General features: G+C 59.7%; 48 protein-coding genes and 3 pseudogenes (1 of these 51 only partly in view). 27 read left to right on the plus strand and 24 right to left on the minus strand.

What is annotated here, in order from left to right; genetic code table 11:
• On the plus strand, nt 1–749 hold the 3' portion of the coding sequence (locus KGB21_RS08315) for a LysR family transcriptional regulator (RefSeq protein ID WP_034149201.1). It extends 106 nt beyond the left edge of the window; 749 of the gene's 855 nt are visible here — the last part of the coding sequence; the start codon falls outside the window, past its left edge; the stop codon is at nt 747–749.
• A gap of 128 nt (nt 750–877) precedes the next feature.
• Here KGB21_RS08315 and KGB21_RS08320 read toward each other — a convergent pair whose 3' ends face one another.
• The 3 genes from KGB21_RS08320 to KGB21_RS08330 form a co-directional block, all read right to left on the minus strand.
• Entirely contained in the window at nt 878–2,110 is a 1,233-nt protein-coding gene (locus KGB21_RS08320; RefSeq protein ID WP_223504693.1) for an RNA polymerase sigma factor, read from the minus strand.
• 1 nt (nt 2,111) lies between these two features.
• Nucleotides 2,112–2,456, minus strand: a complete 345-nt coding sequence (locus KGB21_RS08325; protein WP_034149199.1) for a YciI family protein — start codon at nt 2,454–2,456, stop codon at nt 2,112–2,114.
• 67 nt (nt 2,457–2,523) lie between these two features.
• Nucleotides 2,524–2,949: a YybH family protein gene (locus tag KGB21_RS08330; RefSeq protein WP_034149198.1), complete on the minus strand. Its 426-nt coding sequence runs from the start codon at nt 2,947–2,949 to the stop codon at nt 2,524–2,526.
• A 142-nt stretch (nt 2,950–3,091) separates the two neighbouring features.
• Here KGB21_RS08330 and KGB21_RS08335 point away from each other — a divergent pair, with 142 nt between their 5' ends.
• Nucleotides 3,092–3,577, plus strand: a complete 486-nt coding sequence (locus KGB21_RS08335; RefSeq protein WP_034149197.1) for a GNAT family N-acetyltransferase — start codon at nt 3,092–3,094, stop codon at nt 3,575–3,577.
• 120 nt (nt 3,578–3,697) lie between these two features.
• On the opposite strand, the gene KGB21_RS08340 is transcribed toward KGB21_RS08335, so the two are convergent.
• From KGB21_RS08340 to KGB21_RS08350, 3 genes are all read right to left on the minus strand, one after another.
• A complete protein-coding gene (locus KGB21_RS08340) occupies nt 3,698–4,186 on the minus strand; it encodes a GNAT family N-acetyltransferase (RefSeq protein WP_223504694.1) in 489 nt (162 codons plus the stop codon).
• A gap of 97 nt (nt 4,187–4,283) precedes the next feature.
• Nucleotides 4,284–4,769, minus strand: coding sequence for a GyrI-like domain-containing protein (locus KGB21_RS08345; protein WP_223504697.1), 486 nt, complete (start codon nt 4,767–4,769; stop codon nt 4,284–4,286).
• A gap of 67 nt (nt 4,770–4,836) precedes the next feature.
• A complete protein-coding gene (locus KGB21_RS08350) occupies nt 4,837–5,499 on the minus strand; it encodes a LysE family translocator (RefSeq protein ID WP_034149194.1) in 663 nt (220 codons plus the stop codon).
• Between the two features lie 139 nt (nt 5,500–5,638).
• Between KGB21_RS08350 and alaC the strand changes: the two genes are divergently transcribed.
• Nucleotides 5,639–6,856: an alanine transaminase gene (gene alaC, locus KGB21_RS08355; protein ID WP_034149193.1), complete on the plus strand. Its 1,218-nt coding sequence runs from the start codon at nt 5,639–5,641 to the stop codon at nt 6,854–6,856.
• Nucleotides 6,857–7,093: 237 nt separating this feature from the next.
• On the opposite strand, the gene KGB21_RS08360 is transcribed toward alaC, so the two are convergent.
• Together KGB21_RS08360 and KGB21_RS08365 are read right to left on the minus strand one after the other, a co-directional pair.
• Nucleotides 7,094–8,446, minus strand: a complete 1,353-nt coding sequence (locus tag KGB21_RS08360) for a GntP family permease (RefSeq protein WP_223504699.1) — start codon at nt 8,444–8,446, stop codon at nt 7,094–7,096.
• 82 nt (nt 8,447–8,528) lie between these two features.
• Nucleotides 8,529–9,062 carry a gluconokinase gene (locus KGB21_RS08365; RefSeq protein ID WP_034149191.1) on the minus strand — a complete coding sequence of 178 codons (534 nt, stop codon included), beginning with the start codon at nt 9,060–9,062 and terminating at the stop codon, nt 8,529–8,531.
• 215 nt (nt 9,063–9,277) lie between these two features.
• Here KGB21_RS08365 and KGB21_RS08370 point away from each other — a divergent pair, with 215 nt between their 5' ends.
• The 4 genes from KGB21_RS08370 (at nt 9,278) to KGB21_RS08385 (ending at nt 13,416) form a co-directional block, all read left to right on the plus strand.
• Nucleotides 9,278–10,309: a LacI family DNA-binding transcriptional regulator gene (locus KGB21_RS08370; RefSeq protein WP_034149190.1), complete on the plus strand. Its 1,032-nt coding sequence runs from the start codon at nt 9,278–9,280 to the stop codon at nt 10,307–10,309.
• A gap of 175 nt (nt 10,310–10,484) precedes the next feature.
• Complete coding sequence (locus tag KGB21_RS08375) at nt 10,485–11,123, plus strand: glutathione S-transferase family protein (RefSeq protein WP_223504700.1); 639 nt, start codon at nt 10,485–10,487, stop codon at nt 11,121–11,123.
• Nucleotides 11,124–11,265: 142 nt separating this feature from the next.
• Nucleotides 11,266–12,690 (plus strand): MFS transporter, encoded by a 1,425-nt coding sequence (locus tag KGB21_RS08380; RefSeq protein ID WP_223504702.1) that lies wholly within the window; start codon nt 11,266–11,268, stop codon nt 12,688–12,690.
• Nucleotides 12,691–12,855: 165 nt separating this feature from the next.
• Entirely contained in the window at nt 12,856–13,416 is a 561-nt protein-coding gene (locus KGB21_RS08385; protein ID WP_034149187.1) for a hypothetical protein, read from the plus strand.
• A 102-nt stretch (nt 13,417–13,518) separates the two neighbouring features.
• On the opposite strand, the gene KGB21_RS29555 is transcribed toward KGB21_RS08385, so the two are convergent.
• The 14 genes and pseudogenes from KGB21_RS29555 to edd form a co-directional block, all read right to left on the minus strand.
• Nucleotides 13,519–14,013 carry a methyl-accepting chemotaxis protein gene (locus KGB21_RS29555; RefSeq protein WP_411741345.1) on the minus strand — a complete coding sequence of 165 codons (495 nt, stop codon included), beginning with the start codon at nt 14,011–14,013 and terminating at the stop codon, nt 13,519–13,521.
• A gap of 48 nt (nt 14,014–14,061) precedes the next feature.
• Nucleotides 14,062–14,838: pseudogene (locus tag KGB21_RS29560) on the minus strand (PAS domain-containing protein); the annotation flags it as partial.
• A gap of 373 nt (nt 14,839–15,211) precedes the next feature.
• Nucleotides 15,212–15,859, minus strand: coding sequence for a peptidase inhibitor family I36 protein (locus KGB21_RS08395; protein ID WP_223504706.1), 648 nt, complete (start codon nt 15,857–15,859; stop codon nt 15,212–15,214).
• Nucleotides 15,860–16,061: 202 nt separating this feature from the next.
• Entirely contained in the window at nt 16,062–16,916 is an 855-nt protein-coding gene (locus KGB21_RS08400; protein ID WP_034149184.1) for a D-hexose-6-phosphate mutarotase, read from the minus strand.
• A 274-nt stretch (nt 16,917–17,190) separates the two neighbouring features.
• Nucleotides 17,191–18,537: a carbohydrate porin gene (locus tag KGB21_RS08405; protein ID WP_034149183.1), complete on the minus strand. Its 1,347-nt coding sequence runs from the start codon at nt 18,535–18,537 to the stop codon at nt 17,191–17,193.
• Nucleotides 18,538–18,725: 188 nt separating this feature from the next.
• Entirely contained in the window at nt 18,726–19,886 is a 1,161-nt protein-coding gene (locus KGB21_RS08410; protein ID WP_223504708.1) for an ABC transporter ATP-binding protein, read from the minus strand.
• Between the two features lie 2 nt (nt 19,887–19,888).
• The gene (locus tag KGB21_RS08415; protein WP_034149181.1) at nt 19,889–20,734 is read right to left on the minus strand and encodes a carbohydrate ABC transporter permease; all 846 of its coding nucleotides are present in this window, start codon (nt 20,732–20,734) and stop codon (nt 19,889–19,891) included.
• Nucleotides 20,727–21,635, minus strand: coding sequence for a carbohydrate ABC transporter permease (locus tag KGB21_RS08420; protein WP_034149180.1), 909 nt, complete (start codon nt 21,633–21,635; stop codon nt 20,727–20,729). The genes KGB21_RS08415 and KGB21_RS08420 overlap by 8 nt, the downstream gene beginning before the upstream one ends.
• Nucleotides 21,636–21,792: 157 nt before the next feature.
• On the minus strand, nt 21,793–23,094 hold the full coding sequence (locus tag KGB21_RS08425; protein WP_223504710.1) for an ABC transporter substrate-binding protein: 1,302 nt from the start codon (nt 23,092–23,094) through the stop codon (nt 21,793–21,795).
• Between the two features lie 118 nt (nt 23,095–23,212).
• Entirely contained in the window at nt 23,213–24,472 is a 1,260-nt protein-coding gene (locus KGB21_RS08430; protein ID WP_223504713.1) for an AGE family epimerase/isomerase, read from the minus strand.
• Nucleotides 24,473–24,703: 231 nt separating this feature from the next.
• Nucleotides 24,704–26,173, minus strand: coding sequence for an ATP-binding protein (locus KGB21_RS08435; RefSeq protein ID WP_223504714.1), 1,470 nt, complete (start codon nt 26,171–26,173; stop codon nt 24,704–24,706).
• Nucleotides 26,163–26,894 (minus strand): response regulator, encoded by a 732-nt coding sequence (locus KGB21_RS08440; protein ID WP_034149176.1) that lies wholly within the window; start codon nt 26,892–26,894, stop codon nt 26,163–26,165. The genes KGB21_RS08435 and KGB21_RS08440 overlap by 11 nt, the downstream gene beginning before the upstream one ends.
• A 176-nt stretch (nt 26,895–27,070) precedes the next feature.
• A complete protein-coding gene (locus KGB21_RS08445; RefSeq protein ID WP_223504716.1) occupies nt 27,071–28,021 on the minus strand; it encodes a glucokinase in 951 nt (316 codons plus the stop codon).
• Nucleotides 28,018–29,844 carry a phosphogluconate dehydratase gene (gene edd / locus KGB21_RS08450; protein ID WP_103406743.1) on the minus strand — a complete coding sequence of 609 codons (1,827 nt, stop codon included), beginning with the start codon at nt 29,842–29,844 and terminating at the stop codon, nt 28,018–28,020. Before edd ends, KGB21_RS08445 begins: the two co-directional genes overlap by 4 nt.
• 220 nt (nt 29,845–30,064) lie before the next feature.
• Between edd and gap the strand changes: the two genes are divergently transcribed.
• The 10 genes and pseudogenes from gap (at nt 30,065) to KGB21_RS08495 (ending at nt 41,306) form a co-directional block, all read left to right on the plus strand.
• Nucleotides 30,065–31,066 carry a type I glyceraldehyde-3-phosphate dehydrogenase gene (gene gap, locus KGB21_RS08455; protein WP_034149173.1) on the plus strand — a complete coding sequence of 334 codons (1,002 nt, stop codon included), beginning with the start codon at nt 30,065–30,067 and terminating at the stop codon, nt 31,064–31,066.
• A 134-nt stretch (nt 31,067–31,200) separates the two neighbouring features.
• On the plus strand, nt 31,201–31,665 hold the full coding sequence (locus KGB21_RS08460; protein WP_034149172.1) for a methylglyoxal synthase: 465 nt from the start codon (nt 31,201–31,203) through the stop codon (nt 31,663–31,665).
• Nucleotides 31,666–31,896: 231 nt separating this feature from the next.
• Entirely contained in the window at nt 31,897–32,415 is a 519-nt protein-coding gene (locus KGB21_RS08465) for an RNA polymerase sigma factor (RefSeq protein WP_034149171.1), read from the plus strand.
• A gap of 101 nt (nt 32,416–32,516) precedes the next feature.
• Nucleotides 32,517–33,482, plus strand: coding sequence for a FecR family protein (locus KGB21_RS08470; RefSeq protein ID WP_034149170.1), 966 nt, complete (start codon nt 32,517–32,519; stop codon nt 33,480–33,482).
• Between the two features lie 122 nt (nt 33,483–33,604).
• Nucleotides 33,605–36,166, plus strand: coding sequence for a TonB-dependent receptor (locus KGB21_RS08475; RefSeq protein WP_223504718.1), 2,562 nt, complete (start codon nt 33,605–33,607; stop codon nt 36,164–36,166).
• 114 nt (nt 36,167–36,280) lie between these two features.
• A complete protein-coding gene (locus tag KGB21_RS08480) occupies nt 36,281–36,889 on the plus strand; it encodes a biliverdin-producing heme oxygenase (RefSeq protein ID WP_223504720.1) in 609 nt (202 codons plus the stop codon).
• Nucleotides 36,890–37,060: 171 nt separating this feature from the next.
• A complete protein-coding gene (locus tag KGB21_RS08485; RefSeq protein WP_223504722.1) occupies nt 37,061–37,450 on the plus strand; it encodes a YbaN family protein in 390 nt (129 codons plus the stop codon).
• A 475-nt stretch (nt 37,451–37,925) separates the two neighbouring features.
• Nucleotides 37,926–38,885: pseudogene (locus KGB21_RS29565) on the plus strand (chemotaxis protein); the annotation flags it as partial.
• Between the two features lie 366 nt (nt 38,886–39,251).
• Nucleotides 39,252–39,791, plus strand: a pseudogene (locus KGB21_RS29570) (methyl-accepting chemotaxis protein); the annotation flags it as partial.
• A 165-nt stretch (nt 39,792–39,956) separates the two neighbouring features.
• Nucleotides 39,957–41,306, plus strand: coding sequence for a CoA transferase (locus KGB21_RS08495; RefSeq protein WP_223504726.1), 1,350 nt, complete (start codon nt 39,957–39,959; stop codon nt 41,304–41,306).
• Between the two features lie 94 nt (nt 41,307–41,400).
• Here the strand turns inward: KGB21_RS08495 and KGB21_RS08500 are convergent, their stop codons facing one another.
• Entirely contained in the window at nt 41,401–42,264 is an 864-nt protein-coding gene (locus KGB21_RS08500) for a DNA-3-methyladenine glycosylase family protein (protein ID WP_223504728.1), read from the minus strand.
• Nucleotides 42,261–43,688: an arginine-ornithine antiporter gene (arcD, locus tag KGB21_RS08505; protein WP_034149163.1), complete on the minus strand. Its 1,428-nt coding sequence runs from the start codon at nt 43,686–43,688 to the stop codon at nt 42,261–42,263. The genes KGB21_RS08500 and arcD (KGB21_RS08505) overlap by 4 nt, the downstream gene beginning before the upstream one ends.
• A 442-nt stretch (nt 43,689–44,130) precedes the next feature.
• On the opposite strand from arcD (KGB21_RS08505), the gene arcD (KGB21_RS08510) reads away from it, so the two are divergent.
• The 10 genes from arcD (KGB21_RS08510) to gcvT all read left to right on the plus strand — a co-directional run bounded on the left by arcD (KGB21_RS08510) (nt 44,131) and on the right by gcvT (nt 57,517).
• On the plus strand, nt 44,131–45,558 hold the full coding sequence (gene arcD, locus KGB21_RS08510; RefSeq protein ID WP_223504730.1) for an arginine-ornithine antiporter: 1,428 nt from the start codon (nt 44,131–44,133) through the stop codon (nt 45,556–45,558).
• Nucleotides 45,559–45,591: 33 nt separating this feature from the next.
• Nucleotides 45,592–46,848 (plus strand): arginine deiminase, encoded by a 1,257-nt coding sequence (gene arcA, locus KGB21_RS08515; RefSeq protein WP_034149161.1) that lies wholly within the window; start codon nt 45,592–45,594, stop codon nt 46,846–46,848.
• Nucleotides 46,849–46,929: 81 nt separating this feature from the next.
• On the plus strand, nt 46,930–47,940 hold the full coding sequence (locus KGB21_RS08520; RefSeq protein WP_034149160.1) for an ornithine carbamoyltransferase: 1,011 nt from the start codon (nt 46,930–46,932) through the stop codon (nt 47,938–47,940).
• A gap of 139 nt (nt 47,941–48,079) precedes the next feature.
• Complete coding sequence (gene arcC, locus KGB21_RS08525; RefSeq protein ID WP_223504732.1) at nt 48,080–49,009, plus strand: carbamate kinase; 930 nt, start codon at nt 48,080–48,082, stop codon at nt 49,007–49,009.
• A gap of 12 nt (nt 49,010–49,021) precedes the next feature.
• The gene (locus KGB21_RS08530) at nt 49,022–49,384 is read left to right on the plus strand and encodes a DUF5064 family protein (RefSeq protein WP_034149158.1); all 363 of its coding nucleotides are present in this window, start codon (nt 49,022–49,024) and stop codon (nt 49,382–49,384) included.
• 224 nt (nt 49,385–49,608) lie between these two features.
• Nucleotides 49,609–51,117: a sigma-54-dependent transcriptional regulator gene (locus KGB21_RS08535; protein ID WP_034149157.1), complete on the plus strand. Its 1,509-nt coding sequence runs from the start codon at nt 49,609–49,611 to the stop codon at nt 51,115–51,117.
• Between the two features lie 418 nt (nt 51,118–51,535).
• Complete coding sequence (gene gcvH / locus KGB21_RS08540) at nt 51,536–51,919, plus strand: glycine cleavage system protein GcvH (protein ID WP_034149156.1); 384 nt, start codon at nt 51,536–51,538, stop codon at nt 51,917–51,919.
• 11 nt (nt 51,920–51,930) lie between these two features.
• Nucleotides 51,931–54,783, plus strand: a complete 2,853-nt coding sequence (gcvP, locus tag KGB21_RS08545; RefSeq protein WP_223504733.1) for an aminomethyl-transferring glycine dehydrogenase — start codon at nt 51,931–51,933, stop codon at nt 54,781–54,783.
• Between the two features lie 193 nt (nt 54,784–54,976).
• Nucleotides 54,977–56,353 (plus strand): L-serine ammonia-lyase, encoded by a 1,377-nt coding sequence (locus KGB21_RS08550; protein ID WP_034149154.1) that lies wholly within the window; start codon nt 54,977–54,979, stop codon nt 56,351–56,353.
• Nucleotides 56,354–56,392: 39 nt separating this feature from the next.
• Entirely contained in the window at nt 56,393–57,517 is a 1,125-nt protein-coding gene (gene gcvT, locus KGB21_RS08555) for a glycine cleavage system aminomethyltransferase GcvT (RefSeq protein WP_223504735.1), read from the plus strand.
• Nucleotides 57,518–57,671: the final 154 nt, after the last annotated feature.

Below are 57,671 nucleotides of genomic sequence, written 5' to 3' on the forward strand. Positions count from 1 at the left end.
CGGTGTCCAGCCTGGAAATCGACTTGAACCTGACGCTGTTCGACCGCAGCAGCCGCAAGCCGACCCTGACCCCGGCCGGGCACGTGATGCTGCAACGCGCCGAGGACATCCTCGCCGCCACCAGCCGTCTGGAAATGACTGCCACGCAACTGTCGCAAGGGGTGGAGCCGAAGCTGACCGTGGCGCTTTCCGATACTTATCAGTCCGACCGTTTCGAAGCGTCACTCAGTGCTTTCGAGCAGCGTTATCCGGACCTGGAACTCGAATGCCTGATCGCCGAATGCGACGACTTGGTGGCGCTTGTGCAAAGCGGTCGGGCGCAACTCGCCTTCGCCGAAATGCAGGACAGCTATCCGCCGGACCTGGTCCATTCGACGGTAGACGAACGCACGGACATCGCCTTGTTCGTGTCCCCCCAGCATCCATTGGCAGCACTGAAATACGTTGATCAGGACGCGTTGCAACAGCACCGTGAATTGCGCCTGGCAACCATCGTCAACCCTTATGAAAGCCGCGCAAAGGGTCGCGTCTGGTCGGCGCCGAGTTATTTGATGCTGCTGGAAATGGCCCAGGGCGGATTCGGCTGGGCGCCGTTGCCGCGTTGGCTGGTGGAGCGTTTTGGGCCGGGTTCATTGCAGGAATTACAGGTGCGCGGCTGGCCGAAAACGGTGTCGGTGGATGCGTTGTGGTCGCGGCTGCATCCGCCGGGGCCGGCGGGGAGTTGGTTGCTGGGCAGGATGCTGGAGTAGCGGTGCGGCGAATGGCCTCATCGCGGGCAAGCCCGCTCCCACAGGTTTGTCTGTCGGCCACAAATTTACGTAACACCCCTCACCACTGTGGGAGCGGGCTTGCCCGCGATAGGGCCAGCGGGATCACATCAATCCAACGCCTTGAGCCGCCCCTCGATAAACCGTCGCTCAGGCTCTTGCTGGGTCAACTCAAGCGCCCGCTCATACGCTTTCCGCGCCTGCTCCACCCGCCCCAACTGCCGACAAAACTCAGCCCGCGCCGAATGCGCCAAATGGTAATCGAGCAACTCTCCACGCTCGAGAATCGCCTCGACCAGCGACAGTCCCGCCAACGGTCCATCGCGCTTCGATATCGCCGCAGCGCGGTTCAGCTCGATCACCGGCGACGGCACGGCTCGCAATAGCACGTCATACAGCCCGACGATCTGCGCCCAATCGGTTTCATCCACCGACGGCGCTTCGGCATGCACCGCCGCAATCGCCGCTTGCAGACAATAGGGGCCGAATCGACGGGAGCTCAGCGCTCGCTCGACCAGTGCACAACCTTCGGCAATCATCTCGCCGTTCCATAAAGTGCGGTCCTGCTCATCGAGCAAAATCAGCTCGCCACTCGCGGAGGTCCGCGCCTCCCGGCGTGACTCGTGCAGCAGCATCAGCGCCAGCAGGCCCATCACCTCCGGCTCCGGCAACAACTCCATCAATAAACGCCCGAGGCGGATCGCTTCGCGAGTCAATTCTTCACGGGTGACTTGAGCGCCGATGGAGGCCGAATAGCCTTCATTGAATACCAGGTAAATCACCCGCAAAACGCTATCGAGGCGCTCCGGCAATTCCGCCAGGGACGGCACTTGGTAAGGGATTTTTGCGTCGCGGATTTTCGCCTTGGCGCGCACGATGCGCTGGGCGATGGTGGCCGGCGCCGAGAGAAAGGCACGGGCGATTTCTTCCGTGGTCAGGTCGCAGACTTCCCGCAGCGTCAACGGCACCTGGGCATCAGCCGCCAGCGCTGGGTGACAACAGGTGAAGATCAGGCGCAGCCGATCATCTTCCACGTCTTCGTCACTCCAGTCGGCCTGCTCCAGATCTTCCAGTTGCGCGATCAACAGCGGTCGTGACGCGGCGAAGCGTGCACGCCGTCGCAACACATCGATGGCTTTGAAGCGTCCGGTGGACACCAGCCAGGTGCGCGGATTGTCCGGTACGCCGTCCTGCTGCCAGCGTTCGACCGCGACGAAAAACGCCTCGTGCAAGGCTTCTTCGGCGAGGTCGAAATCGCCGAGCAGGCGGATCAGCGTCGCCAGAATGCGCCGCGACTCTTCGCGATAAACCTGCTCGACGCGTTCCTTGACCGAGGCAGTCATCTCAAGGATTCAACTGCCGAACGGGGCGCACTTCGACACAACCGACCCGGGCTGCAGGAATGTCCGCAGCGACCTGAATCGCTTCGTTCAGATCCTTCGCATCGATCAGGTAGAAACCGGCCAATTGCTCCTTGGTTTCGGCGAACGGACCGTCGGTGATCGACACCTTGCCATTGCGCATGCGCACGGTAGTGGCGGTCTGCACCGACTCCAGCGCTTCGGCGGCAACCATTCGGCCGCTGCCCTGGACAGACTCTGCGTAGGCCATGCATTCCTCGTCCTTGGGGCTCTCCGGCAGCGAATGCAGCAAGTGCTCATCGCTGTAGACCAGGCATAAATACTTCATCGCGCGCTCCTGACTGAACGGATCAACTATGGCTGCAGATCGGCAGCTTCGCCCTGTTTCCCGACGATCAGGGTTCCAGGTTGAACAGTGTCGCGCCACTCTGCATGTCGAACGGCGCCGACCAGTGCTCATGGACGATCTGCCACAACCCCGCGTCCTGTCGGTAGCACTGCGAGACACGCATCCAGCAGGCCTGGGTTTCGCCTTTCTCGTTGGTCCCGCCGCAATGGGCCAGCCAATGGGCGAACGCGATCTCCTGGGACGGCTCGATGGTGATCTCGTGGAACTCGAAAATGTGCGGGCCGGGGCACATTTCCATGCATTCCTGCCAATGTGCGCGATAGGCAGGCTTGCCCTTGAATTGCAGGGCTTTGACCGCGTCGAAGGAGACGATGTCGTCGGCATACAAGGCCATGACTTTTTCCACGTCCTTGTTGATGACGGCCTGGCGATAGCTGTCGATCAGGTTCTGGATCTGGGTTTGCGAGTTCATGGTGGTTCTCCGTGGTTTTTGTTGTGAAGACACCCTTAGTCGTCTGGGGAGCCGGCGAATCGACAGGTGAAATAAAAATATTCCAAACGGCCGGAATCGCTAGAATCCGAGGTTCTATTCATGTTGGAAAAAGGACACTCCCGTGACAGCCCGACTCGTGCCTTACGAAAGCCTGAATGCGCTCCAGCGCCAGCAGGTCGAGGCAATTGAAGTACACCCGGAGCAAATCAGGTTCTCCGGTGACATCCATGGTGCATTGCACACCTTGTTGTCCAAGCCTGGCCCCGGCGTCAAAGGATTTGCTCTGTTGGCCGAAGACATTCCCGTTGCGTTTTTACTGCTCAAACGCCCACCGGTGTTGCCCGCCTGGGCCGACGAACACAGCGCCACGCTGCATGCGTTGCAGGTCGATCAGCGTGCTCAGGGCAGAGGTTTCGGCAAGGCCTGCCTGCAAGCACTGCCCGAGGCCGCGCGCCTGGCGTGGCCGGAAATCAGAGGGCTGGAATTGTCGGTGGATGCGGATAACGCGGCGGCCATTGCGCTGTATGCCAAGTATGGTTTTGTCGACAGTGGCGAAGCGTACAAGGGGCGTATCGGCTACGAGCGACGGATGGGACTGATTTTCTAGGCTCACCACAAAACCTGTGGGAGCGGGCTTGCCCGCGATAGCGGTCTGACAGACGACATCTCTGTCGATCGTTATACCGTCATCGCGGGCAAGCCCGCTCCCACAGGGTCTTATATTGATTTAGAGATTGAGCACCATTTCGTGCCACGCCATCCCGCCGTGGTCCGACGCCGACGGCTTGACGTAGGCGAAGCCGAATCCGGCGTACAGCGGAATATGCCGTTCCTTGCACATCAGGTGGATGCTGACCTTGCCCATTGCGCGCATGCGCTCGATGAACTCGCCCATCAAACGTTTCGCCAGCCCCTGCCCCTGATAATCCGGATGCACCACCACCGACATGATCACCACGTTGGGCCCCGCCGGGTCGTGGCCGATCAGTTCCTTGAAGGCTTCGTCGGACATTTCCACCTGAAATGCCGCACCGGAGTTGATGAAACCGGCTACAACACCGTCCACTTCGGCAACGATGAAACCCTCGGGCCAGGTCGCGATGCGGGTAGCGATTTTCTCCCGGGTCGCGGCTTCGTCGCCTTCATAGGCAACGGTTTCGATGGCGTAGCAGCGGTCCAGGTCGGCGGGGGTGACGTTGCGGATGACGATGTTCATGGCGGCTCGGGATCAGCGATGGAAAGGCCGGGAATGATAAATCAGCATCCCCATGACATCGAGAGACGAATCGTCGATCCGTCTCTCGATGCAGCGTTCAGCCTTTGATCGGCAGCCAGAGTTCCAGCTTGCCGGTGTTGAGCTTCGGGTTGAAGTCTTCGCTATAGCGTTCGAACTCCGGAGCGTTCAGCAGCTCGCGCCCGGACTGCGGCAGCCATGTGCCATGGATGTACTGGAAGGTTTGCGGCAAGGATTCCAACGGTCCTGTGTGTTCGAACACCACGTACTGCTGAGGCTGGACCTCGACCCAGCGGTAGGTTTCCGGCAAATCGTCGAGTTTGCTGATCTCGACGCCAGCGATGTAATCGAAACCGCCCTTGCCGTCGAAATTGCAGCAGACGCCGTAAGTGACTTCGCCTTTTTGCCCCGGAACATTGCCGATGTGAGGTATGAATTTTTCCCAGAGTTCGGGAATGCCTTTTACCGTTTGCTGGGTAAATTGTCCGCCAAGTCCTGCGATCAGCAGGAAGTGTCCATGTTCGAAGCGTGGTTCCAACACTTCGACGCTTTTTTGCTCATCCATGACTCGACTCCTGGAAGGAAAAAATGGGTTCGGCTGGGAGTATAGAAGCCAAACCCGGTTCGCCCAGTTACAGTGCGTGCAACTGCTCGACGGCGCCCGAACCGACAAACTCGTTGTAGCCCGATAGGATCACGTACACCGCGAAATAGCAGAAGATCGCTGCCGATGCCATGTAGGAATAACGCAGCAACTTGTCGCCGAGCAACTTGCCGCCGTGGCTCGCGGCAAAGCACAGGCCTGCGGACCACAGCAAACCAGCGCAGAGGAAACCGCCAAGAAACAGCGCCGAACTCAGCGCACCACCGCCGCCTGAGCGGGCGATCAACGTACCGCCCACGGCGGCAAACCAGAGAATCGCGCTGGGCGACGACATGGCGAGGAAAATCCCGCGAAAAAACTCCTTGCGATGGGAGTTGTGGCCCACCTCGGCAGTCTCGGCCAACAGCGCTTCGTGATGGATCGCCGAATAAATCATCTTCGCCGCGAAGTACACCAACAGCGCGGAACCGCCGATCCACAACACCCAGCGCACGGTTTCGTATTGCAGCAAAACCGTCATGCCGGCCAGTGCCAGCACGGCGTAGATCAGGTCACCGACACAGGTGCCCAACCCCAGCGCAAAGCCTTGAAAATAGCCGCGTTGCATCGCCAACGTAATCATTGCGATGTTGGCCACGCCAATGTCCAGGCACAGCGAAAGGCTCAGCAAAAAGCCACTGGTAAATTCCATCGAACCCTTTCCTTCGGACAAATTTGTTTATTTTGAGGCTGGACAGTCTGCCACAGCTGCCCGTACATTCCGCCACAGGTCACCGCAGTGACCAGCGTCGCTCGGACGGTTCCGGGCGCTTACGTTATCCGAGGCAACAATGGCCGAACAAGGTTCGCCGCGCCGCTTTGCGCGCATAGATCGACTCCCCCCTTACGTTTTCAACATCACCGCCGAGCTGAAGATGGCCGCCCGTCGTCGTGGCGAAGACATCATCGACTTGAGCATGGGCAACCCCGACGGCGCCACGCCGCCGCACATTGTCGAAAAACTCGTACAAGTCGCCCAGCGCGAAGACACCCACGGCTATTCCACTTCCAAGGGCATTCCGCGACTGCGCCGGGCAATTTCCAACTGGTACAAGGATCGCTATGAGGTCGACATCGACCCGGAAACCGAAGCCATCGTCACCATCGGCTCCAAGGAAGGCCTGGCGCATTTGATGCTGGCGACCCTGGATCAGGGCGACACCGTGCTGGTGCCGAACCCAAGCTACCCGATCCACATCTACGGTGCAGTGATCGCCGGCGCCCAGGTGCGTTCGGTGCCGCTGGTGCCGGGCGTTGATTTCTTCGCTGAACTGGAACGGGCGATTCGTGGGTCAATTCCGAAACCGAAAATGATGATCCTCGGTTTCCCGTCCAACCCCACCGCGCAATGTGTGGAGCTGGACTTCTTCGAACGGGTGATCGCCCTCGCCAAGCAGTACGACGTACTGGTGGTGCATGATCTGGCTTACGCCGACATCGTCTACGACGGCTGGAAAGCGCCGTCGATCATGCAAGTGCCGGGCGCCAAGGATATTGCGGTGGAGTTTTTCACCCTGTCCAAGAGCTACAACATGGCCGGCTGGCGCATCGGTTTCATGGTTGGCAACCCGGAGCTGGTCAACGCCCTGGCGCGGATCAAGAGTTATCACGACTACGGCACCTTCACCCCGCTGCAAGTGGCGGCGATTGCGGCGCTGGAAGGCGATCAGCAGTGCGTACGCGACATCGCCGAGCAGTATCGGCAGCGCCGAAATGTGTTGGTCAAAGGCCTGCATGAATTGGGCTGGATGGTGGAAATCCCGAAGGCGTCGATGTACGTCTGGGCGAAGATTCCCGAGGCTTACGCGCATTTGGGCTCGCTGGAATTCGCCAAGAAGCTGCTCGCCGAAGCGAAGGTTTGCGTCTCGCCGGGCGTGGGGTTTGGCGAGTACGGGGATGATCATGTGCGCTTCGCGCTGATCGAAAACCAGGACCGGATTCGTCAGGCGGTGCGCGGGATTCGCGGGATGTTTCGGGCGGATGGGTTAGCACCGAAAACCAATGCCTGACACCCGATAAATGTAACAACAACAATCCTGTGGCGAGGGAGCTTGCTCCCGCTGGGTCGCGAAGCGGCCCCGAAACCGGTCACCGCATTTCTTCAGCCAGGACGCATTGACCGGATTTGCGACTGCTTCGCAGCCGAGCGGGAGCAAGCTCCCTCGCCACAAAAGTGATCCACGTTGAGTTTTGATCACCCACAAAAAAACCGCATCGCTGCGGTTTTTTTGTGTCTGGCGAATCGCTTAGACGAACAGCGACAACAGCAGAGTGAAGCCCAGCCCAACTACCGACAGGATGGTTTCCATCGCGGTCCAGGTCTTGAAGGTTTCGGCCACGGTCATGTTGAAGTACTGCTTCACCAGCCAGAAACCGGCGTCGTTGACGTGGGACAGGATCAACGAACCGGCGCCGGTGGCCAGCACCAGCAGTTCCCGGTTCACGCCCGGAATCATCCCCACCACCGGCACCACAATGCCTGCGCCAGTAATGGTTGCTACGGTTGCCGAACCGGTGGCGATACGGATCACCGCCGCCACCAGCCAGGCCAGCAGGATCGGCGAGATCTGTGCGTTCACCGCCATGTGGCCGATCACGTCACCCACACCGCTGGTCACCAGCATCTGCTTGAAGCCACCACCGGCGCCGATGATCAGAATGATCGCGGCGGTCGGCGCGAGGCTCGCGTCCAGCCATTTCATCATTTGGCTGGAACCGATGCCCTGCTTGTAGCCGAAGGTGTACAGCGACAGCAGCAACGCCAGCAGCAACGCCGAGATCGGGTGACCGATCAGGTCCATGAAGGCGCGGAAGATGTTGCCGTCCGGCAGCACCACGTCGGCAAACGTCTTGAGCAGCATCAGGAACACTGGCAGCAGCACGGTTACCAGCGTGATGCTGAAGCTCGGCAGTTCAGCCGAATCCGTTTCGCGGGCCAGTTGATCCACCAACTCCTGGTTCGGATGACCGGGAATGTGCTTGGCAATGAACGTACCGAAGATCGGACCGGCAATGATTGCCGTTGGCAGCGCCACGATCAGACCATAAAGAATGGTTTTACCGATGTCGGCGCCGAACACGCCAATCGCCAGCAGCGGACCCGGGTGCGGCGGCACCAAGCCGTGTACTGCGGACAAACCGGCCAGCAGCGGGATACCGATCTTGATGATCGACACGCCGGTGCGACGGGCCACAATGAACACCAACGGAATCAGCAGCACGAAACCAATTTCGAAGAACAGCGGAATGCCGACCAGGAACGCGGCGAACATCATCGCCCACTGCACCTTGTCCTTGCCGAACGCACGAATCAGCGTTTGGGCAATTTGATCCGCCCCGCCCGACTCGGCCATCATTTTGCCGAGCATGGTGCCCAGCGCCAGGATGATCCCGACAAAACCGAGCACGCCACCAAAGCCGTCCTGGAACGCTTTGATGATGGTGCCGATCGGCATGCCGGACGTCAGCCCGAGGAAGGCTGCGGCAATGATCAGGGCTAGAAAGGGGTGCAACTTGAACTTGGTAATCAGAACGATAAGCCCGATCACCGTGACCACTGCATCGAGCAGCAGGAACGTCTCGTGGGACATGCCAAACATTAGGGGTGTCTCCTGGTTGTTGTTGTTATTAAAGCGGGAAATTCGAAAGCCATAAGGACAGCGCTATCTCTTCAAGCAAAATTTAACCGGCGCGTTTCAAGCCGTGTTCCAGCCACCAGACGTGAGCCTGAACGGCCAACTGGTCGACACTGTGGAGCGAAGCATCGAGGGCCAGGGTCAACGGCTCGCCGACGGGCGATTCGAGGGTGGCGAACTGGCTGTCGATCAAGGTCGATGGCATGAAGTGGCCTGGCCGGTGGGATACACGGTCGGCGGCGACTTCAGGGGTCAACTCAAGAAACACGAAGCCCAGGCCCGGCAAGGCACTGCGCAGACGTTCGCGGTAAATGTGTTTGAGGGCCGAGCAGGTCAGCACCGGGCGCTGGCCCAGGGCGTCAATGCGGCGCAGTTCGTCGCACAGGCTGTCGAGCCAGCCGGCACGGTCTTCATCGTTCAGGGGGATCCCCGCGCTCATCTTTTCGATATTGGCGGCAGGGTGGAAAGAATCGCCTTCAATGGCAGTGGCGCCGCTGAGCTGGCACAAAGCCTCGCCGACGCTTGTCTTGCCGCAACCGGCAACGCCCATGATGACCAGGGCGGTGATGGGATGATTCATGTAACACCTCAGCGCGCAGACAGCGCTACCTTTGCCAGTTATGACACTAGACCAAAAGCAGAAGTTGCCGACGCCTTTCTTGTCATTTTGTGGGTTGCAGCATGTGTGTTCCCAACGCCAAAAAGCGAGGATCAGGCGAACCCTCGCTCACGCATTTGCAGCTGCATCGAGACAGCGCTACCTTAGTGCCTTGAATTTTGTTTGGCAAGCCGTCGATGACTCCAACTAAAAACGATAAAAATACGCGCACCACTGGCCGCCCTACCCTGAATGAAGTTGCCCGCCTGGCCGGTGTCAGCCCGATTACTGCCTCCCGTGCCTTGCGCGGCGTCAGCACCGTGGCCACCGAACTGGTGGAAAAAGTGCAGAAAGCGGCGCTTGAACTCAACTATGTGGTCAACCCTGCTGCCCGCGCCCTCGCCTCGGCCCAGAGCCATTCGGTGGTGGTGTTGGTGCCGTCGCTGTCCAACCTTTTGTTCATTGATACCCTGGAAGCCATTCATCAGGTTTTGCGGCCAAAAGGCTTCGAAGTGCTGATCGGCAACTTCCACTATTCCCGCGACGAAGAAGAAAACCTGCTGCGCAACTACATGGCCTATCAGCCGCGCGGCTTGCTGCTGACCGGTTTCGACCGCACCGAAAGTTCGCGCAGGATGATCGAGGCGAGCAATATTCCGTGCGTGTATATGATGGAGCTGGACAGCGCCGCCGGGCTCAATTGCGTCGGTTTTTCGCAACTGGCTGCTGGCGAAACGGCGGCCGAACATTTGCTCTCTCGGGGCCGCAAGCGTCTGGCCTACATCGGCGCGCAACTCGACCAGCGGACGTTGCTGCGGGGTGAAGGTTTCCGCCGCGCCCTGCAAAAAGCCGGTCTGTATGACCCGGCGCTGGAGGTGCTGACGCCACGCCCGTCGTCGGTCGGCCTGGGCGGCGAGTTGTTCCTGAAGATGATTGCCAGTCATCCCGATGTGGACGCGATTTTCTTCGGCAACGACGACCTGGCCCAGGGCGCATTGCTCGAAGCCCTGCGCCATGGCATCAAGATCCCCGAGCAGGTAGCGATTCTCGGTTTCAACGATCTGCCCATGTCCGAATACATGGTCCCGCGCCTGAGCAGCATCAACACCCCGCGCGAAGCCATCGGCCGGCGTGCGGCGGAGCAGATGTTGACGTTGATGGCTGGGAACACCGTGGCCAGACCGGTGCAAGACATGGGCTTTGAGTTAAAGATTCGCGAGAGTACGTAGTTCCCCCTGTAGGAGCTGCCGAAGGCTGCGATCTTTTGATCTGGCTCTTAAACAACAAGATCAAAAGATCGCAGCCTTCGGCAGCTCCTACAGGGATACCGCGGTCAGGCAACAGGATTTCAACTAACCTTTTAGGACGACGAATGTCCCCCATCGGTCGCTAACGGGTAGCTCAATGGAACACGCACTGAAAATCCTCGGTAAAGCCTCGTCAATCAACGTCAGAAAAGTCCTTTGGACGTGCGAGGAGCTGGGCCTTTCCTACGAACGCGAGGATTGGGGCAGCGGTTTTGCCTCTACCCACAGCCCCGAGTTTCTGCGCCTCAACCCCAATGCACAGGTACCGGTGATCATTGATGAGAACGGGGTGTTGTGGGAATCCAACACCATCTGCCGCTACCTGACCGGCAAACACCACCATCACCACGCCGATTTGCTACCCACCGAACCCGCCGCACGCGCGCGGGTGGAACAGTGGATGGATTGGCAAGCCACTGAACTCAACCCGTCCTGGAGTTATGCGTTCATGTCGTTGGTGCGCAAGGATCCGGAATTCCAGGATTCGCATCGCCTCGAAGTCGGCGTGCGTAACTGGAATCAGAAGATGGCCATCCTCGAACATCAGCTGGCAGTCACCAAGGCTTATGTTGCCGGGGCTAAATTTACCTTGGCCGATATCGTGGTCGGGCTGTCCGTTAATCGCTGGCTGATGACGCCGATCGAGCGTCCGGATTACCCGGCGGTTGATGAGTATTTCCAGCGCTTGGCACAGCGCCCCGGATTTATGAAACATGGCTGCAACGGCCTGCCTTGAGCGGTCGAGCGCTACAAATCGCTAAAATGTAACCATTCATTGCAATAACGTGGCGAATCTCGGTGTGCCAGCGCCGGGATTCACAATCATTGGTTTCCGATAGCAGGCTAAGCTTCTCCATCGATAAAAAATGGATCAGCCCATGACTGCCCTCCCCCCTGCTGCTGCTCAAGCAGACGACGTAGATCCGGTGCGTGCCGCACAGATTTCCGCCCGCATCGATCGCCTGCCCGCTGTTTCGACGATCTGGCGCCTGGTGGCGCTGCTGTCGATCGGCGGCTTCTTCGAACTCTACGACCTGTTCCAGACTGCCTACATCAGCCCCGGCCTGATCAGTGATGGCATCTTCGCCACCGGCAGCCAGGGTGTATTTGGTTTCTCCGATCAGGCAGCGTTCGCCTCGGCGACGTTTCTCGGTCTGTTCCTCGGCGCCAGCCTGTTGAGCCCGCTGGCCGACCGTTTTGGCCGGCGCGCCATCTTCACCTTTGCCTTGATCTGGTACACCGTCGCGACCGTGCTGATGGGCGTTCAGAGTTCTGCGCTGGGGATCATCTGCATGCGCTTTCTGGTGGGCATCGGTCTGGGCATCGAGTTGGTGACCATCGACGCTTACCTCTCGGAACTGGTGCCCAAGCGCATGCGCAGTTCGGCGTTTGCCTTCGCGTTTTTCGTGCAGTTTCTGTCGGTGCCGGCGGTGGCGCTGATGTCTTGGTGGCTGGTGCCGCAGGCGCCTTTCGGTGTGTCCGGTTGGCGTTGGGTGGTGTTGGCCAGCGCGGTGTTTGCGTTGTTCATCTGGTGGCTGCGTTCGCGTTTGCCGGAATCACCGCGTTGGCTGGCCCAATATGGGCGTTACGATGAGGCAGACCAGATTCTCGCCCGCATCGAAGCGCGTTGCGTCAAGGATCAGGGTAAGCCGCTGGACGAGCCGGAACTGGCTGACGTGGGCATTCAGGGTAAGGGCCGCTTCGCCGATATCTGGCAGCCGCCTTACCGCCGTCGCGCCTTGATGCTGATCGTATTTCACGTGTTCCAGGCTATCGGTTTCTTTGGCTTCGGCAACTGGTTGCCGGCGTTGCTCAATGGCCAGGGCGTGAGCGTCACACACAGCCTGATGTACGCCTTCATCATCACCCTCGCCTACCCGCTGGGGCCGTTGCTGTTCGTGAAGTTCGCCAACCGTTTCGAGAACAAGTGGCAGATTGTCGGCTCGGCGTTGGGCGCCATGACCTTCGGCACTTTGTTTGCCCTGCAAACGAGTGCGTTCGGCCTGATTTTCTGTGGGGTGATGATCACCTTCTGCAACGCCTGGCTGAGCTTCAGTTATCACTCCTATCAAAGCGAACTGTTCCCCACCAACATCCGTGCGCGTGCGGTGGGTTTCTGTTATTCGTTCAGTCGTTTGTCGACGGTGTTCAGCAGCTTGCTGATCGGGATTTTCCTCGAACACTTCGGCACGCCGGGCGTACTTGCTTTCATCGTCAGCAGCATGCTGATCGTGATGCTGACCATCGGCTGGTTCGGCCCGCGCACCCGCAACCTGGCGCTGGAAAACATCGCCCATCGCTGACGACCACGCGGTCGGGCTCTGCCGCAGAGCGGCAAGGCTTGACCGCGATCGCTACGGTTTATTCTGGCGAGAAACATTAACCGATTGATATATATGGACTTTTATATATAGGCATACTATTTGCTCCAAGCACTGCACCGCCAATACCTACAAGGTCTGCTTATCATGTTGGTCAGTGCAAAATTAAACCTGGTAACCCCACTCCCGAAGCGCCCCGGTGAAGATCTCACCGCCGAAGCCGCCGCCGGACTTCAAAGTGCGTTGACGCAAGCCCTGCAAAACAATGTGCAGGCGCAAAACGCGCAAGCCACTTCGCAAGTCCAGGAATCCGCCACTCAACTCGCCACGCAACAGGTGAGCGAAGCCACGAGAATCAGCGACAACGTTGATGAAGCGTTTGCCAAAACCCGCGTGGGTCTGCAAGCGAATAACTCGGCGTTGCCAAGTGACGTCAAGGACCGGATCGGTGACGGTTCAGCCACGTCCGAGTTCAAGGACTACATGAGCAAGACCCCAGAACAGCGGATGCGCGACGCGATACTGGCGCAGATGGGCCTGACCGAAGATGAGGTAAAAGCCATGCCCCCTGAACAGCAAGAGGCTATCGGCAAAGAGATTGCGGACCGCATGCAGGACAAGGTGAAAGTGGCCCAGGCCGAGAAAGACAACAGCAGCAGCGAGAAAAATGGCAGCCAGGTGGTCGATAAATTCCTCGCGTCGCTTTAACCAATTCCGTGTAGGAGCTGCCGCAGGCTGCGATCTTTTGATCTTAAACAATCAAGATCAAAAGATCGCAGCCTGCGGCAGCTCCTACAGGGGTCTGGGAAGTCAGTTCAATTGCAGCGTTGAATTGAACTGGCTGATCGCGTCCACCACGTGCCGCGATCCCTGTTGAATCTCCAGAATCACCTCCCCCGCCTCGTTTGCCAATTCCACGCCAAGGCCGGTTCGGCTCAGACTCGACTGCATGCTCGACACCGCGCTCAATGACAGATCGTGGTTCTTGCGCACCACATCAACGATCTCTAGCGTCGCCTGACTTGTGCGTGCTGCCAGGCTGCGCACCTCATCCGCCACCACCGCAAACCCTCGCCCATGTTCCCCGGCGCGGGCCGCTTCGATGGCGGCGTTGAGCGCCAGCAGGTTGGTCTGATCGGCAATGCCACGGATGGTCTGGACGATGGTGCCGATGATGTCGGACTGTTTGCTCACCGCATCGATGCTCAGCGCCGCTTCGTTCAAGTCCCGGGAAATGTCCTGGATGATCTGCACCGTTTGCTGCACCACCTCGGAGCCCTTGCGCGCGCAGGCGTCGTTTTGCACCGAGGTGCTGTGCGCCGCTTCCGCAGCGCTTTGCAGAGTAGTGACCTGCCCGGTGATATTGCTGGCGAACTTGACCACTTTGTACAGCCGGCCCTTGGCATCAAACAGCGGGTTGTAGGACGCTTCCAGAAACACCGTATGACCGAACTTATCCTTGCGCTCGAAACGGTGCGAGTGATATTCGCCGCGGTTCAACGAGGCCCAGAACGCCCTGTAGTTTTGCGACTCACTCTCGCTGCGATGACAGAACATGCTGTGATGCTGCCCGACGATTTCATTGAGCGAGTAATGCATGGTTTTCAGGAAGTTTTCATTGGCCGTGATGACCTTGCCATCCGGGGTGAATTCGATCACCGCCATGGAGCGCCCGATCGCGGCGAGCATGCTTGCGTTTTCGTATTCCTTGCGCGCCCTGGCTGATACGTCAGTGGCGACTTTGATCACACTCTTAACCTGCCGGTCGGGACCGAAGACCGGCATGTAACTGGCTTCGAGCCAGATCTCCTTGCCACTCTTGTCCAACCGCAAAAAGGTACCGCTGACCGGTTCACCACGGGCCAAGTCGCGCCACAACTTGGCGTACTCCTCGCTGCGGTAAAACGCCTCTTCGCAAAATATCCGGTGGTGCTTGCCGCGTACTTCATCGGCGCTGTACCCCATGACATTGCAAAAATTTTCGTTGGCATCGAGCACGATGCCTTCAGGGGTGAACTCAATCATCGCCATCGAACGACTGACGGCGGCCAACTTGGCATTGGCTTCGGTCAAGGCACAACTGAAGCGTTCAATTTCCAGCAGGTCAGCCTTGTGATGTAGGTTGAACATGGTCGTATCACCCTAAGCGCGTTTTTTTAAATGAAAGTCACGGGTCTTTCAAATCCACCACTACGTTCCACAGAACAGGCACACGCGCCCCTCCAGAAGAAGGACTTGTCAGGTGATTTTTGATGTTGAATCGGAGGGTCCCTGTCGCGACGTCCTCATCAAGACATCCTTCTCTTGATAGCCCGCAAACGGGCCAGCCCTAACGTGTTCACTGGCAAACTCCCCAGAGCTTAGCCAGTGGCGTTAGGACTACAAGGCCACTAGTCGGCCATTATCGAGGACTAAAACGGTTCATCTCCACTCGAGGTCACGCCAAGTCAAGGAGGGGTCACTTGCGCAATGCAGGAGACAGCACTCCATGCCCGTTAGCCAATTATTTTTTATCCTCTGCCAACGGCGCGACTTTGATACTCACAATCCTGTCGCCAAATTCTCCAAGATGGGCAATGAAGTATTGCTCCGTCCACGCCTCAGTTTTTTCTGCAATATTAAACGGACAACATTCATCACCAATTCCGATTTCTTTCAGAGTACTTGTCATAATTCTTCCACGGCCATCAACTCCGTCCACCCCATAAACAATCTTGGCATAAGGCTTGTAACTGTATTTCCAGGATGAGACTTGGTGACTCATGTTGTAGTCCGACAAATTGACGATACTGTTTGAACTGCTCACCACCGATACCTTTCTGCCTACATAATCCGGATGTTCCCAGACACAGAAATAGCCAAATTCGCAGGAAGTGAGTACATCACTGGCAACACCGGGGGCCGGGAAGGTGACCACGACAGCTCCGTTGTCATAAACCAGCTGGGTCGAGCTGACCTTCGTTCCGCCCTTTTTTTTCGCTAGTTGTTGATCCATTTGTTGCTGAACTACAGCCTTCTGTACATCGTCCAGTGGAGGATTGAACACCACATACTTTCCTGGGCGAATCGAATTTTCTGACGAATATAAATAGAATCCTGTGACGATGCAGGCGCCTAACACTGAGACGATAGTTAGCCATTTGATTTTCATATTGAACTCCGCACTTTGAGTTTTAACTTAATCACAAAGTACAGAGTCCAAGAATCGCAACGGATCGTCTACTGTCACAAATGACAGAAAAGACAACCGGCCCATGGTTAAAAATCAACGATTCCCGGTTACCCGTATAGCCACTTCAGCCGTCACCCAGCCGCGCCACACTTGCGTTTGCTGTTGCAGATTATCTTTTCGACTAAGCCGCCGCCCGTGCCTGCAAACTCAAATGCGCCCGTTGCCCCGGCGCCAGGCTCAGACTATCGGTGCCGCCACTCGCCGCTTCCACGCAGACGAATTCTGATATTTCGTTCCAGCTCACCCCCAGCAAAGGACGCGAGCCGGGATGCCAGACCACCGTGTCGGCTGTGTCGCCGGTATCGATGCACAGCGCCCGCTGCCAGGCATGGTCGTTGAGCTGTAATTCACCGTCATGCTGGAACACTCGCTGACAGCCGCCATCGACGCGCAACTCGCCTTCCTGCTGACATATCTGCCGGCTTAAATGGTCGTAACCTTGCGCGCCGTCGAGTCCAGACAGCGCTACCTCACCGACATCACCAATACGCCAGTAAGCGTGCAACGCCTGGCTCAACTGGCACGGCATGTCGTCCTGATGCTCGGTGCTCAGGCGCAAATCCATGCTTTCACCCAGATGGGCATGCAGCTCAACGGTCCAGTCGCACAGTTGTAATTGCCAGTGCAGACGCACGCCCTCATCGTCACTGCTGCTGTCGAGCAGCTTCCAGTCGAGTAATCGCGCCCAACCATGGGACGGCCAGGCGTTTTCGCTCGGATGACGGCCATACCACGGCCAGCACACCGGCACGCCACCGCGAATGGCGCCGACCTGCGGCCACTTCGCCGCGCACCACAGCCAGGGTTTCTGGCCCTTGGGCTGAAAGTGCAGCAACTGCGCGCCCTGGCGACTGAACACCGCCTGACACAGCGGATGATCAATCACCAACACGTCGCGCTTCTGATAGCGCTCCCACGCAAACACCGGTCGTTCGCGCAAGGATTTGAAGAAGCGTTGTAGCGGATGCTCAAGCATGTGCCACGGTCCTGAAAAACATGGAGGTTCAAACGCTTTAGTAACGAACTCACTGTGGCGAGGGAGCTTGCTCCCGCTCGGCTGCGAAGCAGTCGTAAACCCGATAAACGCGGTTTGCCAGAAACACTTGAGTCGCTGGTATTGGGGCCGCTTCGCAGCCCAGCGGGAGCAAGCTCCCTCGCCACAGGTACTCATTGCTCCCATACACAAAAAAAAGCGGACAGCCATGGCCGTCCGCAAATGCGCACATAGAGAGGAGCTTATCGCAGTCGCGTTAGAACACCGACTGAATTTTCAGGCCGGCGACCAAAGCGTTATCAACTTCATCAACACCGCCCGGGTGAGTGATGTATTGCAAGTTAGGACGCACGGTCAGCCAGTTGGTAACGTGGAAGCCGTAGTTGAGTTCGTAGTTGTATTCGGTGTCACGCAGCGGCGAGAACAGTGGATCGCTGTATTCGCTGACGCCATTGGAGGCGTTGACCAGTTCGGCGTTTTTCTTCACGTCATCGTTGACGTGGATGCGGGCGAAGCCGATCCCCATGTCATCTTTAGGACGTGCGTCAAACGGACCTTTGTACACAAACATCAGCGACTGGTAGTTGTCGACGATGTTGGTGTCCTTGTCGTGGAAAGTGGCGTTGGCCGCAATGTTCAGACCGCGAGTCGCGTCACCGTTGTGGCTGGTGAGTTGCTGTTGCGCAACGAACCAGTAGCCGTGCTTGCTGCTATGGCTGCGATAAGCGTTGCCGCTGGTGGCCGCGTTATTGCCGTTGTCGTCTTCAAGTACGTCATCGGCGCTGGCCGTGCTCTTGTAGTAACCGACACGGTATTCGCCCGGCAGTTTGTTCGGGTTAGGCAACCACACGAGTTCAACCGGCAGCACGGTGCCTTCAGTACCGCTGCCGCTGAGCTTGAAGCCGTTACCGTGTTCCAGTTGCGACGGGTTCTGGTTGTACGCGCCGATCTGCGCATACCACTCAGGCGAGATGTTGTATTTCACGCGGATCGCGGCCTGGCTGACTGGCCAGTTGTACCAGATGTTGGTGGCCCAGTTACCCACCTGGGAGCCGCAGAACGCCAGGTTCTGGAATTCGCACGGGAAGGTGTTGAAGTCTTCGCCTTCACCGAAGTAACCGGCCTTGACGTCGAGTTTGTTGTCGAGGAACTGATGCTTGATCCACAACTGGGTCAGACGGACCATGTGGCCACGACCGTAGACTTCCTGCGAGGAGCTCAGGGTGCCGGCACGCGGATCGCCGATGCGGTCGTTGGAGATGTTTTCGCCGTTACGGTTGGTGAGCTGGATCTTGGCCTGGGTGTTATCCCAGCCGAACAGCTTCTCCAGGTCCAGCGCCGCGCCCAGGCCGAATTGGTCGGCGTAGCGCGCAGTCTTGTCATCGTTGAAACCGCCGTGGAGGTTGCCGCCCACTTCACCGACGTAGTCCATTTTGATGTCGATGCCTTGCTCGATCAGCTTGGTTCGTTCGCCACCCCAATCGCCCGTCATCCACTCGGAATCGGCGCTGAACGCATCAGCCGCATGCACGCTACCGGCCAGCATCATTGCCGCAATCGCCGATAACTGGCAGATAAGCTGAGCGTTGTTCTTCTTCATCATCCCTACATCCTCGTTTTATTGTTATTAACTTTTCTTTTTCTAACGTGGTTACATCAGTTGCGACGGATAACAGGCCCTGTGGGAGCTGGCTTGCCAGCGATGGCATCAACCCGGTTCAACTGAAAACCGAGTCGGCTGCATCGCTGGCAAGCCAGCTCCCACACAATCGCATTCCGCCCATTTGATCTTCAGCGGCCTTTGAATTGCGCCACGTTGGCAGCGTGCGCCTCGGCTTTCGGCAGGCCGGCAACCCCCAAACGCTCGCCGGTCTTGGCGTCGAACAGCAGCACTTTCGCCGGATCGAATTGCAGGGTCAGGGTCTCGCCCACGGCCGGTGCAACATCGGGTGCCAGGCGGCAGCAGACTTTGGTGTCGTTGAGGTTGACGAAGACCAGGGTGTCCGGCCCGGTCGGTTCGGTGACCTGGACTTCGGCGCGAATGGTCGGCAACCCGTTAGGTTCGCCGTTGGCCAGCACGATCTGCTCCGGACGCATGCCGAGGATCACTTCGCGGTCTTCAAGACCGGCGTCCTGCATGCCCAGCGGCAACTCGCAACGGGCCTGGCCGCTGTCGAGCAGCGCCAGCAGACGACCGTCCTTGCGCTGCAAGCGCAGAGGGATGAAGTTCATCGGCGGCGAACCGATGAAGCTCGCCACGAACAGGTTGGCCGGGTTGTTGTAGATGTCTTTCGGCGTGCCGAACTGCTGGATGATCCCGTCCTTCATCACCGCCACTTTGTCACCCAGAGTCATCGCTTCGATCTGGTCGTGGGTCACGTAGACCGTGGTGGTTTTGAGGCGCTGGTGCATCAGTTTCATTTCGGTGCGCATCTCGACCCGCAGCTTGGCGTCGAGGTTGGACAACGGTTCGTCGAACAGATAAATCTTCGGCCGACGCGCCAACGCACGACCCATCGCCACACGCTGTTGCTGTCCACCGGAGAGCTGGCCGGGCTTGCGATTGAGCAGGTGCTCGATCTGCAGCAGCTTGGCGACCCGGGTGACTTCCTCATCGATGGCCGACTGGCTCATCTTGCGGATTTTCAGGCCGAACTCGATGTTCTCGCGCACGCTCATGGTCGGGTACAGCGCGTAGGACTGGAACACCATGGCGATGTCGCGATCCTTGGGGCTCATGCCACTGACGTCCTGATCGCCGATCATGATCGCGCCGCCGGTGATGGTCTCGAGACCGGCGATGCAGTTCATCAGGGTCGACTTGCCGCAGCCCGACGGGCCGACAAGGATCAGGAACTCACCGTCCTTGATCGACAGTTCGATGTTCTTCAGGGTGTCCGGCAGGCCGGCGCCATAGGTCTTGTTTACATTGCGAAGTTCGAGCGTAGCCATGATTACCCCTTGACTGCGCCGGCCGTCAGCCCGCGCACGAAATACTTGCCTGCGACCACATAGACCAGCAGGGTCGGCAGCCCGGCGATCATCGCCGCTGCCATATCAACGTTGTATTCCTTGGCCCCGGTACTGGTGTTGACCAAGTTGTTCAGCGCCACCGTGATCGGTTGCGAATCACCGCTGGAGAACACCACCCCGAACAAGAAGTCGTTCCAGATCTGAGTGAACTGCCAGATCAGGCAGACCATGATGATCGGCGTCGACATCGGCAGGATGATCCGGCGGAAGATGGTGAAGAAACCCGCACCGTCGAGGCGCGCCGCTTTCACCAGCGCATCGGGAATGCTGATGTAGTAGTTACGGAAGAACAGCGTGGTGAACGCCAGGCCGTAGACCACGTGCACGAACACCAGGCCCGTGGTGGTGCTCGCCAGACCCATCTTGCCGAGGGTGAACGAGGCCGGCAGCAGCACGGTCTGGAACGGCAGGAAGCAACCGAACAACAGCAGGCCGAAGAACAGCTGCGAACCACGGAAACGCCACATCGACAGTACGTAGCCGTTCAAGGCACCGATGGCCGTGGAGATCAGCACCGCCGGAACGGTGATCTTGATCGAGTTCCAGAAGTAACCATCAACCGTGCCCCAGGCCTTGACCCAGCCGATGCCGCTGACCACGGTCGGCCAGCTCAACAGGTTGCCGGTGCTGATGTCTTCCGGGGTCTTGAAGCTGGTCAACAGCATCACCACCAGCGGAATCAGATAGAGCATTACAGCGAGAATCAGCACCGCGTAGATCGCGATGCGACTCAGGCTGATCGCAGGTTTGGCAGCGAGACTAGTCATGACGCTTGGTCCTCAGCTCGGAGTACAGGTAAGGCACGATGATTGCGAGAATCGCACCGAGCATCAGAATCGCACTGGCCGAACCCATGCCCATCTGGCCGCGACTGAAGGTGAAGGAATACATGAACATCGCGGGCAGGTCCGAGGAGTAACCCGGGCCACCGGCGGTCATCGCGGCCACCAGGTCGAAGCTCTTGATCGCGATGTGCGCCAGAATCATCACCGCACTGAAGAACACCGGACGCAGGCTTGGCAGCACCACTTTCCAGTAGATGCGCGGCATGCTCGCGCCATCGATCTGCGCGGCACGAATGATCGATTGATCAACGCCACGCAGGCCGGCGAGGAACATCGCCATGATGAAGCCCGAGGCTTGCCAGACAGCAGCAATCACCAGGCAATACACCACGCGGTCCGGGTCGATCAGCCAGTCCAGGCGGAAGCCTTCCCAGCCCCAGTCACGCAACAATTTGTCCAGGCCCATGCCCGGGTTGAGCAGCCATTTCCACGCGGTACCGGTGACGATCATCGAGAGCGCCATCGGGTACAGGTAAATGGTGCGGATGAAGCCTTCGCGACGGATGCGCTGGTCGAGAAACACCGCCAGCAGCACGCCGATTACCAGGGTGATGCCGATGAACATGCCGCCGAACAGCGCCAGGTTCTTGCTCGCCACCCACCAGCGGTCGTTGTCGAACAGCCGTGCGTATTGCGCCAGGCCTGCCCACTTGTAATTGGGCAGGAAGGTCGAAGTAGTGAACGACAGCACGAACGTCCACAGGATGTAGCCATAGAAGCCCACCAGAACGATGAACATGCTCGGCGCCAGCACCAGTTTTGGGAGCCAGCGCTGCAATGCATCGAACGGCGAGGCCTTGCTGAACACAGCAACAGAACTCATGGGGAAATCCAGTACGAGGGAATAAAACTACATGCAGATCCCTTGGTAGGAGCCGGCTTGCTGGCGATAGCGGTAGACCAGTCGATGAATCCGTTGACTGACACTCAGCCATCGCCAGCAAGCCGGCTCCTGCACAGGGGGCCGGCGTTGCTTGCGGTTATTTGGCTGACTGAACCGCCGCGCCCAGTTTCTTGGCCGCATCGGCCGGGTCGGCTTTCGGGTCGTTGATGTAGTTGGTCACGACATCGAAGAACGCACCCTGTACCGCCAGCGTGGTCGCCATGTTGTGCGCCATGCTCGGTTGCAGGCCGCCGGACTTGGCGTCAGCCAGGAAGTCCTTGGCGGCGGTCTGGGCGCAGGAGTCGAAACCGAGTTTCTCCATGTCGTTCAACATGTCGTTACGTACCGGGATCGAACCTTTGTTGATGCTGAAGACTTTCTGGAAGTTCTCACCCAGCACGACTTTGGCGATGTCCTGCTGACCGGCAGCAGTGCCTTTGTCTTTCTGCTTGAACACCGCCAGCGAGTCGATGTTGTAGGTGAACGCCTTGTCGGTGCCCGGGAACGCTACGCACTCGTAGTCCTTGCCGGCGACTTTCTTGGCGGCGGTCCATTCGGACTTGGCCCAGTCACCCATGATCTGCATGCCGGCCTTGCCGTTGATGACCTTGGCCGCTTCCAGGTTCCAGTCCTGGCCTTTGCCGTCGGCATCCATGTAGGTCGCGACTTTCTTCAGCTCGGTCAGCGCCTTGACCATTTGCGGACCGGTCAGCGCACCGTTGTCGAGGTCAACCAGGGCTTTCTTGTAACCATCGACACCCATGACCGACAGCACAACGGCTTCGAACACGGTGCTGTCCTGCCAAGGCTGGCCGCCGTGGGCGAGCGGAATGAAACCGGCAGCCTTGAGCTTGTCGCCAGCGGCGTAGAATTCTTCGAGGGTGGTCGGGTTCTTGGTGATACCGGCTTTCTTGAAGACTTCCGGGTTGATCCACAGCCAGTTCACTCGGTGAATGTTCACCGGCACGGCCACGTAATCACCTTCGTACTTCACGGTATCGGAGACTTTCTTGTCGAGCAGGCTGTCCCACTTCTCTTCTTTGGCAACGTCCTTGAGGACGTCGGTGTCGAGCAGACCGGTCGACGCCCATTCCTGGATGTCCGGGCCCTTGATCTGCGCAACGCCTGGCGGGTTACCGGCAACGGCGCGGCTTTTCAGCACGGTCATGGCCGTCGCACCGCCACCGCCAGCCACTGCGCCGTCTTTCCAGGTGAAACCGTCTTTTTCAACTTGGGCCTTGAGTACATCAACGGCAGCCTTTTCACCGCCGGACGTCCACCAATGCACGACTTCCACCGAACCTTTGGAATCGGCAGCGGAAACACTGAGAGGCAGAATGGCGAGCGGGAACAGGGAGGCGACAGAAATGACAGTAGCGAGGCGAGAAATCGCATTCATCTGAGATGTACCTTTCTTGTTGTTATGCATGCAAGTCTGGTGCTTGCGCTGCATAAGAGTTTAAACAGGGGATGTCCCTTCGCAGGTAACGAAGGGACGCGCGAATGTCACTGCATGGTTACATAGAACCGCCCTGGGACAATTGCGCCAGAGCCGTTGCCATACTGGGTGACAAGGGTAGACGAGGGATCAGTACGGCTTGCCAGGCGTGATAAAGGTCCGGTTTGCCGGCCCAGATATCGGCACTTGGGCGGTTCAATGGGTCGAGTTCGTGATGCCAACTGCCGTCGCAGCGGTCGATGAAATGACTGTCACAGAACTCCCAAAACAGGCGGTACCAGCGCTCGAATTGCTTATCACCGGTACGCTGCAGCAGCGCACTGGCAGCCGCACTGGCTTCGCAATGGGTCCAGTGCAGGCGATGGCGAACCACCGCTTTGTTGTCCCAGTCGAGGGTGTAGACAATGCCCGGCGCGCCGTCGACGTCCCAGCCGTGGCGGCAGTTTTGCTCGAAGAGTTTTTGCGCGTCGGTGGCCAGCCATCCGGGTGTCAGCATGCCGGCCTGAACCCGCGCCGCTTCCAGATGCAGTAGCAACCGCGCCCATTCGAAACCATGGCCTGGCGTGGTGCCGTAAGGGCGGAAACCGTCGGCCGGGTTGTCGTGGTTGTATTCGCGCAGCGGCTGCCACTCGCGGTCGAAATGTTCGATCACCAGGTAGTCGTTGGCGGCGGCGTAGCCATGGATCACGCGCTCGACGATGCGCTGCGCACGGCACAGCCAGCGATTGTCGTCGGTGACATCGGCCAGGGCGAGGAAAGCTTCAGTGGCGTGCATGTTGCTGTTGGCACCGCGATACGCCTCCTCTTCACTCCAGTCGCGATTAAAGGATTCGCGCATGGCGCCCTCCTCCTCGCTCCAGAAATAAGTGTCGATAATGTCGATGGCATCGTCGAGCAAGGCCTGCGCACCGGGACGCTGCGCAACCACCGCAGAACTGGCGGCCAGCGCGACGAAGGCATGCAGGTAGGCATTTTTTCCGGTGTTGCCGTCGCGGTGTTCAGCGACGGCGAACCATCCCCCATGCAGCGCATCGCGTAACGGCCCGCGCAGGGCCGCGATGCCGTGATCCACCAGCTCGGCAAACCCCGGCAGGCCCTGAATATGGGCCATGGCGAAGCTGTGGGTCATGCGCGCGGTGTTCATGGTTTCGGCTTGGGCGTTGGCTGCAAGGTGGCCCTTTTCATCCAGATTGCCAAAGCCTTCAGGGAGCCTGGATGCCTTGGCAAACGCCAGCAGGCGCAGGCCTTCGGCGACGAGCCATTGCTGATGAGCGGGCGCGTTCAGCCAACTGCTGAAGGCCGGTTGGAAGGTGTGCATGGGGGACCTTTTTTGTTGTTATGACTGAGGGGCAGTCTAAACAACGGATGGTCGCGGGCTTGTAACGAAGGGGGCGAGTTATGTCACCAGCCTGTGACATTCACGCAGGTTTCGTGGTGATTGATAATTGTGGCGAGGGAGCTTGCTCCCGCTGGGTCGCGAAGCGGCCCCAAAAGAAGGACTGCTACGCAGTCCAGCGGGAGCAAGCTCCCTCGCCACAGGGTTTGTTTGTCAGTCCATCGATCGTGGTAGTTGCAACGTCACCCGCAACCCGCCTTCACGCAAATTCTGCAAACTCACCTCACCCCCATGACTATGGGCAATGTTGCGCGCAATTCCCAAGCCCAACCCATAACCCTGCTGCTGCCCGGCTAACCGGAAGTGCGGTTCGAACACCTGCTCCAGCCGCTGCTCCGGAACCCCCGGCCCTTCGTCATCGACATGCAGGACGAACGCACTGTCGTCGTCATCGATGTGCAGGTGCGCGTTTTGCCCGTACTTGAGCGCGTTGTCGATCAGGTTGCCGATACAGCGCTTGAGCGCCAACGGCTTCCCCGGATACGCTGCCAGCGCCCGCCCCTGTTGGGTCACGCGACCATTGCCGTTCGGTGCCAGGTACGGCTCCACCAGACAATCGAGCACGTGATTGAGATCCACAGGCTCGATGTTCTCGTGGATGTCAGTGTCCTTCACGCATTGCAGCGCGCCTTTGACCAGCAGTTCCAACTCATCCAGATCGCGGCTGAACTTGGCTTGCATCTTTTCGTCTTCGAGCAGCTCGACTCGCAAGCGCAACCGGGTAATCGGTGTGCGCAGGTCGTGGGAAATCGCGCTGAACAACTGGCTGCGCTCGGTCAGGTAACGGCTGATGCGTTCGCGCATGGTGTTGAAGGCGCGACCGACCTCGACCACTTCACTGCCACCGCCCTCAGCCACCGGCTCGACGTCGGCCCCCAGCGACAGATCCCGCGCCGCCCGCGCCAGGCGCTTGAGCGGACGGCTTTGCCAGTGCACCAACACACCAATGAACAACAGCAGAAAGCCGCTGGTGAGGACGATGAACCACACCTGCTGCGACGGCAGGCCTTGCTCCTCAAGGCTGGTGTAGGGCTCGGGCAACAGCGAGGCGATGTACAGCCATTCGCCCGGCGCCATCTGGATCTGGGTGACCAGTACAGGTGGATTCACCGGCTCCAGGGTCAGCGCGTAATGCGCCCAGGAGCGTGGCAGCTCGTCGAGCTTCAGGCCGGCGTTGAAAATCCTCAGATCTTCAGGGCTGACGAAAGTCACCGAAATATCGGTGTCATGGCCAAGGGACTGGCGCAACACTTCGTCCACCGCTTTGATCACCGCCTCTTTGCGTGGGGTGATCGGCAGCACTTCCATACCTAAGGGTTTGTCATTGAGCGTCACCACAAACCGCGTGCCGCCCATGCTGCGCAACTGGTCGAGCACCAGCGGCCGGAACGCCACCGGCAACGAACGGAAATAACTGACACTGGCGGTCATCGAGTGCGCCAGGCTGCGGGCGCTGGTGACCAGGCCTTCCAATTGCGTGGCGCGCAACTGCGAGACCCAGATCACGCTGGACAAAGCCTGTGCAAACAACACCGCCAACAGGGTCAGCAGCAACATGCGCCCGAGCAACGATCGTGGCACCGGCACCCGCCCGGCGAGTTTGCGCAGGAACTCAGTGACCATTACTGGCAACCACATTGGCTGCCAACTGGTAGCCGCTGCCGCGCACGGTACGAATCAGGCGCGGAGGTTTTTCGGTGTCGCGCAGACGCTGGCGCAGACGGCTGACGGCCATGTCGACGATGCGATCGAGCGGCATCAACTCACGGCCCCGCGTGGCGTTGCCGATGGTGTCGCGGTCGAGGATTTCCTGCGGGTGATCGAGGAACAGTTTCAACAAGGCGAAATCGGCGCCGGACAGAATCACTTCTTCGCCATCGATGTGGAACAGCCGATGGCTGACCATGTCCAGGCGCCAGTCGTCGAAGGCCAGCACTTCGCTGCCGGAACGTTCCTGGCCAAACTGCGCGCGGCGCAACAAGGCTTTGATCCGCGCCTGCAATTCACGCGGGCTGAAGGGTTTGCCGAGGTAATCGTCCGCGCCCAGTTCGAGGCCGATAACGCGGTCGGCCTCGTCGGAGCTGGCAGTAAGCATGATGATCGGCACCTGGGCCCGACGCGGGTGCTGGCGAATCCAGCGGCACAAGCTGAAACCGTCTTCGTCCGGGAGCATCACGTCGAGGATCACCAGATCGCTCGGTTCATCGTTCAGGGCCTGGCGAAAACCGGCGCCGTCGGGCGTGGTACGCACCTGAAACCCGGCACGGGTCAGGTAGGTGTCCAGCAACTCGCGTATCTCTTGGTCGTCATCGACCAACAAAATCGACTTGTTGACTGAGCTCACGGGGCGGCGTCCTTGTTGTTTGAATTGGGGCCGATTATGCCTGATGAACCTTAGATATTTGTTGCCCGTTCTGGCCCCATCGCTGGCAAGCCAGCTCCCACAAGGTTTTGTGCACATTCTGAAATACTACAAATCCTGTGGGAGCGTGGCTTGCCCGCGATGGGGGCGACACGGTTTTAAGCCTGATCCAGCGCCACTCCCGCACCAACAAGCCCCGAATACGGCGCCGTCACCAGCCACACCGGAATCCCCTTGAAGTAGTCGCTCATGCAACCCTTGTCGGCAAAGCACCGGGCGAAACCGCTTTCGAGGAAGAAATCGGCGAAGCGCGGAATCACCCCGCCCACGATGTACACGCCACCGCGCGCACCAGTGGTCAGCACATTGTTGCCGGCCACGCGGCCGAGCCAGCAGCAGAACTGCTCAAGCACTTCCAGGGCAATCGGGTCGCCCGCCAACCCGGCAGCGGTAATCGCTTCCGGGGTTTCGAGCACCGGCGTATGACCGTCCACCGCACAAATCGCCCGATAGACACGCGGCAAGCCACCACCGCTCAGCGCGGTTTCGGCGCTGACATGGCCGATTTCATTGAAGATGTGCTGCCACAGTTGAGTCTCGCGTGGACTGCTCAGCGGTAAATCGACATGACCGCCCTCCCCCGGCAGCGCGGCGAAACGATCCTCGCCCAGATCGAGCAAGGTGCCAACGCCCAACCCCGTGCCCGGACCGATCACCACTGCCGGGCGCAACGGCTCCGGCGTGCCTTCGCAGACCACGCGAAATTCGCCGGGCTGCAAACGGGCCATGCCCAGGGCCATGGCCGAGAAATCGTTGACCAGCAACAGTTGCTCCACCTGCAAGGTCTTGCAGAAACCCTTGCGGCTGAGGCGCCAGTGATTGTTGGTGAATTTGAATTCGTCGCCGCTCACGGGGCCTGCCACCGACAGGCACACCGAACCGATCGACCCAGGCGCCAGATCCAGCCCGCTCAGGTAGAGGCTGATAGCCTCTTCCGGGCTGGCGAAATCTGCCGTCGCCAGCACCTGGACTGATTCCAGCTGCTGGTTTTTCCACAACGCGAAACGTGCGTTGGTCCCACCGATGTCACCGACCAAAGCCAGTTTCAATTAAGCGTCTCCAGGGCAGAAGTAAAGGCGCTGGCGCCCTGCTCTGCGGAGCTGAAGGCCATGCGCATGAAACCAAACAGTTCGCGACCGGTGCCGATGTTGTTGCCCAACAGGCCTTTGGCCGGCGTGCGCGCTGCGAATTCTTCGGCGTCCACCTTAAGCTCCAGGGTGCCTTTGACGCCATCGACGCGGATGATATCGCCCTCTTGCACCCGCGCCAAAGCGCCGCCGACATAAGCTTCGGGGCTGACATGAATGGCCGCCGGGATTTTCCCCGACGCGCCGGACATGCGCCCGTCGGTCACCAGCGCGACTTTGAAGCCGCGATCCTGCAGCACGCCGAGGAACGGCGTCATCTTGTGCAGTTCCGGCATGCCATTGGAACGCGGGCCCTGGAAGCGCATCACCGCGACAAAATCCTTCTCCAGCAAACCGGCCTTGAACGCATCGGCCAGGTCCTGCTGATCCTGGAACACCATCGCCGGAGCTTCAACGATCTGGTTTTCCAACGCCACGGCGGACACCTTCATCACGCCACGACCGAGGTTGCCTTCCATCACCCGCAAACCGCCCTCTGGCGAGAACGCGCGGGCGACCGGGCGCAGGATGCTTTCGTCGAGGCTTTCGGTGATGCCTTCGCGCCAGACAAGTTCGCCATTGTCGAGGAACGGTTCCTGGGTATAACGGCTCAGGCCGTGGCCCAACACAGTGTTGACGTTTTCGTGGAGCAGCCCGGCTTCCAGCAGTTCGCGGATCAGGAACGACATGCCGCCCGCGGCCTGGAAGTGGTTGATGTCGGCTTTGCCGTTCGGGTAGACGTGGCTCAGGGTCGGCACTACCTCGGAGAGGTCGGCCATGTCCTGCCAGGTCAACTGGATGCCCGCCGCCATGGCGATCGCAGGCATGTGCAAGGTGTGGTTGGTCGAGCCGCCGGTGGCGTGCAAAGCCACGATGGAGTTGACCAGCGAACGCTCGTCGACGATTTCGCCGATCGGCAAGTAGTTGCCGTTCTGTTTGGTAATGCGCGTCACCTGATGCGCCGCTTCGCGGGTCAGGGCATCACGCAGCGGCGTGTTCGGATTGACGAAGGACGCGCCCGGCAAGTGCAGACCCATGACTTCCATCAGCAACTGGTTGGTGTTGGCGGTGCCGTAAAAGGTGCAAGTGCCGGGGCTGTGGTAGGAATTCATTTCCGACTCCAGCAGCTCTTCGCGGCTGGCCTTGCCTTCGGCGTAGCGCTGGCGCACATCGGCTTTTTGCTTGTTGGAAATGCCCGACACCATCGGCCCGCCCGGCACGAAGATCATCGGCAGATGCCCGAAACGCAGCGCGCCCATCATCAGGCCCGGGACGATCTTGTCGCAGATGCCGAGCATCAGTGCGCCATCGAACATGTTGTGAGACAGCGCCACGGCGGTGGACAGCGCAATCACTTCGCGGCTCGGCAGGCTCAGTTCCATGCCCGGCTCGCCCTGGGTCACGCCATCGCACATCGCCGGCGTGCCACCGGCGAATTGGCCGACGGAGCCGATTTCACGCAGGGCTTTTTTGATCAGCTCCGGGAAGACTTCGTACGGCTGGTGCGCCGAGAGCATGTCGTTATATGACGAAACAATTGCGATGTTGGCGGAGTTCATCATCCGCAGGCTGTTCTTGTCGTCGCTGCCGCAGCCGGCCACGCCGTGGGCGAAGTTGGCGCATTGCAGCTTGCCGCGCATCGGACCGTCACTGGCCGCACCGCGAATCAGTGCAAGGTAAGCCTCACGCGTGGCGCGGCTGCGGGCGATAAGCCGTTCGGTGACCTCAAGGACGCGGGGATGCATGTGTAGAACTCCAGGCTAACGGATGTGGCGACCTGATTGTCTATGCTGATCAAAGGCCGGTGTCGATGGGATGACAGACGGTTTTCTTGATCGGTTGGACCAGTTGATTCAGGTCACTCGTTGTAGATTGAACAAAATATTGCCACTAAAAAGGCTTGTTTTCTATTTTTTTGCGAATAATCTTGTAATTCCAACAACAAAACGACGGCGGCGCTGATAAATGACTCTTCGAATCGCAATCAATGGTTTTGGCCGTATCGGTCGTAACGTCCTCCGGGCACTCTATACCCAAGGCTATCGCCAGGATTTGCAGATCGTCGCCATCAACGACTTGGGTGACAGCGCGATCAATGCGCACTTGCTCAAGTACGACACGGTTCACGGCACGTTCGAAGCCGATGTCCAACATGATCAGGAAAGCCTGACCGTCAACGGCGACCGTATTTCAGTCAGCGCCATTCGCAACCCGGCCGACCTGCCCTGGGCTGCGGAAAAGATTGATGTCGTATTCGAATGCACCGGTCTGTTCACCGACCGGGCCAAAGCCGCCGCGCATATTACGGCCGGCGCACGCAAAGTGATTATCTCGGCTCCGGCCAAGGGTGCCGACGCCACCGTGGTTTATGGGGTCAACCACGACATTCTGCGACAGTCGCACCAGATTATTTCCAACGCCTCCTGCACCACCAACTGCCTGGCCCCGGTGGCCCAGGTGCTGCATCGCGAACTGGGCATCGAAAGCGGCCTGATGACCACCATCCACGCCTACACCAACGATCAGAACCTGACCGACGTTTATCACACCGACCCGTACCGCGCCCGTTCGGCCACCCAGAACATGATCCCGAGCAAGACCGGCGCCGCTGAAGCGGTCGGTCTGGTGCTGCCGGAACTGGCAGGCAAACTGACCGGCATGGCGGTGCGTGTGCCGGTGATCAACGTGTCGCTGGTCGACCTGACCGTACAGCTCAAACGCGAAGCGTCGGCCGATGAAGTCAACGCGCTGCTCAAGGAAGCCAGCCAGCACTCGAAGATCCTCGGCTACAACACGTTGCCGCTGGTTTCGAGCGACTTCAATCACAATCCGCTGTCGTCGATCTTCGACGCCAACCACACCAAGTCCAGCGGCAAGCTGCTCAAGGTGCTGGCCTGGTACGACAACGAGTGGGGCTTCTCCAACCGCATGCTCGATAACTGCCTGGCGTTGTGCAACGCCGAATAAGTTTGCGGACATAAGATCTCTATCGCCAGCAAGCCGGCTCCTACAGGGATCGTATACGACGCAACTTGTAGGAGCCGGCTTGCTGGCGATGGCGTCTTCGCAATCCCCCTCGCAAATCGCCTGTGGAACAACCCATGATCGGCATCAGCTTTACGCAAAAAACCATGGCCGCGCGCAAGCGTATCGCCCTGGTCGCCCATGACCACTGCAAAGTGTTTTTGCTGGACTGGGCCGAGCGGCAGAAAGACAAGCTTGCGCAGCATGAACTGGTCGCTACCGGCACCACGGGCTTGTTATTACAACAACGCCTCGACTTGCCCGTGGAAAGCATGATCAGTGGCCCGTTGGGCGGTGACCAACAGCTCGGCGGGCGAATCGCCGAGCAACGGGTCGACATGCTGGTGTTCTTCTGGGACCCGTTCGAACCGCAGCCACACGACCCGGACATCAAGGCTTTGCTGCGAGTCGCAGCGGTGTGGAACATTCCGGTGGCGTGCAACGAATGCAGCGCCGACTATCTACTCAGCAGCCCGTTGATGGATCAGGCGCACGAGCACCGGATTCCGGATTACGTGGCGTATTTGTCGGGTCGGCGTTAACGATTCTAAAGTCTTCTGCTGTAACTCTCCGCGCAGTCGCTCGAAATGAGGCTGCGCTGACTCTTCCCATTCCGCTGCTTAAAAGTGCGCAACTTTTTGCCAGGCGAGAGACGCTTTGTCCGCGTCACCCCGTTTGAAATGTAAAGACAAGGCTTACAAACAAACACTTGACCACCCGCATAGATGATAAACATTATCATTCGCTCAAAATGGATCAGGTCCTCCCCTCCCGTGAGTCAATCGCGCTTCAACGACGTCTTCATCACCCAGCGCATCTCGTTGCTGCGCACGCTGGAGCGGATGGTCAACAACCACAGCACCGCCGAAGACCTGCTACAGGAAACCTACCTGCGCGTGACCCGGGCGCTCAGCGAGCGGGCCATCGATCACCTTGAACCCTTTGTGTTTCAGACCGCGCGCAACCTGGCGCTGGACCATTTGCGCGCGCGACGCATTCATTCGCGCACCATGGTCGACGACGTGCCGCTGGACGTAGTGGAAAGCGTCGCCGCCCCTGCCAGCAGTGCCGAGGACGCCGCCCATGCCGAACAATTGCTCGAGCGTTTGAACGTGCGCCTCAGTCAACTCAGCCCACGACAGCAGCAGATTTTCATCCTCAGTCGCCTGCACGGCCACAGCTACCTGGAGATCGCCGAAAAACTCGGTGTATCGCTCAGTACCGTGCAAAAAGAACTGAAGCTGATCATGACGGTCTGCATCGGCGTCGCCGAGCGGGCAAACGGCCACTGAGTCACCTGTGTCTCGACGGCTTTGATCATCAGGGCTACCCTTGCCCCTCTTTTGCGCTTCACTAAAAAAACAGTCGTGCACAAACACGCCGAGGAAACACCGTGACGGACACCCACCGCTCCCCTGAGCCTTCGCCGGCGCAGGACACTGCTGACGCGATGGACCAGGCCCTGGACTGGCTGATCGTGCTGGACAGCCCGAGCGAAGAACAAACCCGACAGTTCCACCAGTGGCTCGCGGCCGATCCGGCGCATGCCGATGTTTTCGCCAAGGCACAGGCGATCTGGAACGGTCCGCAAGTCACGCAGTGCGCGCAAAGCCTGGCCGCGCGCCCGGCGAAAGTCACCGTCCTGTCGCGCCTGCGCCCACACTGGAAACCGCTGGCTACCGCTGCGGTGCTGATCCTCGGCCTGTTCAGCTTCAGCAATCTGCCGATGCGTTTGCAGGCCGATCACTTGACCGTGGTCGGTGAGCGCCAGCGCCTGCAACTGGAGGACGGTTCGAAAGTCCTGCTCAACACCAACTCGGCGTTTTCCAGCACCATCACCGATCAACAGCGCGTGGCGCGCCTGTATCAGGGCGAGGCGTTTTTCGAGGTGCAGCCCCATCGTGGCCAACCACTGGAAATCGACGCCGGCCCTGTGAAAGCGAGCGTTCGCGATACGGCGTTTGCCGTGCGCTACCTGGATGGCGTGACACAGGTTCGGGTGCAACGCGGGGATGTCGACCTGCGCGCCACCCGCGACGACGCGCGGATTCGACTGTCTGCCGGGGAAAGTATCCGCATCGGCCCCAACGGTTTCGACCGCCCGGCCAAGCTGGATGCCGCCACTGACCTGGCTTGGGTCCAGGGTCGACTGGTGTTCGAAAACTGCCCGCTGAGCCAGGTGCTCGCGGAGCTGCGGCGCTACTACCCGGGCTGGATCATCAACAACAACGAGCAGTTGGCCGATGTCGCTGTGACGGGCAACTACCGTCTCGATCAGCCACTGGACGTGGTGCGCTCCCTCGCCCACATCACCTCCGCCAAGCTCAAGGAATTTCCGGCACTGGTGATTTTGAACTAAATGAGAATTATTTTTACTCGATAGCCAATCCTCGTACGTCTCGTTATAGCCAATGCAATTGATTCGCATCTATAAATGCCAATCAGCACCTATAAAGATTCGTGCGACACGGAGCGCTATCGATGTCCTCTCGCCTTACCCGCCAAGCCTCTTCACCTTCCCGCGTGCTGTCGTTGCTGACCGCCGCCATCCTGATGGCCGGAACAGCACCGGTCATGGCCGCCACCCCCGAACAACCCAGCCGTAACATGGGCGATTACTCGTTCGCCATTGCGCCGCAGTCGCTGGTGTCGGCACTCAATGCCTTCACTGCCGTGACCGGGTGGCAGGTCGGCTTGCCCGCAGAGTTGGGCGAAGGTGTGACATCGCCGGGTGTACGCGGGTCGCTGCCGCCGGAGAAAGCACTGGATCGCCTGTTGGTGGGGACCAACCTGAGCTATCGCAAACTGGGTAACAACAACATTGTGCTGGAACGACGTACCAGTGCCGGCACCCTCAATTTGCAGCAGGTGACGATCAGCGCCACGCGTAACGAGCAGGATGTCAACAGCGTGCCCAGCACCGTCACGGTGCACACCCGCGAAGAACTGGATCGCAACAACGTCAACACCATCAAGGATCTGGTGCGCTACGAGCCGGGTGTTTCGGTCGGCGGCGCCGGTCAGCGCGCAGGCCTTACCGGGTATAACATCCGTGGTATCGACGGCGACCGCGTATTGACCCAGGTCGATGGGGTGCAGGTGCCCGACAGTTTTTTCAACGGCCCGTATGCCCAGACTAATCGCAATTATGTCGACCCGGAAATCGTCAAGCGCGTGGAAATTCTCCGCGGCCCTGCGTCGGTGCTGTACGGCAGCAATGCCATCGGCGGCGCGGTCAGCTACTACACGCTGGATGCGGACGACATCATCAAGCCGGGCAATGACGTGGGCGCGCGCCTGAAAACCGGTTACAGCTCGGCCGATGACAGCTGGCTGACCTCTGGCACCGTGGCTGGCCGTACCGGCGAGTTCGACGGTTTGTTGCACCTGAGTCAGCGCAACGGCCATGAAACCGAGTCCTACGGCGAAACCGGCGGCACCGGCCTGAATCGCACAGAGGCCAACCCTGAGGACGTGCGCACCACCAACGTGCTGGCCAAGCTGGGCTGGGATTACGCCGACGACGCGCGCCTGGGCCTGACCTACGAGCACTACAAGGACGACGTCGATACCAACCAGTTAAGCGCGGTGGGCGGCCCGTTCAACGCAGGGCGCGGCTTCGGCTTCTATAAATCCCGAACCGGCAACGACACCGTCACTCGCGAACGTTTCGGCATTGAGCATCGCTTCGGCCTGGACACAGCTCTGGCCGACAACATCAAGTGGTCGCTGAATTACCAGATCGCCAAGGCCGACCAAAGCACCGAAGAAATCTACGCGCCATCGCGTACTGTGCTGCGCAAACGCGATACCACTTACAAGGATCGCCAATGGGTGTTCGATGCCCAGGCAGACAAGTCGTTTGCCATCGCCGATACCGATCACCGCATCACCTACGGCACCACCATCAAACAGGATAAAGTCACCGGCCTGCGCACCGGCAGCGGCACCTGCCTGACGGTGGCCGGCGCCTGCCGGGTGATCGGTGCCCCGAGCGCTGCCGATACCCTGACACCGGCCAGCGATTTCCCGGACCCGACCATCACCAGCTACAGCCTGTTTGCCCAGGATCAGATCAGTTGGGGGAACTGGACCTTCCTGCCCGGTGCACGCTATGACTACACCAAACTTGATCCACACGTGACTGAAGAGTTCCTGGCCACCGCTGACCAGAGCGGCAACGGCGATGTGAGCGATGACAGCAAAACCTGGCATCGTCTGTCGCCAAAATTCGGCACTACTTACAGCTTCAACGACAACTACACCTGGTACGGCCAGTACGCCGAAGGCTTCCGCACGCCGACCGCCAAGGCCTTGTATGGTCGTTTCGAAAACCTGGCGGGCGGCTATCAGGTCGCGCCCAATCCGGACCTCGAACCGGAAAAGAGCAAAAGCTATGAAACAGGCTTGCGCGGCCAGTTCGAAGCCGGCTCTTTCGATATGGCGGTGTTCTACAACAAATACCGCGACTTCATCGACGAGAACGCCATTACCCCCGGCTACACCGAGACCACGTTCCAGAGCAACAACATCGCCCACGCCACCATCAAAGGTGTCGAGCTCAAGGGCCGCCTGAACCTGGACAGCTTCGGCGCCCCGACCGGCCTCTACACCCAGGGCTCGATGGCTTACCTGTACGGCCGTAACGATGACACCGGCCAGCCGCTTAACAGCATCAACCCGCTGACCGGCGTCTTCGGACTGGGTTACGAGCAAGACAAATACGGTGCCCTGCTGAACTGGACACTGGTCAAGCGCAAGACTCGTGTCGACAGCACCAGCTTCAAGACCCCGGACGGCACCAGCACCCAATTCAAGACCCCGGGTTATGGCGTGCTCGACCTGGCCGGTTTCTACAAGGTGACCGACGACGTGACCATCAACGCGGGCCTCTACAACCTGACCAACAAAAAGTACTGGCAGTGGGATGACGTACGCGGCTACGACAGCGTCGGCGAGGCCTCGGTGACACAACCGGCCAACCTCGATCGCCTGACACAACCGGGTCGCAACTTCGCGGTCAATCTGATCTGGGACATCTGATCCCTCCCCCTCACTGCGCGGCGTTTATTAATGCTACGCAGTGAGGATTTTTTACTCTCGCGCCCCTGCTCATTCGTCTCGTTACCAGGCTCTTCTCTTTCTCAAGGATTTCCCATGACCACTCAGGACACGGCTCAACGCCCGGCCTTGCGTTCGCAACGCCTGAACCAGATCACCCACGAACCGCACAGCAAACTCGACGCCCTGGTCAAAGCCCACGCACCGTTCGAAACCCAAGCCAACTTCGCCCGTTTCGTGGTGGCGCAGTACCTGTTCCAGTCGGAACTGGTGGCGCTGTACAACGATGCGCAACTGACCACCATCGTCCCTGACTTGCCTGCTCGCTGCCGGGCGGAAGCCGCCAAGGCTGACCTGGCAGACCTGGAAACCGAAGTGCCGGATCCGGTCGCAGGCGCGGTGAACAACCCGAGCAAGGCTGAAGCATTGGGCTGGCTTTTCGTATCCGAAGGTTCGAAGCTTGGCGCGGCGTTCCTGATCAAACGCGCAGTGGGTCTTGGCTTGAGCGAAACCTTCGGCGCCCGTCACCTCGCCGAACCGGCCGGTGGCCGTGCTGAAGGCTGGAAAAGCTTCGTCAAAACCCTCGATGGACTTGAGCTCAGCGCCCAAGAAGAAGCTGAACTGGATAAAGGCGCCATCGACGCCTTCAACCGCTTCACAGTGTTGCTGGAACAGGCCTACGCCACAGCCCCGGAAACCGCCTGACTACACGGGGTACCCCCCTGTAGGCGCTGCCGCAGGCTGCGATTTTTTGATCTTGGTTTTTACGATATCAAGATGATCAAGATCAAAAGATCGCAGCCTGCGGCAGCTCCTACATGACCCGAGCGGAGCCGCGATATTCCGATCAAGCCTCACATTAGTTTTCCTGAGCCCATGCCCGCCACCTCAAAACTCACCCGCCTGCTCTTCGGACTGCTGGCCTACGTCAGCCTTGGCATCGGCCTGATCGCCATCGTCATCCCCGGCCTGCCCACCACCGAATTCATCTTGCTGGCCGCCTGGGCCGCGACTAGAAGCTCGCCGCGCTTGAGTGCCTGGCTGGAAAACCATCGGTTGTTCGGCCCCATTCTCAGCAACTGGCGCAACGGCAAAATCATCGCGCGCCGGGCCAAGGTCAGTGCCACCGTCAGCATGCTGCTGTGTGCCACCCTGATGCTGGTGATGCTCGATCATGGCTGGCCGATTTACCTGGCGATTGCCGGAATGGGCCTGGGCAATCTGTGGATCTGGTCGCGCCCCGAATCACTGCCGCAACGTTTCTGAACCCCGCCGCGTTTTCCCCCGTTTTTATTTCGATTTTCGGCACATTTTCCTGCGCAAACGATCAATCACTACCGTTCGTCGGCGACCCGTTAATGCAACACCCGCCCTGCGCCGATGAGCATTGAATGGCGCTGAATGGATTTGGCGTATCGAGTCGCCTTTGACTCCTAGCCAACAGCTCATCCATTCGCGAGTTCGCCCCATGTTCGACTCACTGTCCATCCGCCTGAAAATTGTCCTGCTCTCCGGTCTGTGCCTGCTGGGTGTGGTCGCGTTGATCGTCGGCATGAATTTCTACCAAACCAACGAAAACGATAAATTGGTCAGCACTTCCAGCAGCAAGATGCTCACCGACAGTGTGCAGGACTTGCTGCAGGCCAAGGCCGCCGAGCAGGCGGTGCGGGTGCAGAAGACATTTGGCGAGACGCTGACGGTGGTAACTGCCTTGGCCGATCAGATCAAGGACATGCGCGCCATGGCCACCAAGCGCTCGCTGGAGGCCGGCGCGCTGCGTGAGGAATTGAACCAGAGCCTGAAAACCGCCTTCGAGCGCAACAACAAAGTGCTGGGGATCTGGCTGGCGTTCGAGCCCAATGGCCTGGATGGCAAGGACAGCGAATTCGCCAATGACGCCGCTCGCCAGTCCAACGAAGCCGGACGTTTTGCCACCTATTGGAGCCGCGCCGGGGGCGAAGCGCTCAACACCATCATGGTCGAAGAGGACATGACCAAAACCACCCTGAACCTGAGTGGCACGCCGTACAACGTCTGGTACACCTGCCCTCGGGACAGCAAGCGCACCTGCCTGCTCGACCCGTACGCCGATACGGTCGGTAACAAGGAAGTGTTGATGACCACCATTTCCGTGCCACTGCTGGTGGATGGCAAGGCCATCGGCGTGGTCGGTATCGACATCGCCCTCGACGCCCTGCAAGCAGCGGCGGTCGACTCCCAGCGAGAGCTGTTCAACAGCGCCGGGCACATGCTGATCGTCTCCGGCACCGGCGTGATGGCAGCCTACAGCGTCGACGCTGGCAAGGTAGGCAAAAGCATCGGCGATACCCTCGGCGCGGACGGCAAGGACATCTTGCAACTGCTCGGCGCGGGCGCACCGAAAATTCTGCAACAGGGTGACCTGATCCGCGCGGTTTACCCGGTCAGCCCGATTGCCGACTCCAAAGCCTGGGGCGTGATCATCGACCTGCCGAAACAAGTGTTGCTGGCCGACTCAGTAAAACTGCAAGCGGTGCTCGACGACGCCCAGCAAAGCGGCACGATCAAAGCCGTGGGTGTGGCGATCATTGCCGGCCTGATCGGTTTGTTGCTGATCTGGCTGACCGCTTCCGGCGTCACCCGGCCGATCAACAGCGTGGCCGAAATGCTCAAGGCGATTGCCAGCGGCGACGGCGACCTGACCCAACGCCTGCACTACAGCAAGAAAGATGAGCTGGGCGAACTGGTCAGTTGGTTCAACCGCTTCCTCGACAAGCTGCAGCCGACCATCGCGCAGATCAAGCAAAGCATCACCGACGCGCGCGGCACTGCCGACCAGTCTTCGGAAATCGCCCGCCAGACCAGTGAGGGCATGCAGGTGCAGTTCCGCGAAATCGACCAGGTGGCGACCGCGTCCAACGAAATGAGTGCCACGGCGCACGATGTCGCCAACAGCGCATCGAACGCCGCGAGTGCGGCCAAGGGCGCCGACCAGTCAGCCCGCGATGGCATGCAAATCATCGAGCGCAGTACCCGCGAAATCAATCAACTGGCCGATGAGGTCAGCAAGGCAGTGACCGAGGTTGAAGCGTTGGCGGTGAACAGCGAGCAGATTGGTTCGGTGCTGGAGGTAATCCGCAGCATCGCCGAACAGACCAACCTGCTGGCGCTCAACGCGGCGATCGAAGCCGCCCGTGCCGGCGAAAGCGGTCGCGGGTTCGCCGTGGTTGCCGACGAAGTGCGCAACCTGGCCAAACGCACCCAGGACTCGGTGGAAGAAATTCGCCTGGTGATCGAACGCATCCAGAGCGGCACCCGCGGCGTGGTCGCCACCATGCATTCGAGCCAGACCCAGGCCCACAGCAACGCCGGACAGATCCAGCAGGCGGTGCAGGCCCTGAGCAAAATCAGCGACGCGGTTACCGTGATCAGCGACATGAACCTGCAAATCGCCAGCGCCGCCGAACAGCAAAGCGCCGTGGCCGAAGAGGTCAACCGCAACGTCTCGGCGATCCGCACCGTCACCGAGACCCTGACCGGCCAGGCCACTGAATCGGCGCAGATCAGCAGCCAACTCAACAACCTGACCACCCATCAAATGAAATTGATGGATCAGTTCCGCGTGTAACCCGCCGGCCCTGTAGGAGCTGGCTTGCCAGCGATAGCGACCGTTCAGGCGACAGGGTGTTGAATGCCATGCCGCCATCGCCGGCAAGCCAGCTCCAACAAAGGAATTCATCCGGCTCGCGGTTTTTTTGATTTATGCTCGGGCTCTCGTTTCGGAGGGCCTTCAATGACTGATCTGCTCACGTCCATTCAAGCCGCACTCGGCTTGCCCCACACCCCGATCCCGTTCACCTCGACAGGCGCCCTGCCCTCGGCGTTTGCCGTCACCGACCTGGCCTGTGCCAGCATCGCAGCCGCCGGCCAAGCCGTCAGCGAATTGTTGCTTCAACAAACCGGTCGATTGCCCGCCGTTGAAGTCGACCGACGCCTAGCCTCGTTCTGGTTCGCGACCTCGCTGCGCCCGGTCGGCTGGAGCGTTCCACCCTTGTGGGACCCCATCGCCGGTGACTACGCCGCCAAGGACGGCTGGATCCGTCTGCACACCAACGCGCCCCATCACCGCGCCGCTGCCGAAACCGTACTCGGCGCTTGTGCCGACCGTGCCGCGATGGCGAGCAAAGTGGCGCAATGGGCCAAAAGCGATCTGGAGCAAGCCGTGGTCGATGCCGGTGGCTGTGCTGCCGAAATGCGCAATTGGGAACAATGGCAGGCTCACCCTCAAGGTCGCGCAGTAAACGCCGAACCGTTGATTCAGTTCGGCCAGCACAGCGGGCACAACGTCAAACCGTGGCAAGGTTCGGTGGCGCAGCCATTGGCCGGAATCAAGGTGCTGGATTTGACCCGCGTACTCGCCGGCCCGGTCGCCAGCCGCTTTCTCGCCGGCCTTGGTGCCGACGTGTTGCGTATCGACCCACCGAGCTGGAACGAGCCCGGCGTGGTGCCGGAAATGACCCTGGGCAAGCGCTGCGCGCACCTGGATCTGCACGACAAGGCGGATCGCACGCTCTTTGAAAGCCTGCTCAAAGACGCCGACATCGTGCTCCATGGCTATCGCGCCGACGCGCTGGAACGCCTGGGATTCGGTGCCGCCGAACGGCAACAACTCGCCCCCGGCCTGATTGACGTTTGCCTGAACGCCTACGGCTGGAGCGGCCCATGGCAGAACCGCCGCGGATTCGACAGCCTGGTGCAGATGAGCAGCGGGATTGCCGAAGCCGGCATGCAATGGCAGCACACGGACAAACCGACGCCACTGCCATTGCAAGCCCTTGATCACGCCACTGGATATCTGATGGCGGCCAGTGCGATCAAGTTGTTGGCTGAACGCTTGAGCAGCGGACGCGGCGGATCGGCGCGGTTGTCGTTGGCGCGTACGGCGAAATTGTTAATCGACAATGGACGCGGAACGGAGGGGTCGTTACGGGCCGAGGATGATCAAGATCAGGGGATGTTGCTCGAGCAGACATCCTGGGGCCCAGCGCATCGGTTGCATGTACCGCTGAAGATCACCGGGACGCCGCTTCAGTGGGCGATTGCGGCTGGGGAATTGGGTTCACACCGCGCGCAGTGGTGGTGACTGACAAATAGCCATCGCTGGCACCGCGTAACCCTGTGGGAGCTGGCTTGCCAGCGATGGCGTCAGACCTTTCAACACAAAAACCAGATGCGCCTCAATCCGCACGACTCAACGAAGTCCAAAGCAACTGCGCCGCATACCCTCGATAAGGCCGCCAAGCCTCAGCCCGCAATAAAAGCTGCTTTGCCGTCACCGGTTCACCTTTCTGCGCAGCCAACGCGTTGATCAACCCCACATCCCCGTTCGCAAATCCATCCATCTCGCGCAACTGCCGCAGCGCGATGTACTGCGCCGTCCACTCACCGATCCCATGCAGCGTCAGCAATCGCGCAACACCACCCTCCCGACCCGGCTCAAACAACAAAGGATCATCCAGTAATGCCTGAGCGACTCCCGATAAAGTGCGGCCGCGACTTTTCGGCATCCCCAGCGTCGCCAAATCCGCTGCCGCTAATACCGAGGCATCCGGAAAAACGTGGGTCAATCCTTCCCGAGGCGAAACTAATGGCACGCCGTACTGCGCAACCAGTTTGCCCGCCAGTTTGATCGCCGCCACCACCGTAATCTGCTGCCCCAATACCGCACGAATGGCCAGCTCCAACCCGTCCCACGCCCCCGGTACGCGCAGCCCCGGACGCTCGGCAATCAGCCGTGCCAGCAGCGGATCGTTGCTTAGATGTCGTTGCATCGTGATCAGGTCGGCGTCCAGATCAAACATCCGTCGCAATCGCGCGACGATCTCGGGCAGCGCTGTCGGGTCGGGAAAATCCAGCGTCAACTCCAGCGCGTCGGCAGTCGCTGGCTGGATCGACAGCGTGCCGTGAACCCCGTTCAAGCCGATGCAGCGCGAGTAAACATCGCCAACCACCGTTTCCATTCCGGCAATCGCCCGTGCCGATAAAAAACCCAGCATCGCCGGCCAGTCATAGGGCGCAGCGAATGCCAACAACACTTTCACAGACTCAGCACCCCGCTATACAACGCATACGCCGCCAGCCCCGCACCGCAGACAACGCAAGTGAATATGCCCTTCTCGACCAGGGTGAACACTGGCATGCCCTGCTCATGCCGGGCCTTGGCAAACAGAATCACCCCCGGCGCATACAGCAGCGCCGAGAGCAGCAAATACTTCAAACCACCGGCGTACAACAACCACACCGCGTAACTCACGGCGACGGCGCCGATCAGCAGATCCTTGGTGCGTTCCGCCGACGCGTGTTCGTAGGTTTCACCACGCCCGCTCAACAGCACCGCATACGCCGCCGACCACAGGTACGGCACCAGAATCATCGACGACGCAAGGTAAATCAGGCTGGTGTAGGTGCCGGCGGAAAACAGCGTGATCAACAAGAACAGCTGGATCATCGTGTTGGTCAGCCACAACGCATTGACCGGCACATGGTTGGCGTTTTCCTTGGTCAGGAACGCTGGCATGGTCTTGTCTTTCGCCGTGGCGAAGAGGATTTCGGCGCACAGCAGCGCCCATGACAACAAGGCACCCAACAGTGAAATCGCCAGGCCAACGCTGATCAGCAAAGCGCCCCACGGGCCGACGATATGTTCCAGCACCGAGGCCAGCGACGGGTTCTGCAAGCTGGCCAGTTCCGGCTGGCTCATGATGCCCAGCGACAGCACATTCACCAGCACCAGCAGCGCCAGTACCCCGAGAAAACCGATCACCGTCGCCCGGCCCACGTCCGAACGCTTCTGCGCCCGCGCTGAATAGACACTGGCGCCTTCGATGCCGATGAAGACGAACACCGTCACCAGCATCATGTTGCGCACCTGGTCCATCACGCTGCCGAAACTCGGGTTACTGCGGCCCCAGATGTCCCGGGTGAAGATGTCCGCCTTGAACGCCACTGCCGCGATGACGATGAACAGGATCAGCGGGACGATCTTGGCCACGGTCGTCAGCAGATTGATGAACGCCGCCTCCTTGATCCCGCGCATCACTACAAAATGCACGGTCCAGAGCAACACCGATGCACAGGCGATGGCAATCGGTGTGTTGCCTTCGCCAAAGACCGGAAAGAAAAAACCCAGGGTGCTGAACAGCAGGACGAAGTAGCCGACATTCCCCAGCCAGGCACTGATCCAGTAACCCCAGGCTGACGAGAAACCCATGTAATTGCCAAAACCGGCCTTGGCGTAGGCGTACACGCCCGAGTCCAGTTCCGGTTTGCGATTGGCCAGTGTCTGGAACACAAACGCCAGGGTGAGCATGCCGACGGCAGTGATCGCCCAGCCAATCAATATCGCACCGGCATCGGCTTTGGCCGCCATGTTCTGCGGCAGGGAAAAGATCCCGCCCCCAATCATCGACCCCACCACCAGGGCGATCAGTGCGCTCAGGCGAAGTTTTTGCGTCGATTGCGACATGGCTGCGTCTCCATTCCCAAGGGGCGGCAGTCGCCGCGAGATCGTCACATAACCGGCGTTAACTTACGGATGAAGCGTAATGACGTTTACTGAATAACGCCAACAAACGACATTTTTATTACCAAAATCATCACTGCAGACATCGATATATTCATTCGCTTTATACAGGGCAATCCATAAGCAAATTTGGTTCTTACAACCCACCAGGAAAATTTGCGCATTGGCCAAAACGAACTAGCTTCATAAGTCGCAGGGAATGCGAAAAAGTTTCAACAAAAATTCAATAACGTCTCTAGAACAGGCAATACGGGCAGTAATGTTGTGCGAGCTACTCTTTCAGTTATTAACAACGGAATGTAGACATGCACTGATCCAGGTCAGCCGACTGAAGGGCTGGCGGATTTAGTGTGTCGTCTCACTTCTCCTGCAATGGAGTCATGCAATGTCTGAAGCTCCCGGAAAACTGAAACTCGGCGCGCTGGTTGCATTAGTCGTCGGTTCAATGATTGGCGGCGGTATCTTTTCGCTGCCGCAAAACATGGCGGCCAGTGCTGACGTCGGCGCCATTCTGATTGGTTGGGCGATCACCGCTGTCGGCATGCTTACCCTCGCGTTTGTGTTCCAGACCCTGGCCAACCGCAAGCCTGACCTGGACGGCGGGGTCTACGCCTACGCCAAGGCCGGTTTCGGCGATTACATGGGTTTCTCATCCGCTTGGGGGTACTGGATCAGTGCCTGGCTGGGGAACGTTGGCTACTTCGTTTTGCTGTTCAGCACCCTCGGTTATTTTTTCCCGATCTTCGGCGAAGGCAACACGGTAGCCGCCGTGATCGGCGCGTCGGTGTTGTTGTGGGCCGTGCATTTGCTCGTGCTGCGGGGGATCAAGGAAGCGGCGTTCATCAACCTGGTCACCACCGTGGCCAAGATCGTGCCGCTGGTGCTGTTCATCCTGATTGCCGTATTCGCCTTCAAACTGGACATCTTCACTGCCGATATCTGGGGCCTGAAAAACCCCGACCTGGGCAGCGTGATGGACCAGGTGCGCAACATGATGCTGGTCACCGTGTGGGTGTTCATCGGCATCGAAGGCGCGAGCATTTTCTCGGCCCGTGCTGAAAAACGCAGTGATGTGGGTAAAGCCACGGTGATCGGTTTTATCTCCGTGTTGCTGATTCTGGTGCTGGTGAACGTGCTGTCGCTGGGCATCCTGACCCAACCGGAACTGGCCAAGCTGCAGAACCCGTCGATGGCCGCCGTGCTGGAGCATGTGGTCGGCAAATGGGGGGCCGTGCTGATCAGCGTTGGTCTGATCATTTCGCTGCTGGGTGCACTGTTGTCGTGGGTGCTGCTGTGCGCGGAGATCATGTTCGCCGCCGCCAAGGACCACACCATGCCCGCGTTCCTGCGCAAGGAAAACGCCAACCAGGTGCCGGTCAACGCCCTCTGGCTGACCAACGCCATGGTCCAGATATTTCTGGTCATCACGCTGTTTTCGGCCAGCACTTACCTGTCGCTTATCTACCTCGCCACTTCAATGATCCTGGTGCCTTACCTGTGGTCGGCAGCCTATGCCCTGCTGTTGGCAGCTCGCGGCGAAACCTACGAAGGTGCGGCGGGTGATCGGCAGAAGGATCTGATCATTGGCGCCGTGGCGCTGATCTACGCGGTCTGGCTGCTGTACGCCGGCGGCATCAAATACCTGCTGCTTTCGGCACTGCTTTATGCCCCCGGCGCGATCCTGTTCGCCAAGGCCAAGCTGGAACTCAACAAACCGGTTTTCACCAATGTCGAGAAGCTGATTTTCGCCTTGGTGGTCGTCGGCGCCCTGGTGGCGGCCTACGGCCTCTACGACGGCTTCCTGACCCTGTAACACGACTGTTTTGCCATCTGGAGGTTCACTGAAATGACCACGGAAAAAGTTAAGTACGGCGTCCATTCCGAAGCCGGCAAACTGCGCAAAGTCATGGTTTGCTCCCCCGGCCTCGCCCATCAGAGGCTGACCCCGAACAACTGCGACGAATTGCTTTTCGACGATGTGCTGTGGGTGGCCCAGGCCAAGCGCGACCATTTCGATTTCGTCACTAAAATGCGTGAACGCAACATCGACGTGCTGGAAATGCACAACCTGCTGACCGACATCGTCGCCATCCCCGAAGCCCTGGACTGGATCCTCGAACGCAAGATCACCCCCGATTCGGTGGGCCTGGGCCTGATCAATGAAACCAGTTCGTGGCTGCGCAGCCTGGAACCGCGACACATCGCCGAGTTCCTGATCGGCGGCGTGTCGGGTGACGATCTGCCCACCAGTTTCGGCGGCAAGGCCATCGAGATGTTCCGCGGTTTCCTCGGCCATACAAGCTTCATTCTGCCGCCGCTGCCCAACACCCAGTTCACCCGTGATACCACCTGCTGGATCTACGGTGGCGTCACCCTCAACCCGATGTACTGGCCGGCGCGCCGCCAGGAAACCCTGCTGACCACCGCCATCTACAAGTTCCATCCGCAATTCACCAACGCCGAATTCGAAATCTGGTATGGCGACCCGGACAGGGACCACGGTAACTCCACCCTTGAGGGTGGCGACGTAATGCCGATCGGCAACGGCGTGGTATTGATCGGCATGGGCGAACGCTCTTCTCGCCAGGCCATTGCTCAACTGGCGGTGAATCTGTTCCAGAAAAAAGCCGTGGAAAAAGTCATCGTCGCCGGCCTGCCGAAATCCCGCGCGGCGATGCACCTGGACACCGTGTTCAGTTTCTGCGACCGCGATTTGGTGACCATCTTCCCGGAAGTGGTGAACCAGATTGTCGCCTTCACCCTGCGCCCGGACGAAAGCAAACCGGGCGGCATCGACATCCGTCGCGAAGAAACCAACTTCCTCGACACCGTGGCCAAGGCCCTCAACCTCAAAGCCCTGCGCGTCGTCGAAACCGGTGGCAACAGCTTCGCCGCCGAACGCGAGCAATGGGACGACGGTAACAACGTGGTGGCCGTGGAACCCGGCGTGGTCATCGGCTACGACCGCAACACCTACACCAACACCCTGCTGCGCAAGGCCGGGGTGGAAGTCATCACCATCAGCGCCGGCGAACTCGGCCGCGGTCGTGGCGGCGGCCATTGCATGACCTGCCCGATCATCCGCGATCCGATCGACTACTAACCTGACAGCCTTGGCCCGCGCTGCCGTCTACCCCACGGCATGCGCGGCCAAGGGGATAACCGACAACTTAGGAGATCCAAAATGGCGTTCAATATTCATAACCGCAATCTGCTGAGCCTGGAACATCACACCCCTCGCGAATTGCGCTACCTGCTCGACCTCTCCCGCGATCTCAAACGCGCCAAGTACACCGGCACCGAGCAGCAACACCTCAAAGGCAACAACATTGCCCTGATTTTCGAAAAAACCTCGACCCGCACCCGTTGTGCCTTCGAAGTCGCCGCCTATGACCAGGGCGCCAACGTCACCTACATCGACCCGAACTCCTCGCAGATCGGCCACAAGGAAAGCATGAAAGACACCGCCCGCGTGCTCGGGCGCATGTACGACGCCATCGAGTACCGTGGCTTCAAACAGGAAATCGTCGAAGAACTGGCCAAGTTCGCTGGCGTGCCGGTGTTCAACGGCCTGACCGATGAATATCACCCGACGCAAATGATCGCCGACGTGCTGACCATGCGTGAGAACGCCGACAAGCCGATCCACGAAATCAGCTACGTCTACCTCGGCGATGCGCGCAACAACATGGGCAACTCGCTATTGCTGATCGGCGCCAAACTTGGCATGGACGTGCGCATCTGTGCACCGAAAGCCCTGTGGCCGCTGGACGACCTGGTCGCGCGCTGCAAAAAATACGCTGAAGAGAGCGGCGCGCGCATCACGCTGACCGAAGACCCGAAAGCGGCGGTCAAAGGCGTGGACTTCATCCACACCGACGTCTGGGTGTCCATGGGTGAGCCGGTCGAAGCCTGGGCCGAACGCATCCAGCAATTGCTGCCATATCAGGTCAACGCCGAACTGATGAAAGCCACCGGCAACCCACGCACCAAGTTCATGCACTGCCTGCCGGCGTTCCACAACAGCGACACCAAAATCGGCAAGCAGATCGCCGAGCAGTACCCGAACCTTAAAAACGGCATCGAAGTGACCGATGACGTGTTCGAGTCGCCGGCCTGCATCGCCTTCGAGCAAGCGGAAAACCGCATGCACACGATCAAGGCGATTCTGGTGTCGACGCTGGCTGACCTGTAACGGCTGACGCGGCCCCTTGTGGGAGCTGGCTTGCCAGCGATGGGATCACCGCGGTTTATCAGAATCACCGAGGTGCGGCCATCGCTGGCAAGCAAGCTCCCACAGGCCCGCTTACCTCTCTTTTAGAAGGACATGCACCATGCGTATCGTCGTTGCTCTGGGCGGGAACGCCCTGCTTCGCCGGGGTGAACCGATGACCGCTGACAACCAGCGCGCCAACATCCGGATCGCCACCGAGCAGATCGCCAAGATCCACTCCGGCAACCAACTGGTCATCGCCCACGGCAATGGCCCCCAAGTCGGCCTGCTGTCGCTGCAAGCGGCGGCCTACACCTCGGTGTCGCCTTATCCGCTGGACGTGCTCGGCGCCGAAACCGAAGGCATGATCGGTTACATCATCGAACAGGAACTGGGCAACTTGCTGGACTTCGAAGTGCCCTTCGCCACCCTGCTGACCCAAGTCGAAGTCGACGCCAACGACCCGGCCTTCAAGAATCCGACCAAACCCATCGGCCCGGTCTACAGCAAGGACGAGGCCGAAAAACTCGCGGCCGAAAAAGGCTGGGCAATTGCCCCGGACGGCGACAAATATCGTCGCGTGGTCGCCAGCCCGAAACCGAAACGCATCTTCGAGATTCGCCCGATCAAGTGGCTGCTGGAAAAAAGCAGCATCGTGATCTGCGCCGGCGGTGGCGGCATCCCGACCATGTACACCGCCCCCGGTAAACTCGAAGGCGTCGAAGCAGTGATCGACAAAGACCTGTGCTCGGCGCTGCTGGCCGAACAGCTTGAAGCCGATCTGCTGGTGATTGCCACTGATGTCAGCGCCGCGTTTATCGACTACGGCAAACCATCGCAGAAAGCCATCGCCCAGGCTCACCCGGACGAAATGGAAAAACTCGGCTTTGCCGCCGGTTCCATGGGACCGAAGGTGCAGGCAGCCTGCGAATTCGCGCGCCATACTGGAAAGGTCGCGGTGATCGGCTCACTCGCGGACATCGAAGCGATCGTCCAGGGCAAGGCCGGCACGCGCATCAGCACCGCGACACCTGGCATTACTTACTTGTAGGGAGAGACGTCTATGGCACAGTTTGAGCCGGGTCACTTGCACATCGAACGTCATGCGCTGACCCCGGATGATGTCAACTACAACGTGCACCTCGACTATGAAGTCAGCAAGAACGACAAAGGGGAAAAGGGCATCCTGTTCACCATGCATGGCAGCATTCAGGGCAAGGACATCTCAGAACCCTTCTTCCTGCCCAAGGAGGAGGCCTACAACTTCGCCAGGGATGTGACAAGAATTGCCGAGAAGTACGGAATTCCGAAGTCACACAGCCAGATTGGCTCGGTCCACAAGCATTACGATTTGATGTTCGAGGACATCCGGAAGCAGTTGGATATGAAATCCGGCGATCCGGTAAACCCCGAGCACTTCGAGTAACCCGAACACACATTCTGTGGTCAGTCACAAATCCCTGTGGGAGCGGGCTTGCCCGCGATAGCGGTACATCTGTCACATCAATGCCGGATCTGCCACCGTCATCGCGGGCAAGCCCGCTACCACAGGGATCATCGTTGGCCTGAAGTCCTGCGCTGGATTTCACCTTACCCCCTGCTCCAAGGCATACTTGCCACCCTCCGCACTCCAGAACCCGAAACCGCCCCATGCGTATCCACGTCAGCTTCATCGACCGCGTCGGTATCACCCAGGAAGTCCTGGCCCTGCTCGGAGGGCGCAACCTCAATCTGGATGCGGTGGAAATGGTTCCGCCGAACGTTTATATCGACGCGCCGACCCTGAGCCCGGAAGTCCTCGAAGAACTGCGCGATGCGCTGCTGAGCGTGCGGGGCGTGCAGGCGATGACCGTGGTCGACATCCTGCCCGGCCAACGCCGGCACTTGCAGCTCGACGCGTTGCTCGCAGCCATGACCGACCCGGTGCTGGCGCTGGACAGCGCCGGCAAAGTGTTGCTGGCCAACCCGGCGTTGATCGCCCTGTATGGCCGTGAGCCGGCGGGTGAAAGCGTCGCCGACCTGTTCGCCGACCCGGCACTGCTCGACGCGTTGCTCGAACAGGGTTTTCGCTTGCCGCTGCGGGAAGTGACCGTCAACGGCCAGACGCTACTGCTGGACGCCACGCCAATTACCGACGCCGGCGCCCTGCTGACTCTGTATCAACCCAATCGCATCGGTGAACGCCTCTCGGCCCTGCACCACGATCACGCCGAAGGGTTCGATGCGCTGCTGGGCGAGTCGCCGGTCATCCGCACGCTCAAGGTTCGCGCGCAACGGGTGGCGGCCCTTGATGCGCCGCTGCTGATCCAGGGTGAAACCGGCACCGGCAAGGAGTTGGTGGCACGAGCCTGCCATGCCAGCAGCGCGCGGCACAACTCGCCATTTCTGGCATTGAACTGTGCAGCATTGCCGGAGAACCTCGCCGAAAGCGAACTTTTCGGCTACGCCCCCGGTGCCTTCACCGGTGCACAACGAGGCGGTAAACCGGGGCTGATGGAACTGGCCAACCAGGGCACAGTGTTTCTCGATGAGATCGGTGAGATGTCGCCGTATTTGCAGGCCAAGTTGCTGCGTTTTCTCAACGACGGCAGCTTCCGTCGGGTCGGCGGTGATCGTGAAGTGAAGGTCAACGTACGCATTCTCAGCGCGACCCACCGCGACCTGGAAAAAATGGTCAGCGAAGGGTTGTTTCGCGAAGACCTGTTCTATCGCCTCAACGTGCTCAACGTCGAAGTACCGCCACTGCGCGAGCGTGGCCAGGACATCCTGCTGCTGGCCCGTTACTTCATGCAGCAGGCGTGCGCGCAGATCCAGCGCCCGGTCTGTCGCCTCGCGCCGGGCACTTATCCGGCCCTGCTCGGCAACCGCTGGCCTGGCAACGTGCGGCAACTGCAAAACGTGATTTTCCGCGCCGCGGCCATTTGTGAAAGTAGCCTGGTGGACATCGGCGATCTCGACATCGCCGGCACCTCTGTCGCGCGCCAAGGCGACCACGACGTCGACAGTCTGGAACAGGCCATGGAAGAGTTCGAGAAAACCCTGCTGGAAAAACTCTACGTCAGCTACCCCTCCACCCGGCAACTCGCCAGCCGCCTGCAAACCTCCCACACGGCCATCGCTCATCGACTTCGTAAGTACGGCATTCCCAACAAGCCGTGACCACATTCTGACGAACGCCTCGCACTTGTAGGAGCCGGCTTGCTGGCGATGCCTTTCTAAAGACCACCCCGACCTGTAGGAGCCGGCTCCTACAGCTCGGGTTTTCAGTCAATAATCGTCTTAAAAGCGACCTCCAGCTGTACTGAAAGCGCTACAGCGGAACGATATCGCTACACCCCTCCCCGATCACGGCTGTGCAAGGCTTTGATCCACCTCAGCTTTCTTCTCCGGTCATGGCCGTATCGATTTCGCTACAGCGGGCAATTTTCAATAGCTCACAAAACACAGTAACTAATTGTTTTATAAGACAAAAAATACATTGGCCGCGTTCTTGCTATGTAGTCCGTCATACCCGGGCTTTCTTGCCCTAGCATTCAACAGCGTCCACCAGACGAGTCTGGCCCCCTTAGGAGTTTCCATGAGCGAATTGCGTTTTACTGAAGATCACGAATGGCTGCGCACCGAAGCTGACGGCAGCGTCACCGTCGGCATCACCGCTTTCGCGCAGAACGCATTGGGCGACGTGGTTTTCGTACAACTGCCTGAGCTGCAGTCCTACGAAAAAGGCGCTGAAGCAGCCACCGTGGAATCGGTAAAAGCCGCCAGCGGCGTGTACATGCCGCTCGACGGGGACGTACTGGAAGTGAACCCGGCGCTGGACAGCTCCCCGGAACTGGTCAACGAAGATCCGCTGGGTGAAGGCTGGTTCTTCCGCTTCCAGCCAGCCGACGCTTCGGCTGTCGCCAAACTGCTCGATCAGGACGCCTACGACCGTCTGATCAAAGCCAACGCCGAAGCCTGAGGAGCACTGACATGACCCAGATCAATTTGACCACCGCCAACGAATTCATCGCCCGCCACATCGGCCCGCGTGCCGGTGACGAGCAAGCCATGCTCAACAGCCTCGGCTTCGACTCCCTGGAAGCCCTGAGCGCCAGCGTGATTCCGGACAGCATCAAGGGCACCAGCGTGCTCGGCCTCGAAGACGGCTTGAGCGAAGCCGACGCGCTGGCGATGATCAAAGGCATCGCCGGCAAAAACCAACTGTTCAAGACTTTCATCGGCCAGGGCTACTACGGCACCCACACGCCGTCGCCGATCCTGCGCAACCTGCTGGAAAACCCGGCCTGGTACACGGCTTACACCCCGTATCAGCCAGAAATTTCCCAGGGCCGTCTCGAAGCGCTGCTGAACTTCCAGACCCTGATCAGCGACCTCACCGGTCTGCCAATCGCCAACGCCTCGCTGTTGGACGAAGCCACCGCCGCCGCCGAAGCCATGACCTTCTGCAAGCGCCTGAGCAAGAACAAGGGCAGCCACCAGTTCTTCGCTTCCGTGCATTGCCACCCGCAAACCCTCGACGTGCTGCGCACCCGTGCCGAGCCGTTGGGCATCGACGTGGTGGTCGGCGACGAGCGCGAACTGACAGACGTGACGCCATTCTTCGGCGCCCTGCTGCAATACCCGGCGAGCAACGGTGACGTGTTCGACTACCGCGAACTGACCGAGCGTTTCCACGCTGCCAACGCGCTGGTCGCGGTGGCCGCCGACCTGCTGGCCCTGACCGTGCTGACCCCGCCGGGCGAGTTCGGCGCCGACGTGGCCATCGGCAGCGCGCAACGCTTCGGCGTGCCGCTGGGCTTCGGTGGTCCGCACGCGGCGTATTTCTCCACCAAGGATGCGTTCAAGCGTGACATGCCAGGCCGTCTGGTCGGTGTCTCCGTCGACCGTTTCGGCAAGCCTGCATTGCGCCTGGCGATGCAGACCCGCGAGCAACACATCCGCCGCGAGAAGGCCACGTCGAACATCTGCACCGCGCAGGTATTGCTGGCCAACATCGCCAGCATGTACGCCGTGTACCACGGCCCGAAAGGCCTGACGCAGATTGCCAACCGCGTGCATCACCTGACCGCGATTCTGGCCCAAGGCTTGACCGCTCTGGGCTTGAGCGTCGAGCAAGCAAACTTCTTCGACACCCTGACCCTGAACACCGGCGCCAACACCGCCGCGTTGCACGAGCAGGCCCATGCCCAGCAGATCAACCTGCGCGTGGTCGATGGCGAACGTGTGGGCCTGTCCCTCGACGAAACCAGCACCCAGGCCGACATCGAAACCCTGTGGGCCTTGTTCGCCAATGGCAAAGCGCTGCCGGACTTCGCCGCCCTCGCCGCTTCCGTCACCAGCACCATCCCTGCCGCGCTGGTTCGCCAATCGCCGATCCTCAGCCACCCGGTGTTCAACCGCTATCACTCGGAAACCGAGCTGATGCGCTACCTGCGCAAACTGGCGGACAAGGACCTGGCGCTGGACCGCACCATGATCCCGCTGGGTTCGTGCACCATGAAACTCAACGCCGCCAGCGAAATGATCCCGGTGACCTGGGCCGAATTCGGTGCGCTGCACCCGTTCGCCCCGGCCGAGCAAAGCGCCGGTTACCAGCAACTGACCGATGAACTGGAAGCGATGCTCTGCGCCGCGACTGGTTACGACTCGATCTCGCTGCAACCGAACGCCGGTTCGCAAGGCGAATACGCCGGTCTGCTGGCCATCCGCGCCTACCACCAGAGCCGTGGCGAAGACCGTCGCGACATCTGCCTGATCCCATCCTCGGCCCACGGCACCAACCCGGCCACCGCACAAATGGCTGGCATGCGCGTGGTCGTCACCGCGTGCGATGCCCGTGGCAACGTCGACATCGAAGACCTGCGCGCCAAGGCCATCGAGCACCGCGAACACCTCGCCGCGCTGATGATCACCTACCCGTCGACCCACGGCGTGTTCGAAGAAGGCATCCGCGAAATCTGCGGCATCATTCATGACCACGGCGGCCAGGTGTACATCGACGGCGCCAACATGAACGCCATGGTCGGCCTCTGTGCGCCGGGCAAGTTCGGCGGCGACGTGAGCCACCTGAACCTGCACAAGACTTTCTGCATTCCGCACGGCGGTGGCGGCCCGGGCGTCGGCCCGATCGGCGTGAAATCGCACCTGACGCCGTTCCTGCCGGGCCACGCTCAGATGGCGCGCAAGGAAGGCGCGGTGTGTGCCGCGCCGTTCGGCAGCGCGAGCATTTTGCCGATCACCTGGATGTACATCCGCATGATGGGCGGCGCCGGTCTGAAGCGCGCTTCGCAGCTGGCGATCCTCAACGCCAACTACATTTCCCGCCGCCTCGAAGAGCACTACCCCGTGCTGTACACCGGCAGCAACGGCCTGGTGGCGCACGAGTGCATTCTCGATTTGCGTCCACTGAAAGACAGCAGCGGCATCAGCGTCGATGACGTCGCCAAGCGCCTGATCGACTTCGGCTTCCACGCCCCGACCATGTCGTTCCCGGTGGCCGGCACCTTGATGATCGAGCCGACCGAAAGCGAATCCAAGGAAGAACTGGACCGCTTCTGCGACGCCATGATCCGCATCCGCGAAGAAATCCGCGCGGTGGAAAACGGCACGCTGGACAAGGACGACAACCCGCTGAAAAACGCTCCGCACACCGCGGCGGAAATCGTCGGCGAGTGGACTCACCCATACAGCCGCGAGCAAGCGGTTTATCCGGTTGCTTCGCTGATCGAAGGCAAATACTGGCCGCCGGTCGGTCGCGTCGACAACGTCTTCGGCGATCGCAACCTGGTCTGCGCCTGCCCGTCGATCGAAAGCTACGCTTAAACCAAAGGGGGCGGCATGTCCGCCCTCGCAAGAACGCCACAAAACCTGTAGGAGCTGGCTTGCTAGCGATGGCATCAACGCGGTGCATCATTTCCACCGAGGTGATGCCATCGCTAGCAAGCCAGCTCCTACAGGACCGCATTCAGTCAAAAGATTCTCGCCAATTCCTATAACAAGAAACCGGAGAACAACCATGTCGTTAAGCGTGTTCGACCTGTTCAAGATTGGCATCGGCCCCTCCAGCTCTCACACCGTCGGCCCGATGCGCGCCGCCGCGCGTTTCGCCGAAGGTTTGCGCCGTGAAGGACTGCTGACCGCCACTACCTGCGTCAAAGTCGAGCTCTACGGCTCGCTCGGCGCCACCGGCAAGGGCCACGGCAGCGACAAGGCTGTGCTGCTCGGCCTCGAAGGCGAACACCCGGACACCGTGGACACCGAAACCGTCGCCGCCCGTCTGCAAGAGATTCGCGGTAACGGACGTTTGAACCTGCTCGGCGAACACAGCATTGCGTTCAATGAGAAAGAACACCTGGCGATGATTCGCAAACCGTTGGCTTATCACCCCAACGGCATGATCTTCCGCGCGTTCGACGCGGCAGGCCTGCAAATCCGCAGCCGCGAGTATTACTCGGTCGGCGGCGGGTTTGTCGTCGATGAGGACGCCGCTGGCGCCGACCGCATCGTCGAAGACGCCACGCCCCTGACCTTTCCGTTCAAAAGCGCCAAGGACCTGCTCGCTCACTGCACCACCTATGGCCTGTCCATCAGCCAGGTGATGCTGACCAACGAAAGTGCCTGGCGCCCGGAAGCGGAAACCCGCGCCGGCCTGTTGAAAATCTGGCAAGTGATGCAGGACTGCGTCGCCGCAGGCTGCCGCAACGAAGGCATCCTGCCCGGCGGCTTGAAGGTAAAACGCCGCGCTGCCGCGTTGCATCGTCAGTTGTGCAGCAACCCGGAATCGTCCTTGCGCGACCCGCTGTCAGTGCTCGACTGGGTGAACCTGTACGCCCTGGCCGTCAACGAAGAAAACGCCAACGGTGGACGCGTGGTGACTGCACCCACCAACGGTGCGGCCGGGATCATTCCAGCGGTGATGCATTACTACATGCGCTTTATCCCCGGCGCGAACGATGACGGCGTGGTGCGCTTTCTGCTGACCGCCGCAGCCATCGGGATTTTGTACAAGGAAAACGCCTCGATTTCCGGCGCCGAAGTCGGCTGTCAGGGTGAAGTTGGCGTGGCCTGCTCCATGGCCGCCGGCGCCTTGTGCGAAGTGCTTGGCGGCACTGTGCAGCAAGTGGAAAACGCTGCGGAAATCGGCATGGAACACAACCTCGGTCTGACCTGCGACCCGATAGGCGGGCTGGTGCAAGTCCCTTGCATCGAGCGCAACGCCATGGGCTCGGTCAAGGCCATCAACGCGGTACGCATGGCCATGCGGGGCGACGGGCACCATTTCGTCTCGCTCGACAAGGTCATCCGCACCATGCGCCAGACCGGCGCCGACATGAAAAGCAAATACAAGGAAACCGCCCGTGGCGGTTTGGCGGTCAACATTATCGAGTGCTGATGCGCTCACCTGCATCTGCATCATTTTCAGGAGCTGAATATGTCCACCGAACAACTGTTGAAAACCCCGTTGCACGCCCTACACATCGAACTTGGCGCGCGCATGGTGCCGTTCGCCGGCTACGACATGCCGGTGCAATACCCATTGGGCGTGATGAAAGAACACCAGCACACCCGCGACCAGGCCGGACTGTTCGATGTCTCGCACATGGGCCAGATCCGCCTGACCGGCGCCAATGCCGCCAAGGCCCTGGAAACGCTGGTACCGGTAGACATCATCGATCTGCCGGTGGGCATGCAGCGCTATGCGATGTTCACCAACGAAACCGGCGGCATCCTCGACGACCTGATGGTCGCCAACCTGGGTAACGACGAACTGTTCCTGGTGGGCAACGCCGCCTGCAAGGACCAGGATCTGGCACACCTGCGCAAATACATTGGCGACCAGTGCACCATTGAGCCGCTGTTCGAAGAGCGCGCATTGCTCGCCCTGCAAGGCCCGGCGGCGGTCACGGTACTGGCCCGTCTGGCGCCAGAAGTGGCGAAGATGACCTTCATGCAGTTCGCTCGAGTGAAGTTGCTGGGTGTGGACTGTTTTGTCAGCCGCTCGGGCTACACCGGTGAAGACGGTTACGAAATTTCCGTACCGGCCGCCAGCGCCGAAGCCCTGGCCCGTGCCCTGCTGGCCGAACCGGAAGTGGAAGCCATCGGCCTTGGCGCACGCGACTCCCTGCGCCTGGAAGCCGGCCTCTGCCTGTACGGCCACGACATGAACACCGACACCACACCCATCGAAGCCAGCCTGTTGTGGGCCATCTCCAAGCCACGTCGTGCCGACGGCGCGCGTGCCGGTGGCTTCCCTGGCGCAGAAACCGTATTCGCTCACCAACAGGGTGGCGTCAGCCGCAAACGTGTCGGCCTGTTGCCGCAGGAACGCACCCCGGTGCGCGAAGGCGCAGAGATCGTCAACGACGCTGGCGAGATCATCGGCACCGTCTGCAGCGGCGGTTTCGGCCCGACCTTGGGCGGACCTCTGGCCATGGGTTACCTCGACAGCGCTTATATCGCTATCGATACACCGGTTTGGGCAATTGTTCGTGGGAAAAAGGTGCCTTTGCTTGTAAGCAAAATGCCATTTGTTCCACAACGCTACTATCGTGGCTGATTGACTGTTCCTATAAGTAACGCGGTTGCGTTAACAGTGCACTAATGTGTAACGCAACCGCCATAAAATAGTGCATCGTTTGGCTCTAAGCTTCGATTATGAACTTTGCTTATAACGTTCGAAAACATTTGAACAAGTCTATCGAATAAGCTGC

It is taken from the genome of Pseudomonas sp. GL-RE-29 (assembly GCF_019947275.1).
Lineage (GTDB): Bacteria > Pseudomonadota > Gammaproteobacteria > Pseudomonadales > Pseudomonadaceae > Aquipseudomonas > Aquipseudomonas fluorescens_A.

What these genes read in the sequence shown, in the direction of transcription:
- KGB21_RS08320 (WP_223504693.1), bottom strand. Translation starts at nt 2,110, where the DNA reads ATGACTGCCTCGGTCAAGGAACGCGTCGAGCAGGTTTATCGCGAAGAG.
- KGB21_RS08325 (WP_034149199.1), bottom strand. Translation starts at nt 2,456, where the DNA reads ATGAAGTATTTATGCCTGGTCTACAGCGATGAGCACTTGCTGCATTCG.
- KGB21_RS08330 (WP_034149198.1), bottom strand. Translation starts at nt 2,949, where the DNA reads ATGAACTCGCAAACCCAGATCCAGAACCTGATCGACAGCTATCGCCAG.
- KGB21_RS08340 (WP_223504694.1), bottom strand. Translation starts at nt 4,186, where the DNA reads ATGAACATCGTCATCCGCAACGTCACCCCCGCCGACCTGGACCGCTGC.
- KGB21_RS08345 (WP_223504697.1), bottom strand. Translation starts at nt 4,769, where the DNA reads ATGGATGAGCAAAAAAGCGTCGAAGTGTTGGAACCACGCTTCGAACAT.
- KGB21_RS08350 (WP_034149194.1), bottom strand. Translation starts at nt 5,499, where the DNA reads ATGGAATTTACCAGTGGCTTTTTGCTGAGCCTTTCGCTGTGCCTGGAC.
- alaC (WP_034149193.1), top strand. Translation starts at nt 5,639, where the DNA reads ATGGCCGAACAAGGTTCGCCGCGCCGCTTTGCGCGCATAGATCGACTC.
- KGB21_RS08360 (WP_223504699.1), bottom strand. Translation starts at nt 8,446, where the DNA reads ATGTTTGGCATGTCCCACGAGACGTTCCTGCTGCTCGATGCAGTGGTC.
- KGB21_RS08365 (WP_034149191.1), bottom strand. Translation starts at nt 9,062, where the DNA reads ATGAATCATCCCATCACCGCCCTGGTCATCATGGGCGTTGCCGGTTGC.
- KGB21_RS08370 (WP_034149190.1), top strand. Translation starts at nt 9,278, where the DNA reads ATGACTCCAACTAAAAACGATAAAAATACGCGCACCACTGGCCGCCCT.
- KGB21_RS08375 (WP_223504700.1), top strand. Translation starts at nt 10,485, where the DNA reads ATGGAACACGCACTGAAAATCCTCGGTAAAGCCTCGTCAATCAACGTC.
- KGB21_RS08380 (WP_223504702.1), top strand. Translation starts at nt 11,266, where the DNA reads ATGACTGCCCTCCCCCCTGCTGCTGCTCAAGCAGACGACGTAGATCCG.
- KGB21_RS08385 (WP_034149187.1), top strand. Translation starts at nt 12,856, where the DNA reads ATGTTGGTCAGTGCAAAATTAAACCTGGTAACCCCACTCCCGAAGCGC.
- KGB21_RS08395 (WP_223504706.1), bottom strand. Translation starts at nt 15,859, where the DNA reads ATGAAAATCAAATGGCTAACTATCGTCTCAGTGTTAGGCGCCTGCATC.
- KGB21_RS08400 (WP_034149184.1), bottom strand. Translation starts at nt 16,916, where the DNA reads ATGCTTGAGCATCCGCTACAACGCTTCTTCAAATCCTTGCGCGAACGA.
- KGB21_RS08405 (WP_034149183.1), bottom strand. Translation starts at nt 18,537, where the DNA reads ATGATGAAGAAGAACAACGCTCAGCTTATCTGCCAGTTATCGGCGATT.
- KGB21_RS08410 (WP_223504708.1), bottom strand. Translation starts at nt 19,886, where the DNA reads ATGGCTACGCTCGAACTTCGCAATGTAAACAAGACCTATGGCGCCGGC.
- KGB21_RS08415 (WP_034149181.1), bottom strand. Translation starts at nt 20,734, where the DNA reads ATGACTAGTCTCGCTGCCAAACCTGCGATCAGCCTGAGTCGCATCGCG.
- KGB21_RS08420 (WP_034149180.1), bottom strand. Translation starts at nt 21,635, where the DNA reads ATGAGTTCTGTTGCTGTGTTCAGCAAGGCCTCGCCGTTCGATGCATTG.
- KGB21_RS08425 (WP_223504710.1), bottom strand. Translation starts at nt 23,094, where the DNA reads ATGAATGCGATTTCTCGCCTCGCTACTGTCATTTCTGTCGCCTCCCTG.
- KGB21_RS08430 (WP_223504713.1), bottom strand. Translation starts at nt 24,472, where the DNA reads ATGCACACCTTCCAACCGGCCTTCAGCAGTTGGCTGAACGCGCCCGCT.
- KGB21_RS08435 (WP_223504714.1), bottom strand. Translation starts at nt 26,173, where the DNA reads ATGGTCACTGAGTTCCTGCGCAAACTCGCCGGGCGGGTGCCGGTGCCA.
- edd (WP_103406743.1), bottom strand. Translation starts at nt 29,844, where the DNA reads ATGCATCCCCGCGTCCTTGAGGTCACCGAACGGCTTATCGCCCGCAGC.
- gap (WP_034149173.1), top strand. Translation starts at nt 30,065, where the DNA reads ATGACTCTTCGAATCGCAATCAATGGTTTTGGCCGTATCGGTCGTAAC.
- KGB21_RS08460 (WP_034149172.1), top strand. Translation starts at nt 31,201, where the DNA reads ATGATCGGCATCAGCTTTACGCAAAAAACCATGGCCGCGCGCAAGCGT.
- KGB21_RS08475 (WP_223504718.1), top strand. Translation starts at nt 33,605, where the DNA reads ATGTCCTCTCGCCTTACCCGCCAAGCCTCTTCACCTTCCCGCGTGCTG.
- KGB21_RS08480 (WP_223504720.1), top strand. Translation starts at nt 36,281, where the DNA reads ATGACCACTCAGGACACGGCTCAACGCCCGGCCTTGCGTTCGCAACGC.
- KGB21_RS08485 (WP_223504722.1), top strand. Translation starts at nt 37,061, where the DNA reads ATGCCCGCCACCTCAAAACTCACCCGCCTGCTCTTCGGACTGCTGGCC.
- KGB21_RS08495 (WP_223504726.1), top strand. Translation starts at nt 39,957, where the DNA reads ATGACTGATCTGCTCACGTCCATTCAAGCCGCACTCGGCTTGCCCCAC.
- arcD (WP_034149163.1), bottom strand. Translation starts at nt 43,688, where the DNA reads ATGTCGCAATCGACGCAAAAACTTCGCCTGAGCGCACTGATCGCCCTG.
- arcD (WP_223504730.1), top strand. Translation starts at nt 44,131, where the DNA reads ATGTCTGAAGCTCCCGGAAAACTGAAACTCGGCGCGCTGGTTGCATTA.
- arcA (WP_034149161.1), top strand. Translation starts at nt 45,592, where the DNA reads ATGACCACGGAAAAAGTTAAGTACGGCGTCCATTCCGAAGCCGGCAAA.
- KGB21_RS08520 (WP_034149160.1), top strand. Translation starts at nt 46,930, where the DNA reads ATGGCGTTCAATATTCATAACCGCAATCTGCTGAGCCTGGAACATCAC.
- arcC (WP_223504732.1), top strand. Translation starts at nt 48,080, where the DNA reads ATGCGTATCGTCGTTGCTCTGGGCGGGAACGCCCTGCTTCGCCGGGGT.
- KGB21_RS08530 (WP_034149158.1), top strand. Translation starts at nt 49,022, where the DNA reads ATGGCACAGTTTGAGCCGGGTCACTTGCACATCGAACGTCATGCGCTG.
- KGB21_RS08535 (WP_034149157.1), top strand. Translation starts at nt 49,609, where the DNA reads ATGCGTATCCACGTCAGCTTCATCGACCGCGTCGGTATCACCCAGGAA.
- gcvH (WP_034149156.1), top strand. Translation starts at nt 51,536, where the DNA reads ATGAGCGAATTGCGTTTTACTGAAGATCACGAATGGCTGCGCACCGAA.
- gcvP (WP_223504733.1), top strand. Translation starts at nt 51,931, where the DNA reads ATGACCCAGATCAATTTGACCACCGCCAACGAATTCATCGCCCGCCAC.
- KGB21_RS08550 (WP_034149154.1), top strand. Translation starts at nt 54,977, where the DNA reads ATGTCGTTAAGCGTGTTCGACCTGTTCAAGATTGGCATCGGCCCCTCC.
- gcvT (WP_223504735.1), top strand. Translation starts at nt 56,393, where the DNA reads ATGTCCACCGAACAACTGTTGAAAACCCCGTTGCACGCCCTACACATC.